54 protein-coding genes and 3 riboswitches are annotated in these 55,751 nt (G+C 64.3%); of the genes, 25 read left to right on the top strand and 29 right to left on the bottom strand.

From position 1 onward, the window contains the following. On the top strand, positions 1 to 870 hold an 870-nt coding region (locus ACYU8T_RS13155), incomplete at its 5' end, for an LLM class flavin-dependent oxidoreductase (RefSeq protein ID WP_201516705.1). Here the strand turns inward: ACYU8T_RS13155 and ACYU8T_RS13160 are convergent. Further along, positions 864 to 1,955: a helix-turn-helix transcriptional regulator gene (locus ACYU8T_RS13160; RefSeq protein WP_247229416.1), complete on the bottom strand. Its 1,092-nt coding sequence runs from the start codon at positions 1,953 to 1,955 to the stop codon at positions 864 to 866. The genes ACYU8T_RS13155 and ACYU8T_RS13160 overlap by 7 nt on opposite strands. 78 nt (positions 1,956 to 2,033) lie before the next feature. Between ACYU8T_RS13160 and ACYU8T_RS13165 the strand changes: the two genes are divergently transcribed. From ACYU8T_RS13165 to ACYU8T_RS13195, 7 genes are all read left to right on the top strand, one after another. Further along, entirely contained in the window at positions 2,034 to 2,663 is a 630-nt protein-coding gene (locus ACYU8T_RS13165) for a nuclear transport factor 2 family protein (protein ID WP_097093359.1), read from the top strand. 5 nt (positions 2,664 to 2,668) lie between these two features. Next, the gene (locus ACYU8T_RS13170; RefSeq protein ID WP_247229415.1) at positions 2,669 to 3,742 is read left to right on the top strand and encodes an alkene reductase; all 1,074 of its coding nucleotides are present in this window, start codon (positions 2,669 to 2,671) and stop codon (positions 3,740 to 3,742) included. 38 nt (positions 3,743 to 3,780) lie between these two features. Beyond that, positions 3,781 to 4,572, top strand: a complete 792-nt coding sequence (locus tag ACYU8T_RS13175; RefSeq protein WP_097093361.1) for an SDR family NAD(P)-dependent oxidoreductase — start codon at positions 3,781 to 3,783, stop codon at positions 4,570 to 4,572. A 4-nt stretch (positions 4,573 to 4,576) separates the two neighbouring features. Then, positions 4,577 to 5,392, top strand: a complete 816-nt coding sequence (locus ACYU8T_RS13180; protein WP_201516707.1) for an SDR family NAD(P)-dependent oxidoreductase — start codon at positions 4,577 to 4,579, stop codon at positions 5,390 to 5,392. 21 nt (positions 5,393 to 5,413) lie between these two features. Then, positions 5,414 to 6,169, top strand: a complete 756-nt coding sequence (locus ACYU8T_RS13185) for an SDR family NAD(P)-dependent oxidoreductase (protein ID WP_097093363.1) — start codon at positions 5,414 to 5,416, stop codon at positions 6,167 to 6,169. A gap of 31 nt (positions 6,170 to 6,200) precedes the next feature. Then, positions 6,201 to 7,664 (top strand): FAD-dependent oxidoreductase, encoded by a 1,464-nt coding sequence (locus ACYU8T_RS13190; protein WP_461159820.1) that lies wholly within the window; start codon positions 6,201 to 6,203, stop codon positions 7,662 to 7,664. 99 nt (positions 7,665 to 7,763) lie between these two features. Continuing rightward, positions 7,764 to 9,260: a flavin-containing monooxygenase gene (locus tag ACYU8T_RS13195; RefSeq protein WP_461159821.1), complete on the top strand. Its 1,497-nt coding sequence runs from the start codon at positions 7,764 to 7,766 to the stop codon at positions 9,258 to 9,260. Positions 9,261 to 9,444: 184 nt separating this feature from the next. On the opposite strand, the gene ACYU8T_RS13200 is transcribed toward ACYU8T_RS13195, so the two are convergent. The 14 genes from ACYU8T_RS13200 to ACYU8T_RS13265 form a co-directional block, all read right to left on the bottom strand. Then, a complete protein-coding gene (locus ACYU8T_RS13200; RefSeq protein ID WP_461159822.1) occupies positions 9,445 to 11,592 on the bottom strand; it encodes an oxidoreductase in 2,148 nt (715 codons plus the stop codon). Positions 11,593 to 11,801: 209 nt separating this feature from the next. Then, positions 11,802 to 12,764 carry an aldo/keto reductase gene (locus tag ACYU8T_RS13205; protein ID WP_461159823.1) on the bottom strand — a complete coding sequence of 321 codons (963 nt, stop codon included), beginning with the start codon at positions 12,762 to 12,764 and terminating at the stop codon, positions 11,802 to 11,804. 242 nt (positions 12,765 to 13,006) lie between these two features. Continuing rightward, positions 13,007 to 13,456 (bottom strand): TadE/TadG family type IV pilus assembly protein, encoded by a 450-nt coding sequence (locus ACYU8T_RS13210; RefSeq protein WP_461159824.1) that lies wholly within the window; start codon positions 13,454 to 13,456, stop codon positions 13,007 to 13,009. Between the two features lie 7 nt (positions 13,457 to 13,463). Further along, complete coding sequence (locus ACYU8T_RS13215; protein ID WP_461159825.1) at positions 13,464 to 13,643, bottom strand: Flp family type IVb pilin; 180 nt, start codon at positions 13,641 to 13,643, stop codon at positions 13,464 to 13,466. Between the two features lie 69 nt (positions 13,644 to 13,712). After that, on the bottom strand, positions 13,713 to 15,473 hold the full coding sequence (locus ACYU8T_RS13220) for a TadG family pilus assembly protein (RefSeq protein WP_461159826.1): 1,761 nt from the start codon (positions 15,471 to 15,473) through the stop codon (positions 13,713 to 13,715). Further along, positions 15,470 to 15,688 (bottom strand): hypothetical protein, encoded by a 219-nt coding sequence (locus ACYU8T_RS13225; protein WP_461159827.1) that lies wholly within the window; start codon positions 15,686 to 15,688, stop codon positions 15,470 to 15,472. The genes ACYU8T_RS13220 and ACYU8T_RS13225 overlap by 4 nt, the downstream gene beginning before the upstream one ends. Then, complete coding sequence (locus tag ACYU8T_RS13230) at positions 15,688 to 16,293, bottom strand: tetratricopeptide repeat protein (RefSeq protein WP_461159828.1); 606 nt, start codon at positions 16,291 to 16,293, stop codon at positions 15,688 to 15,690. The genes ACYU8T_RS13225 and ACYU8T_RS13230 overlap by 1 nt, the downstream gene beginning before the upstream one ends. Further along, positions 16,293 to 17,186, bottom strand: coding sequence for a type II secretion system F family protein (locus ACYU8T_RS13235; RefSeq protein WP_461159829.1), 894 nt, complete (start codon positions 17,184 to 17,186; stop codon positions 16,293 to 16,295). Before ACYU8T_RS13235 ends, ACYU8T_RS13230 begins: the two co-directional genes overlap by 1 nt. Next, positions 17,186 to 18,085 (bottom strand): type II secretion system F family protein, encoded by a 900-nt coding sequence (locus ACYU8T_RS13240; RefSeq protein WP_461159830.1) that lies wholly within the window; start codon positions 18,083 to 18,085, stop codon positions 17,186 to 17,188. The genes ACYU8T_RS13235 and ACYU8T_RS13240 overlap by 1 nt, the downstream gene beginning before the upstream one ends. Next, the gene (locus ACYU8T_RS13245) at positions 18,082 to 19,416 is read right to left on the bottom strand and encodes a CpaF family protein (RefSeq protein ID WP_461159831.1); all 1,335 of its coding nucleotides are present in this window, start codon (positions 19,414 to 19,416) and stop codon (positions 18,082 to 18,084) included. Before ACYU8T_RS13245 ends, ACYU8T_RS13240 begins: the two co-directional genes overlap by 4 nt. After that, positions 19,413 to 20,573 carry an AAA family ATPase gene (locus ACYU8T_RS13250; protein WP_461159832.1) on the bottom strand — a complete coding sequence of 387 codons (1,161 nt, stop codon included), beginning with the start codon at positions 20,571 to 20,573 and terminating at the stop codon, positions 19,413 to 19,415. The genes ACYU8T_RS13245 and ACYU8T_RS13250 overlap by 4 nt, the downstream gene beginning before the upstream one ends. A gap of 2 nt (positions 20,574 to 20,575) precedes the next feature. Then, entirely contained in the window at positions 20,576 to 21,700 is a 1,125-nt protein-coding gene (locus ACYU8T_RS13255; RefSeq protein WP_461159833.1) for a type II and III secretion system protein family protein, read from the bottom strand. Between the two features lie 32 nt (positions 21,701 to 21,732). After that, a complete protein-coding gene (gene cpaB, locus ACYU8T_RS13260; protein WP_461159834.1) occupies positions 21,733 to 22,668 on the bottom strand; it encodes a Flp pilus assembly protein CpaB in 936 nt (311 codons plus the stop codon). 241 nt (positions 22,669 to 22,909) lie between these two features. Further along, entirely contained in the window at positions 22,910 to 23,725 is an 816-nt protein-coding gene (locus ACYU8T_RS13265) for a universal stress protein (RefSeq protein WP_461159835.1), read from the bottom strand. Positions 23,726 to 24,008: 283 nt separating this feature from the next. On the opposite strand from ACYU8T_RS13265, the gene ACYU8T_RS13270 reads away from it, so the two are divergent. The 4 genes from ACYU8T_RS13270 to ACYU8T_RS13285 all read left to right on the top strand — a co-directional run bounded on the left by ACYU8T_RS13270 (position 24,009) and on the right by ACYU8T_RS13285 (position 29,213). Beyond that, positions 24,009 to 25,952 (top strand): PrkA family serine protein kinase, encoded by a 1,944-nt coding sequence (locus ACYU8T_RS13270; protein WP_461159836.1) that lies wholly within the window; start codon positions 24,009 to 24,011, stop codon positions 25,950 to 25,952. A 41-nt stretch (positions 25,953 to 25,993) separates the two neighbouring features. After that, positions 25,994 to 27,304, top strand: a complete 1,311-nt coding sequence (locus ACYU8T_RS13275) for a YeaH/YhbH family protein (protein ID WP_461159837.1) — start codon at positions 25,994 to 25,996, stop codon at positions 27,302 to 27,304. Continuing rightward, entirely contained in the window at positions 27,304 to 28,842 is a 1,539-nt protein-coding gene (locus tag ACYU8T_RS13280) for a SpoVR family protein (RefSeq protein ID WP_247229401.1), read from the top strand. Before ACYU8T_RS13275 ends, ACYU8T_RS13280 begins: the two co-directional genes overlap by 1 nt. Before the next feature lie 164 nt (positions 28,843 to 29,006). Then, the gene (locus tag ACYU8T_RS13285) at positions 29,007 to 29,213 is read left to right on the top strand and encodes a hypothetical protein (RefSeq protein WP_097093378.1); all 207 of its coding nucleotides are present in this window, start codon (positions 29,007 to 29,009) and stop codon (positions 29,211 to 29,213) included. Positions 29,214 to 29,223: 10 nt separating this feature from the next. Here the strand turns inward: ACYU8T_RS13285 and cobF are convergent, their stop codons facing one another. The 5 genes from cobF to cbiE are packed head-to-tail and all read right to left on the bottom strand — an operon-like array spanning position 29,224 to position 33,605. Beyond that, on the bottom strand, positions 29,224 to 29,967 hold the full coding sequence (gene cobF, locus ACYU8T_RS13290; protein ID WP_461159838.1) for a precorrin-6A synthase (deacetylating): 744 nt from the start codon (positions 29,965 to 29,967) through the stop codon (positions 29,224 to 29,226). Next, positions 29,964 to 31,271 carry a cobyrinate a,c-diamide synthase gene (locus ACYU8T_RS13295; protein WP_461159839.1) on the bottom strand — a complete coding sequence of 436 codons (1,308 nt, stop codon included), beginning with the start codon at positions 31,269 to 31,271 and terminating at the stop codon, positions 29,964 to 29,966. Before ACYU8T_RS13295 ends, cobF begins: the two co-directional genes overlap by 4 nt. Beyond that, on the bottom strand, positions 31,268 to 32,053 hold the full coding sequence (gene cobM, locus ACYU8T_RS13300; protein ID WP_461159840.1) for a precorrin-4 C(11)-methyltransferase: 786 nt from the start codon (positions 32,051 to 32,053) through the stop codon (positions 31,268 to 31,270). The genes ACYU8T_RS13295 and cobM overlap by 4 nt, the downstream gene beginning before the upstream one ends. Then, on the bottom strand, positions 32,050 to 32,421 hold the full coding sequence (locus tag ACYU8T_RS13305) for a cobalamin biosynthesis protein (protein WP_461159841.1): 372 nt from the start codon (positions 32,419 to 32,421) through the stop codon (positions 32,050 to 32,052). The genes cobM and ACYU8T_RS13305 overlap by 4 nt, the downstream gene beginning before the upstream one ends. Next, positions 32,403 to 33,605 (bottom strand): precorrin-6y C5,15-methyltransferase (decarboxylating) subunit CbiE, encoded by a 1,203-nt coding sequence (gene cbiE, locus ACYU8T_RS13310; RefSeq protein ID WP_247229396.1) that lies wholly within the window; start codon positions 33,603 to 33,605, stop codon positions 32,403 to 32,405. The genes ACYU8T_RS13305 and cbiE overlap by 19 nt, the downstream gene beginning before the upstream one ends. Between cbiE and ACYU8T_RS13315 the strand changes: the two genes are divergently transcribed. Then, on the top strand, positions 33,604 to 34,353 hold the full coding sequence (locus ACYU8T_RS13315) for a cobalt-precorrin-6A reductase (protein ID WP_461159842.1): 750 nt from the start codon (positions 33,604 to 33,606) through the stop codon (positions 34,351 to 34,353). The genes cbiE and ACYU8T_RS13315 overlap by 2 nt on opposite strands. Here ACYU8T_RS13315 and cobJ read toward each other — a convergent pair. From cobJ to ACYU8T_RS13335, 4 genes are read right to left on the bottom strand one after another with little or no spacing between them, the layout of a single operon-like run. Then, positions 34,329 to 35,078, bottom strand: a complete 750-nt coding sequence (gene cobJ / locus ACYU8T_RS13320; protein ID WP_461159843.1) for a precorrin-3B C(17)-methyltransferase — start codon at positions 35,076 to 35,078, stop codon at positions 34,329 to 34,331. The genes ACYU8T_RS13315 and cobJ overlap by 25 nt on opposite strands. Continuing rightward, on the bottom strand, positions 35,075 to 35,797 hold the full coding sequence (gene cobI / locus ACYU8T_RS13325) for a precorrin-2 C(20)-methyltransferase (protein ID WP_201516731.1): 723 nt from the start codon (positions 35,795 to 35,797) through the stop codon (positions 35,075 to 35,077). The genes cobJ and cobI overlap by 4 nt, the downstream gene beginning before the upstream one ends. After that, complete coding sequence (locus ACYU8T_RS13330; protein ID WP_461159844.1) at positions 35,794 to 36,423, bottom strand: precorrin-8X methylmutase; 630 nt, start codon at positions 36,421 to 36,423, stop codon at positions 35,794 to 35,796. The genes cobI and ACYU8T_RS13330 overlap by 4 nt, the downstream gene beginning before the upstream one ends. Further along, positions 36,423 to 37,478: a cobalamin biosynthesis protein CobG gene (locus ACYU8T_RS13335; RefSeq protein ID WP_461160390.1), complete on the bottom strand. Its 1,056-nt coding sequence runs from the start codon at positions 37,476 to 37,478 to the stop codon at positions 36,423 to 36,425. The genes ACYU8T_RS13330 and ACYU8T_RS13335 overlap by 1 nt, the downstream gene beginning before the upstream one ends. A gap of 230 nt (positions 37,479 to 37,708) precedes the next feature. After that, a riboswitch (cobalamin riboswitch) is annotated at positions 37,709 to 37,934 on the bottom strand. A 131-nt stretch (positions 37,935 to 38,065) separates the two neighbouring features. Between ACYU8T_RS13335 and ACYU8T_RS13340 the strand changes: the two genes are divergently transcribed. After that, positions 38,066 to 38,923 carry an alpha/beta fold hydrolase gene (locus tag ACYU8T_RS13340; protein ID WP_461159845.1) on the top strand — a complete coding sequence of 286 codons (858 nt, stop codon included), beginning with the start codon at positions 38,066 to 38,068 and terminating at the stop codon, positions 38,921 to 38,923. 41 nt (positions 38,924 to 38,964) lie between these two features. Here ACYU8T_RS13340 and bluB read toward each other — a convergent pair whose 3' ends face one another. The 5 genes from bluB to ACYU8T_RS13365 are packed head-to-tail and all read right to left on the bottom strand — an operon-like array spanning position 38,965 to position 45,988. Next, positions 38,965 to 39,603 carry a 5,6-dimethylbenzimidazole synthase gene (gene bluB / locus ACYU8T_RS13345; RefSeq protein WP_461159846.1) on the bottom strand — a complete coding sequence of 213 codons (639 nt, stop codon included), beginning with the start codon at positions 39,601 to 39,603 and terminating at the stop codon, positions 38,965 to 38,967. Between the two features lies 1 nt (position 39,604). After that, complete coding sequence (gene cobO, locus ACYU8T_RS13350; protein WP_097093389.1) at positions 39,605 to 40,210, bottom strand: cob(I)yrinic acid a,c-diamide adenosyltransferase; 606 nt, start codon at positions 40,208 to 40,210, stop codon at positions 39,605 to 39,607. After that, entirely contained in the window at positions 40,207 to 43,902 is a 3,696-nt protein-coding gene (cobN, locus tag ACYU8T_RS13355) for a cobaltochelatase subunit CobN (RefSeq protein WP_461159847.1), read from the bottom strand. The genes cobO and cobN overlap by 4 nt, the downstream gene beginning before the upstream one ends. Further along, positions 43,902 to 44,942 carry a cobalamin biosynthesis protein CobW gene (cobW, locus tag ACYU8T_RS13360; RefSeq protein ID WP_461159848.1) on the bottom strand — a complete coding sequence of 347 codons (1,041 nt, stop codon included), beginning with the start codon at positions 44,940 to 44,942 and terminating at the stop codon, positions 43,902 to 43,904. Before cobW ends, cobN begins: the two co-directional genes overlap by 1 nt. After that, a complete protein-coding gene (locus ACYU8T_RS13365) occupies positions 44,939 to 45,988 on the bottom strand; it encodes a HoxN/HupN/NixA family nickel/cobalt transporter (protein ID WP_461159849.1) in 1,050 nt (349 codons plus the stop codon). Before ACYU8T_RS13365 ends, cobW begins: the two co-directional genes overlap by 4 nt. A gap of 173 nt (positions 45,989 to 46,161) precedes the next feature. Then, a riboswitch (cobalamin riboswitch) is annotated at positions 46,162 to 46,406 on the bottom strand. A gap of 87 nt (positions 46,407 to 46,493) precedes the next feature. Here ACYU8T_RS13365 and ACYU8T_RS13370 point away from each other — a divergent pair. The 11 genes from ACYU8T_RS13370 to ACYU8T_RS13420 all read left to right on the top strand — a co-directional run bounded on the left by ACYU8T_RS13370 (position 46,494) and on the right by ACYU8T_RS13420 (position 55,606). Then, positions 46,494 to 47,276 carry a formate dehydrogenase accessory sulfurtransferase FdhD gene (locus tag ACYU8T_RS13370; protein WP_461159850.1) on the top strand — a complete coding sequence of 261 codons (783 nt, stop codon included), beginning with the start codon at positions 46,494 to 46,496 and terminating at the stop codon, positions 47,274 to 47,276. 47 nt (positions 47,277 to 47,323) lie between these two features. Beyond that, a riboswitch (cobalamin riboswitch) is annotated at positions 47,324 to 47,513 on the top strand. Positions 47,514 to 47,671: 158 nt separating this feature from the next. Beyond that, positions 47,672 to 48,079, top strand: a complete 408-nt coding sequence (locus tag ACYU8T_RS13375; protein WP_461159851.1) for a DUF1636 domain-containing protein — start codon at positions 47,672 to 47,674, stop codon at positions 48,077 to 48,079. Beyond that, positions 48,076 to 49,092, top strand: coding sequence for a nicotinate-nucleotide--dimethylbenzimidazole phosphoribosyltransferase (cobT, locus tag ACYU8T_RS13380; RefSeq protein WP_461159852.1), 1,017 nt, complete (start codon positions 48,076 to 48,078; stop codon positions 49,090 to 49,092). Before ACYU8T_RS13375 ends, cobT begins: the two co-directional genes overlap by 4 nt. A 20-nt stretch (positions 49,093 to 49,112) precedes the next feature. Beyond that, positions 49,113 to 49,655 carry a histidine phosphatase family protein gene (locus ACYU8T_RS13385; RefSeq protein ID WP_461160391.1) on the top strand — a complete coding sequence of 181 codons (543 nt, stop codon included), beginning with the start codon at positions 49,113 to 49,115 and terminating at the stop codon, positions 49,653 to 49,655. Continuing rightward, the gene (locus ACYU8T_RS13390) at positions 49,652 to 50,362 is read left to right on the top strand and encodes an adenosylcobinamide-GDP ribazoletransferase (RefSeq protein WP_461159853.1); all 711 of its coding nucleotides are present in this window, start codon (positions 49,652 to 49,654) and stop codon (positions 50,360 to 50,362) included. Before ACYU8T_RS13385 ends, ACYU8T_RS13390 begins: the two co-directional genes overlap by 4 nt. Further along, positions 50,359 to 51,336: a threonine-phosphate decarboxylase gene (locus ACYU8T_RS13395; protein ID WP_461159854.1), complete on the top strand. Its 978-nt coding sequence runs from the start codon at positions 50,359 to 50,361 to the stop codon at positions 51,334 to 51,336. Before ACYU8T_RS13390 ends, ACYU8T_RS13395 begins: the two co-directional genes overlap by 4 nt. After that, positions 51,299 to 52,258: an adenosylcobinamide-phosphate synthase CbiB gene (gene cbiB / locus ACYU8T_RS13400; RefSeq protein WP_461159855.1), complete on the top strand. Its 960-nt coding sequence runs from the start codon at positions 51,299 to 51,301 to the stop codon at positions 52,256 to 52,258. Before ACYU8T_RS13395 ends, cbiB begins: the two co-directional genes overlap by 38 nt. Next, the gene (gene cobU / locus ACYU8T_RS13405; RefSeq protein WP_461159856.1) at positions 52,258 to 52,779 is read left to right on the top strand and encodes a bifunctional adenosylcobinamide kinase/adenosylcobinamide-phosphate guanylyltransferase; all 522 of its coding nucleotides are present in this window, start codon (positions 52,258 to 52,260) and stop codon (positions 52,777 to 52,779) included. Before cbiB ends, cobU begins: the two co-directional genes overlap by 1 nt. Positions 52,780 to 53,061: 282 nt before the next feature. Continuing rightward, on the top strand, positions 53,062 to 53,352 hold the full coding sequence (locus ACYU8T_RS13410; RefSeq protein WP_097093400.1) for an NAD(P) transhydrogenase subunit alpha part 2: 291 nt from the start codon (positions 53,062 to 53,064) through the stop codon (positions 53,350 to 53,352). 3 nt (positions 53,353 to 53,355) lie between these two features. Further along, positions 53,356 to 54,750, top strand: a complete 1,395-nt coding sequence (locus ACYU8T_RS13415; protein ID WP_461159857.1) for an NAD(P)(+) transhydrogenase (Re/Si-specific) subunit beta — start codon at positions 53,356 to 53,358, stop codon at positions 54,748 to 54,750. Positions 54,751 to 55,006: 256 nt separating this feature from the next. Then, positions 55,007 to 55,606, top strand: coding sequence for a hypothetical protein (locus ACYU8T_RS13420; protein WP_461159858.1), 600 nt, complete (start codon positions 55,007 to 55,009; stop codon positions 55,604 to 55,606). Positions 55,607 to 55,751 lie beyond the last annotated feature (145 nt).

Consider the following 55,751-nt stretch of genomic DNA (forward strand, 5'->3'; position numbering starts at 1 on the left):
ATGCGCTTTCATTTGGGCGAATCGATGACCGCAATCAACTATTACGCGCCGCTTGCCAAGGCGGCGGAAGCGGCGGGCTATGCGGGCTTCACGGTGCCCGACAGCCTGATCTACCCGAAAAGCTCTGGCACCAAATATAGCTATACCGACGATGGCGGGCGCGAATTCCTGGAGAACAAGCCGTTCCTGGAGTCGTTCATCCATGTGACCGCGATGCTGGCGGCGACCGAGAAGCTGGAGGTCACGACCAATGTCGTTAAACTTCCGGTGCGGCCGCCGCTCTATGTCGCGAAGATCGTGGCATCGATCGAGGCGCTCTACGACAACCGCTTCAACTTTGGCGTGGGCCTGAGCGTTTGGCCTGAGGACTATGAGGTCATGGGCGTGGCATGGGAAGGGCGCGGCAAGCGGTTCGATGAGTGCATCGACATCGTGCGCGGCCTCACCAATGGCGGCTATTTCGAATATCATGGCGAGTTTTTCGATCTGCCGCCGGTAAAGCTCAATCCTGTCCCGACCAAGCCGGTGCCGATCCTGATCGGCGGCCATTCCGACGCGGCGCTGAAGCGGGCGGCGCGCAACGATGGCTGGATGTTCGCAGGCGGCGGGATGGACATGATGCTGCCGATGCTGGAGAAGCTGTCCACCTACCGCGAGGAACTTGGGCGCAAGGACGCACCGTTCCGCATCTTCGGTTCGGCGATGGGGGGTGCCGATTTGGATATGATCCGCCGGCAGGAAGATGCGGGCGTGACCGATGTCGTCGCTTCTTTCCGCAACCTTTATGCTGTGGAAGAGGACAGCCAGCCGTTGCAGGAGAAGATCGACGATCTCAACCGCTTCGCCGACGATATCATCGCCCGCTATTGATCGGCTTGCCCGCCGCCCTGGCGCAATTCGCGCCAGCGGCTCGGCGATGATCCGGTCCATTGCTGGAAGGCGCGGCGGAAGGCGCCTGTGTCGCTGAACTGCGTCCGGCGGCCGACTTCGGTGATGGTGAGGCGGGGATCGTCGAGTAGCCGGGTGGCTAGGGCGCGCCGTGCCTCGGTCTTGAGCTGGACGAGCGACGTGCCTTCATCGGCCAGGCGTCGCTTCAGCGTGGCGACGCTGATGCTGAACTGGCGCGCGAGCCTGGACGCGGTGGCGGGCGCCTCTCCGCTGGCGAGCATCGCGCTGAAGAGATGCTGGATGCGTTCCGACAGCGGGGCGTCCAGCGATTGCGGCTGTTCGACGTCGAAAGGGAAGCGTTCGAGCAGATGCTCAAGCTCATGATGGCTGCGCAGCACCGGGCGGTCGAGATAGCTGGCGGGGAAGCGCAGGCTGTTTTCCGGCGCGCCATGCTGCATGGGCACGGGCATGAGGTAGGAAATGGTCTGCTCGTCCAGCAGGGGCGGATAGCGCATCGCCGCGCCCAGGAGCGGAATATCCTCACCGATGAGCCAGCCGAACAGGCGGTAGTAGGTAGAGAGGCCCGCAAGGTCCGACACATAGGCGCTCGCATTGCGGATTTTACGTGGCGTTGCCATGTCGAGCCGCGCAACGCCGTCATCGACCTTCAGCCGGAGTCGCCCGGCGCGCGGGCCGATAAGGGCGGAAAAGCGATCCGTGCGCTCGATCACGTCCGCCAATGTGCGGCAGGTGATGATGCAGTGGCACAGCATGTCCACCCCTTCCTTCGTCAGCGGCTCGCGTCCTTCCTGCCGCGCCGCCTGCGCGTCCAGAGCCCAGGTGCAATGGGCATAGAGGCGGGTGAAGTCATCCTGGACAACCCCGCGCTGCGCGGCGGCTCCCCCGATCGGCGGCCCAATGAGATGGGCGAGGCTCGCCTGCCGCAGTAGCTCTGCCGGATCGACGCCGATCTCCTCGACCAGCCGCAGCAGATCGCGGGCGATGGCGACCGGAACGCGGGTCGCGACCGGGCGGGACAGATGTTTGGTGTTGAGCCTTTTTGTCATGACCTTTGAGCTATTTTGGCATTTTCAGAACCAAGGGGATAGCGGAAACAAGCGGTCCAACGAGAAAGGATCGAGAGGGTGGCGGACGAGAGCCTGATTGCGCGGATAGACCGACTGGAATCGCTGGATGCGATCCGGCAACTGGCCGCGAAATATTCCCTGGCGCTGGACATGCGCGACTCCGATGCCTGGGTGAACCTGTTCCCCGAAGATGTGAAGGTCGGCGGCGGCAAGCAGGGCCGCAAGGCGCTGCGCGACTGGTTCGACGAAACCCATTCGATGCAGTTCGACGGCACGTCCCACCATATTGGCGGGCATGTCATCGATTTCGACGATCCGGACCATGCGCAGGGCGTCGTCTATTCCAAGAATGAGCATGAGACGGGCGCCGAATGGGTCATCATGCAGATGATGTATTTCGACAAATATGAGCGGATCGAAGGCCGCTGGTACTTCCGCCGCCGCCTGCCGCTTTATTGGTACGCGACCGACCTCAACAAGCCGCCGATTGGCGATCGCAAGATGCGCTGGCCCGGCGTGCAGCCCTATCATGGCAGCTTCCACGACCTGTTCCCGAGCTGGAAAAGCTATTGGGACCGTCTGGGCCAGCCGCATGACGGCCCGGTCGAAGCGCCCGCTCCGCTGGAAAAATTCATCGAAACGATGCGTCGGGGCGCGCCGCTGCCCAAGCCGCGCGTGCGGAGTTGATTGCCATGACGGATATTTTCTCACCCGTGACGCTGGGTGACATTGCGCTGTCCAACCGGATCGTCATGGCGCCGATGACCCGCGACCGGGCGGGGCCGGGCGACGTGCCGACCGACATCATGGTCGAATATTATCGCCAGCGCGCCAGTGCCGGGTTGATCGTGACGGAGGGGACGCAGCCTTCGCCCACGGGCAAGGGATATTGGCGCACGCCCGGCATCCATAGCGAAGCGCAGGTCGAAGGCTGGCGCAAGGTTGCGGACGCTGTCCATGGCGCGGGCGGAAAGATCGTCATGCAGTTGATGCATGTCGGCCGTGCTGCCGTGCAGGCGAACAAGGATGCGGACGCGGAAACCGTTTCGCCGTCAGCCATTCAGTGCCCGGACAAGATTCCCGGACCCGATGGCGTTCCGGTGGAAACGGTCGTGCCGCGCGCGCTGGAAACCGACGAAATTCCCGGCGTCATCGCCGAATATGTGAAGGCTGCCCGCAACGCGATCGCGGCTGGTCTGGACGGGATAGAACTGCATTGCGCCAGCGGATACCTGCCGATGCAGTTCCTTTCTTCGAACAGCAACCAGCGCACGGACCGCTATGGCGGATCGGTCGAGAACCGCATCCGTTTCGTGGTCGAGTTGTTGCAGGCACTTGCCGCAGCCGTGGGTGCGGGCCGGGTCGGTTTCCGCATCTGTCCCGGCGTCAAGTTCAACGGCATGGACGATGCGAACCCGCATGAAACCTATGCGGCATTGCTCAGGGCCATCGATGGCCTGGGCCTTGCCTACTGCCATTTGATCCACATTCCGCTGGAGGGGCAGGACGCGCTCGACCTGGTTCGCGACAATTGGAGCGGCCCGCTGATCGAGAATGGTGGCCTCAACCTGGAAAAGGCGTCTGCCGTGATTGCGGAGGGCAAGGCGGAGGCAGTGTCCTTCGGCTATCTCTACATCGCCAATCCCGATCTGGTCGAACGTTTCCAAACGGGTGCGGCGCTCAACAAGGCGAATCGCGCCAATTTCTACACCGGGGATGGCGACGATCGGATCGGCTATCTGGATTATGCGCTGCTGGACGCCTGAAGCGTCGAGAAACATCACAAGAATATAGGAGAGCTAAAATGGCAAAGCTGCTGGAAGGGCGCACGGCGCTCGTCACCGGGGGCGGGCAGGGCGTGGGGCAGGGCATCGCCCGCGCGCTGGCCGCCGCCGGTGCGAATGTCGCGATCGCTCAGCGCAAGGCTGATCAGGGCGAGGAAGAAGCGCAATATCTGCGCGACACGCATGGGGTGGACGCCTTTTTCATCCGCACCGATGTGACGCAGCGCGCCGAGGTGGAAGCCATGGTTGAGGCGGTCCACCAGCGGTTCGGACGGCTCGACATATTGGTCAACAATGCTGGAGCCAGCTTCCCCAAGCGGATCGAAAAGCATAGCGACGAGGACATGGAGGGTTCCTTCGCGCTCAACTATTATGCCGTGTTCTGGGCGATGAAGGCGGCTTTCCCGATCATGAAGGCGCAAGGCTATGGCCGCGTGATCAACCTGGGGTCGCTGAACGGCGTCAATGCGCATATGTTCACCGTCGCCTATAATGCCAGCAAGGAAGCGATGCGGGCGCTGACCCGGACTGCGGCGGTGGAATGGGGGCCGCACGGCATCACCTGCAACACCATCTGTCCTTCGGCGACGAGCCCGCAGGCGCGCGACTATTTCGCCGCCAACCCGGAAATGACGCAGGCGATCCTGCAGCAGGTTCCGGCAGGCCGATTTGGCGATGCGGAAAAGGATATCGGCCCGGTCGCCGTCTTCCTGGCCAGCGAAGGGGGCGGCTATATGAGCGGCAACACCCTCTTTGCCGATGGTGGCGCGCAGGTGAACGGCGTCGCCTGGCGGCCTGAAGTAGAGGATTGATCCCATGGAAAGGCTGAAGGGAAAGCGCGCGGTCGTGACGGGCGGCGCGCAAGGGATTGGCGCTGCCATCGCGCGCCGTCTTGCCGCGGAAGGCGCAACGGTCGCGGTGCTGGACCTGGATGCGGCGGCGGCTGGCGCAGTGCTGCCCGCGCCGCATGTCGGCATCGCTTGCAACGTGGCGGACACGGCGTCGGTGGACAGGGCCTTTGCCGAGGTGAAGCAGGCGCTGGGCGGCGTTGATGTGCTGGTCAACAATGCCGGGCGGGGCAGCGCGGCGGGCGACGGCATGGACCGCTATTATGCGGCACAGGCGGAGAGGGCCGAGCAGATCGCGCGTGGCGAGGAGCCGACCACCTTTGTCGACCAGACCATCCATTGCGGGGATGATGGCTGGTCGGGCGTGCTGGCGGTGACGCTGGACGGTACGTTCAAATGCAGTCGGGCTGCGGTTCGGCTGATGGCGGAGCAAGGCACCGGCGGCAATATCGTCAACATCGGATCGACGTCCGGTGTAAAGGGCGATGGACCTATCCCCTATTGCGCGGCGAAGGCAGCGGTGCTGGGCATGACGAGGGCCATGGCCCGGGAGCTTGCCGATCGCGGTATCCGAGTGAATGCGGTCAATCCCGGCGCTACCGAAACGCCGATCTATGCAACTTTGCCTGCCGAGATGAAGGACATGATCGCCGCCGACAGCCTGATGAAGCGTCTTGCCCATCCGGACGAGATCGCCGGGGCGGTGGCGTTTCTGGCCGGGGATGACGGCAGCTTCGCCACCGGGAGCATCGTGACGGTGAACGGCGGAGCCTATTTCACATAACAAGGCTGATGGGAGCAGGACATGAAGGCACTGGAAGGCAAGGCAGCGATCGTAACCGGCGGCGCGCGCGGGGTGGCCAAAGGTGTAGCGACCGCCTTCGTCAAGGCGGGTGCGCGTGTTCTGATCGTCGACCGGGAGGAGGAGCTTGGCCGCGCGACCGAAGCTGAGCTGCGCGCTCTGGGCGGAGAAGCGCATTTCCTGGCTATCGACTTGGCGCAGCGAGCCGAGTTACCGAAGATCGTCGAGGCGGCGATCGGCCGTTTCGGCGGGCTTGATGTGCTGGTGAACGCGGCGCAGGCTTCGCGCCAGTTGCCGCTTGCCGAGACGACCGACGAGGCCATGGAGGTCGCATTCGATACGGGCTTCTGGCCGACCTTCGTGTTGATGCGCGAGGCCTATCCGCATCTGGTTAGAGCCAAGGGATCCGTCATCAACTTCGCGACTGGCGCGGCGTTCGACGCGATCCCGACGCAGGGTTCCTACTGCGCGGCGAAGGAAGCGATCCGCGCCATTTCCAAGATCGCTGCCAGCGAATGGGGTGCGGAAGCGGTGCGGGTGAACATCATCTGCCCGTTTGCCAATTCTCCGGGCGTGATGGCGTGGAAGGAATGGGCGCCCGCCGATTATGATACGCAGATCAACAAGGTTTCCTTGAAGCGCATTGGCGATTGCGAAAAAGACATTGGAGCGGCCGCCGTATTCTTGGCAAGCGATGCGGCAGGCTATATCACCGGGCAAACGCTGATGGTGGATGGGGGGCAGACAAAGGCTTTCTGATACCGATCGCACAAGGAGAGGACAGTCTTTCGTGGCCGACATTTCGCTTCATCGTCCCTATCCCGCCAGCAAGGTTGAACGGTGGGATTTCGAAACCGACGTCGCGGTTATCGGCTTTGGCGCGACGGGTGCATGCGCGGCGATCGAAGCGGCAGCCGGTGGTGCGCGGGTCATGCTGTTTGAACGGGGGTCGGGCAGCGGCGGCGCGTCGGCGCTGTCGGGCGGCGAAATCTACATCGGCGGTGGCGGCGGCACGGATGCTCAGCGCGCGGCGGGGTTCGAGGACAGCACGGAGGATTTGGCCGCCTATCTGAAGGCGGCAGGCGGGCCGTGCGCGGATGAAGCGAAGTGCGATCTCTATGCGCGGGAATCGCTTGGCCATTATGGCTGGCTGAAGGAGCAGGGCATCCCCTATCGCGGCAACTTCCTGCCCGGCAAGCATATCGAGCCGACCGACGATTCCACGCTGATCTGGTCGGGGAGCGAGGCGGCATGGCCGTTCTGCGAGATCGCGAAGCCTGCGCCGCGCGGCCATGTGATTGCGCATATGGGCTGGGGCGGGGGTCGGCCGCTGGTCGATCTGCTGGAGGCTCGGGCAAAGGCGCTGGGCGTTGAAGTGACAACCGATGCGCGCGCGGTGGCGCTGGTGCAGGATGAAGATCGGCGAGTAGTCGGCGTCATCGTGCGCATCGACAATGTCAATCGCTTCGTCCGTGCGGCGAAGGGCGTCATCCTCTGCACGGGCGGCTTTGCCTTCAACGAGGATATGCGGCGGCGCTATTGCCCCGACACGTTCAAGATCAGCAGCCCGATCGGCGATCAGGATGACGGCATCGGCATCGAACTGGGCGTTGGCGCGGGCGGCGACGCCATCCATATGGAACAGTTCTTCACGACTTGCCCCTGGACCATGCCCGAACCTCAGGCTCATGGCGTTTTCGTCAACCAGATGGGCCAGCGCTTCATCAATGAGGATTGCTATCACGGCCGGGTCAGCCGCGTTGCCATCGACCAGATGGGCGACAGGGTCTATCTGCTGCTCGACATCGCTCATTTCGACGAGCCGCTGCCGATGGCTGGGATGACGATAGCGGGCACGGGCGACAGCTGGGAAGAAGTCGAGGCCGAGCTGGAAATGGCGCCGGGTACGCTGTCTGCCACCATGGCATTCTACAATGCTCATGCGCGGGAAGGGCGCGATCCGCTGTTCCACAAGCGGGCGCCGATCCTGACGCCGCTGGATCAGGGGCCGTTCGTGGCGCTGGAGCTGAATTTCGCGACCAGCTATTTCAGCTTCTTCACGCTGGGGGGCTTGAGGACCTCGACCGATGGCGAGGTGCTGGACCGGGCCGGTGCGCCGGTGGCTGGCCTGTTCGCGGCCGGGCGCTGCACTTCGGGGCTGCCCGCATGGGGGCATGGTTATAGCTCTGGCCTTAGCCTTGCCGACTGCACCTTCTTCGGACGGCAGGCGGGGCGGAAGGCGTCGCGAGGGTGATCTTCGCCTGTTGGTGAGGGCCTGATCCATTTGAATGATGTGCGGCATTCCCGGTTGCGGCATCATGATGGTTAGGAACACAGCCAACAGGAGAGTGACTTGTCCATCGATCAGGGCCGCAAAGGCCTGCGCTTCGCCGTTATCGGAGCAGGCATGGCCGGCATCCTTGCCGCCGTTCGCCTGCGCCAGGCGGGCGAAGATTTCACGGTTTTCGAAAAGGCCGGGCGGCTAGGCGGCACCTGGCGGGAAAACCGTTATCCGGGCCTGACCTGCGACGTGCCCGCGCACGCCTATACCTATAGTTTCGAGCCCTATGCGGAATGGGACGCCTATTATGCCAAGGGCGGCGAGATCCAGACCTATTTCGAGAAAACGGCGGAGAAATACGGCATCATGCCGCACGTCCGCTTCGACAGCGAAGTCGTGTCCACGGTATGGGATGAAGGCGCTGGCGTCTGGCGTCTGGGACTGATCACCGGTGAAGAGGTCGAGGCGGAGGTCGTCATCGCGGCTTCGGGCGTTCTGCACCATCCCAAGCTCCCCGATATCGAAGGGCTGGACAGCTTCGAGGGGCAAGCGTTCCACAGCGCCCGCTGGCAGGATGATGCGCTGGTCGACGGCGCGAGGGTGGGTGTGGTCGGCAATGGGTCCACCGGCGTGCAGATCGTCACCGCGCTGAGCAAGCGTGCATCGAAGCTGGTACATTTCCAGCGCTCGCCGCAGTGGATCATGCCTGTCCCCTATTTCCAATATAGCGAGGAAGAAAAAGAAGCCTTCCGCCGCGACCCTGCGCTGATCGAGGATATTCGCAACAACAAGGAATATTGGGACAGCATCTTCCGCTTCACCCATGCCATCACGGATACGCATGGTCCGGAGATCGCGGCGATCGAGCAAATCTGCCTCGATAATCTGGAGAACAGCATCCGCGATCCTGAGCTCCGGGAAAAACTGCGCCCCAATTATCGCGCGGCGTGCAAGCGGCTGATCTACAGCTGGTCCTATTATGACGCCGTGCAATCGTCGAACGTAGAGGTAGAGCGGAATCGCATCGCCCGCGTCGAGGCCAAGGGCGTGCGGATGGAAGACGGGCGGCTGCACGAACTTGATACGCTGGTCCTGGCGACCGGCTTCCATGCAGACCGCTTCATCCGCCCGACAACGGTGCTGGGCCGGGGTGGCGTTTCGCTGGATGATGTGTGGTCTGTTCGTCCGACGGCCTATTATGCCGTGACGATCCCGGGATTTCCGAACTTCTTCATGTTGAATGGTCCGACCGGTCCTGTCGGCAACTTCTCCCTGATCGACATTGCGGAGAAGCAATGGGCCTATGTGGATCAATTGATCGATCTTCTGCGCTCTGGTGAGGCCCGGACGATCGAACCGAGCGCTGACGCTCACGCCGATTATGAGGAGCGGCGGATCGCGGCGGCGCGCACGACGATCTTCGGATCGGGTTGCAACAGCTGGTATCTGGATGCCACCGGCGTTCCGGCAAGCTGGCCCTGGAGCTATGAGGCATTTGCCGATGCCATGGCGGCTCCGGTGCTGACGGATTATCGGGTTGAGGCTGCGGCTGAACTGGTTGAGCGGTGAGGGGTTTTTAATTTCTCAAATCCGTTCGGGCTGAGTTTGTCGAAGCCCCTCACTGCTATAAAGAAGTAAGGCCCTTCGACAGGCTCAGGGCGAACGGTTGTTGGGTGGTCTCGATAAGGGGCAGCTCAGATACAAAAAGGGGAGCGTTGCGGCGCTCCCCTTTTCTTTGGCCTTGAAGATCGGATCAGCGGCCCATGGCGGCCACGGCTTCGGCCGCACCACGGATCGCGCCTTCGATGTAGGTGACGCCGGTGCCGTCGCCGACCTCCACCACATCATGGCCCTGTGCGCGCAGGGCATTGGCAAGGGTGGAGTCGCCATGCGCGCCCATGGCAACCACCACATGATCGGCAGCAACGCTCTTCTGCTCACCGTCTGCACTGGTGAAGGTGACGCTGTTCTTGCCGATCGCGATGCCGCTCGCGCCGGGGAACATGGCCACGCCATGTTCGCGCAGTTCCGCGAGCAGGCGCATGCGGCGCACCAGCAGCAGGCCGCCGCCGAACCTGGGTGCTTCGCCGACGACCGTGACTTCACGGCCGCGTTCCATCAGGAATTCGGCCAGCTCAACGCCGACCAACTCGCCGCCGATGATCACGACGCGTTTACCGAGCGGCATCCAGGCATGGGTCGCCTTGCGCACCAGATCGAGATTGGCGGTGGCGCCGGTCGCTGCGCCGAGCTTCGTCGCGACGCGGGTGGTCCAGCTGGTCTTGCGGCGGATTTCAGCAGAGTCCTCACCCAGCATCATGCCGCGCAGATCGTCGCCCGATAGAACGAAGTCCTGATCATTGCCGGGGATCGGCGGCATGTCGCGCACGGCGCCGGTCGCGACGATGACCTTGTTGGGCTTCAGACTGGCGATTAGGTCCGGGGTCGCGACAGTCTTCAGGCGCACATCGACCTTCGACTGACCGATCTGGTCGCGCAGCCAGTTGAGCAGCCGTTCATTGGGTTCATAAGCGAGGCCGGCGAAGCGCAGCGTGCCGCCCAGGCGATCGGATTTTTCGAGAAGCGTGACCCTGGCGCCCGCAAGGTCCAGCCTGCGCGCGGCTTCCATGCCGCCGGGACCGCCGCCGATAATCACGACATGGCCGGGAACCTTGGCCGGGGACCAGTCGAGATCCTCATAACCGGTTTCCGACCGCACGGCGCAGCGCACCTGTTCGCGAAGATAGGCGGTGCTGACGCAGGTGTAGCAATAGATGCACGGGCGGATATCGGCCACCCGGCCTTCGGTCAGCTTGCGGGGCAGATCAGGGTCGGCGAGGAGCTTGCGACCCATGGCAAGGAAGTCGAACTCGCCCTGCGCCAGCCCCTTGTCACCACGATCGAGCTCGACCCGACCCGACGCGATCACGGGGATCGAAACCACCTTCCGGATGGCGGCGGCGGCTTCCAGGTTGAAGGCGGGCTCATGCGGGATGTTGGAACCCGAATGGAGCTTGCCCTGGCCGACGTCATGATAGGCGGTGACGGTAAGCGCGTCAGCACCGGCCGCTTCGATCATAGGCGCAAGTTCGAGCGCATGGTCGATGGTGATGCCGTTTTTGCCCAGCTCTCGTGAATCCATCTTCACCCAGACGGGGAAATCCGGGCCGACCGCGGTGCGCACCGCGCGCACCACCTCAAGGAGCAGGCGCGCGCGACCTGCCACGTCGCCGCCATATTCATCCTCGCGCGTGTTGGTGTAGGGCGAAACGAAAGAGGAGAGCAGATAGCCGTGGCCCCCGTGGATCTCCAGGCCATCCATTCCAGCGCGCTTGGCGCGTAGCGCGGCGTCGGCGAACTGGCGGATGGCATGATCGATGTCGGCCTTCTCCAGCACCTTGATCTGCGGCACGACGCCTCCAGCGAACGCAGCCATCTCTTCAGGTAGGAAAAAGTCTGGGAAGTCGCCCGCGAAGGGGGGCGGATATGCCGGAGCCCAGAGAGGATGCCCATCCTGCGCGCTGTGCCCGGCGACAAGGCCGCCATGGTGAAGCTGAGCAGCGATGCGCCCGCCCGCCGCATGGACGGCCTCTGTCAGCTTCGTCAGGCCGGGAAGGAAACGATCGTCCGAGATGGCGGTCTGGTTCGGCTGGACCGCGCCTACCGGCCAGGCGACGCCGGTCACGCCCATGATGATGAGGCCAGCGCCGCCCTTGGCTTGGGCAACATGATAGTCGATCAGGCGCTGGCCGACCGTACCGTCGGCTTCTGCCAGGCTGACGCCCATGGCGGTGACGATGATGCGGTTGGGAAGGGTGAGCGTGCCGATCTGGCCGGGCGTGGTGAGAGATGCAGGCGCTGCGCCCGAACGGGATTGTGAAAGGGCAGGGGCAGCAGTCATGGGAGTCTCCTAATTCGCCACATGCGTATGGTCTGCTCGTCTTTTACCGCCTTGTTCACTGTTAGTCAGGCGAAAATAACGGCGATCGCGTAAGAATTTGTACGATTCTTTCCCGATTGATCGATTCGCAAAAGAATGAGCGGATCTGACAATAAAAAAGGGGACGATCGACCGATCGCCCCCCCTTCCATTCTTTCAGGCTTAGAAGATCAGCCGATCTTAAGCGCCGCCAGTTCGTCGGCCGACAGGGTGAGCGAGGCGGCCTTGACCGCTTCCTCGATACGGGCCGGGCTCGACGCGCCGAAGATGGGGATCACTTGCTGCGGCTGGTTCAGCAGATAGGCGAGCACGACGTCCGAAACGCTGACGCCGTGCTTGGCGGCGACGTCCTTGGCAGCGGCCAGACGGTCCTTGTTGACCGGATTGTCATAGAAGCCCTGGAGATGCTCGGGCACTTCGCCCTTTTCAGCGAAAGCGAAGTAGCCGCGGCTCTGCGAGCAATAGGGGATGATGGCCAGGCCAGCATCCTTGAGCTTGCCGCCATGATCTTCGAAATACATCTGGTAGCCCTGTGCCGTGGCAGCCTCTTCATTGGGCTTGGCGAGGCCCCAGAAGGGTTCGACGGCGACGAAGCCAGCCTTGCCGTTCGCCTTGGCATAGTCATTGGCTTCCAGCACGCGGGCGTCGGACCAGTTGGACGCGCCGAAATAACGGATCTTGCCCGCATTCTTGGCTTCGTTGAGGAAGTCGACCAGTTCGGCAACCGGGGTTTCCGGATTGTCCATGTGCACCCAGTAAAGGTCGATCGTGTCGACGCCGAGATGCTCAAGGCTCTCGTTCAGGTCGTTGCCGATGTCGGTCGGGTTGACACGGTTGCGATAGTCGCCAGCGCGCATGTCGAAATGACCGCCCTTGGTCGCGACGATCACGTCTTCGCGCTTCTTGCCCTTCAGCCAGGCGCCGATGGCGCGCTCGCTGGCACCCTTGGGCGCGTCGGGCATCCAGTCACCATAGGAACGGGCGGTGTCGACGAAATTGCCGCCCAGCTCCAGGAACTTGTCGAGGATGGCGTTGCTGCGGTCCTGGTCGATCGACCAGCCGAGCATGTTGGTGCCGTAGCACAGACGGCTGACCGAGAGGTCGGTATTGGCGAGCGTGACCTTTGAAAGCATGGCTAACTCCTGCATGGCGGCGTCTCTTGCGGGTGCAAAAGCGTGCCCTAAACTACCCCGCGGACCGGGACCGGATCGCATCCGAACTAGCGCTCAGCGCCGTTCCGGACATCCCGCGACGCACAGACAACCCTTGTTGCGCGCGTCATGGCGAGAGCGGACAGTTACGCAGCAGTTGGGGAAAAGGAAAGGGGGATTGTTCATATTCGTAGACGTTACGGAAGGGTGGAGCGCCAGGCCGGTCAATAGCTGCCGTTGGTGACGATGACGGTCGCGCCGAGCGTGGTCGAGGGCAACGGGATGAAGCTCGCATAGCGTATCAGCGGCGACCTGCTCATGTCGTAGCGGACCTGCACCTTGAACTGTCCTACGCTGTCGGGTTGCGCCTGAATGTCCGGCGCTCCGCCGGAACCGAGCAGCGCGCCATAGCCGTTGATCACTGCTTGGGCTCGGCTGCGCGCGAGGTCGGCGCGCTCGCTGCTGGAAAGGCCCGCCATCGCCGCCCTTGCTCCTTCGGCCGCGGCATGGCGCACGCCGAGCAGCGCGGAGAACCAGAAGGAATAGATGATGACCGCGAAGATGAGCATCAGCAGCGCTGGAGTGACGAGCGCGAACTCCAGCGCGGCTATGCCTTTCTGACAGTGGAGGAGCCGGAGCGCGGGCGTGCGGCTCCTCCTGCGGCGGGTGGTCATTGGCGGGTCAGCTGACGCTGTTGAACAGGGCGGTGAATGCGCCCTTCAAACCATTGGTAAAGTCGGTCTGAAGCGCGGTGATCGCGGCCACGATCACGCCGCCCAGCACGGCATATTCCACCGCCGTCAGGCCCTTCTGGTCGCGTGCAAGCCGCTTCATGAACTTGCGTACGGTATCGATCTTCATCGTCATTCTCCTCATATCCCTCCGGTTGAAGACGGTCGGCGCGTGGAGGGGCGTGCGCCGCCGATTTCCCTAAATCAGCACCGGCACGCCGCAGCGCGCTCCCGTGACCCACACCGTCGCATGGCCAAGCTGAATGCCGAGCGCAGCCAGCAGATTGTCGAGCAGGGGATCGGCGGTGCTGCCGAGCAGCGCCCCCAGCGGGGCCGTGATCGCGCCGAGCAGTTGGGATCGCGTGGCGGTGGCGTCGCAGACCGGCCATAGGCAGAGGTCGAGCGCTTTCACCTGAATGCCGCTTGGGGCCCCGAGGCTGTTGGTGAGCGACGTCAGCAGCGTTCCGGTCTGCGCGCCATTGCCGATGCTGGCGGCCGCGCCCGGCGTTCCGGGGCGGCCGATCGTCCCCGGGCCGCCTGGGCCGAAGACCAGCGTCCCGCTGTTGCCGGTGACTGGCTGGGCGATCGCGCGGACGTCTGCGGTGATGAGGTTGAGGACGTTCAATATTCGTGCAGGCGCTATGTCGCTGGCTGAGAGCGGCGGCATCGGGCGGGTCATGGCGCTGGCGGGGGCCTGACCGATATAGGCGTTGACGAGGCCCGAGCTGGCAAGCACGCTGACCCGGCTGTCGCGCGCTTGCTCGGCTGTGCTGGCGCAATCGATCGCGCTGACGTCCGCCCTTGCTGCGGCGACATCGATCAGGACGGGCACCGCGCCGACGCTGATCCCCAGAATGTTGAGGTTGAGGCCCAGGTTGAGCTGTAACCGCAGCGCCGAAGTGCTGGCGCTGGTCTCGCCTGCCGGGCCGAAGGAGAAGCGCGGCCTGTCGATCGGGCCAGTGGCGACGGCGGCGAGGCGGATCGTGCTGCCCGCCGCGACGCGGCTGATCGCGTCAGTGAGGTCAATGCTGCCCTCGCCCGCCTGCACGGCGAAAGTGAACAGCTGATAGGCGTTGATCCCGGCGCGAAGGCCCGGCTGCTCGTTCGCCTCTCCCACGGGCATGTTCTTCCACACGCCGAGCCCGAACAGGCCCTGAAGTGGAACGGGGTAGCCATTGGTGATCCGGCCTGCGACGAGGTTCAGGGTAGCTGCGGTCGCGGGCTGATCGGCAGCCTCCGCCGCTGCCAGCATCAGCGCGCGCAGGTCCACGGTGCGGCTGGTGAGCGCGCCATAGGTGCCGGTCTCGCCCACGCGCGCCGCGAGAGCGTCGAAGAAACGCCCGGCGTCGACATAGCCGTTCGCAAGGGTCTGAACGTCATTCGCGCCCAGTTGCAACTTGATGCCAAGAAGAGCGCCGAGCAGGTCGTTGACGCTGTTTACCAGCGCGTTGGTGACGGTCAGGATGCCGGAACTGACGCCCACGCCCGCTTCGTCGATGCGCGCCGCGGTAGCGGTGGCGGACAGGTCCGGGATGGGATCTGCTCCGCCCAGGACGCGGGTGAAGAATTGGCGGCTGGGCTTTCCGGTGCGGATGCGGACGGCGGTGGATTGTCCGTTGCCGGGGCAGCGGGTGAAGCTGGCGTCGAACCGCTGCGGCGAGGAAAGGGCTGCGTCAGCGCAATAGCGGCCAAGCTCCACCGAACGCAGGATTGCGGGATCATAGCCGTTGCGGCTGAGGCTGTCGCGCGCGCGCGCCTCTGCCTGCGCGGGATACATGGCGGCGGCGAGCGCCGCGCTTTCGGTCGCGGCGCGCAGGTCGCGGCTCCCCGCATAATAGAGGCCTGCGTCGAGTGCAAAGCCCATCGCGCCGACCAGTGCGGCCCCGAATGCCGCGACCATCGGCACCACGGAAGCGCGCCGGTCGTGCCACAAGGCAGGGAGGCGGCGGAGCAGCGTCATGGGATGGTGGTGGCATCCTGATCGGCGGATCGGGGAAGGGGTTGGCCGATGGATTGGAGGTAGCGGTTGCGGATGACCTCCGCCTCTTCGGCGCTGAGGCTGGTGCTTTCCTCGGCGCGGGGCGGTGAGCGCAGCTGCCATTCGATGACGCGGCGCGCCTGATCGGGCTGGGGGAGCGTGGGGGCGGAAGCCAGCAGGAGACAGAGGCAGAACATCAGCGGTCCTTCGGGGTAGGGAGGTGAGCGGCTTCGAAGGCGATCTGACGGCGCAAGGCGTCGCGTTCGCTCCCATCGCGGAGGGTGGAGAGGAGGGCTTCGGCCTCGGCATTCTGACCGGCAGCGCTAAGTGCCAGCAGCAGATTGTTGCGGATCACCGCGGTCCCGGGCGACAGGTCCAGCGCGCCGCGCAGGCTCTCTATCGCCTCTGCCGCCAAGCCAGCGCGCAGCTGGGCGAAGCCGAGTGCGTTGCGGAGCATGGAGTCGGCGGGGCTCGCCTGAACGGCTTGCTGGTAAGGCGTTATTGCCTCTGCCCAGCGGCCACGCGCGGCGAGCAGATGGCCGCGTATCGCGCTGCCGCCGCCATCCGGGAGCGCCGCCGCCGCTGCTTCCGCTCCGTTCAGGTCATCGAGGTCCAGCAGGCTGTTGACGCGCAGGATGCGCGCGTCGCGGTCGCCCGGGTAGCGGCGATCGAAATCGTCGAGATAGGCGATGGCGGCGCGCGGCCTGCCATCGGCGCGGGCCTGATGGATGAGTTGCAGATAGAGGCTGCGCGTCGAACCGGACGTGTCGGCGGCTGCGAGCAGCAGGGGAAGCAGCCACATCATCGCGCGCTTGCCCGCAAAGTGTCGAGGATGGTGACGACCGGCGGCCCGCCCAGGACGATGAAGAGGGCAGGCATGAAGAAGAGGATCATCAGCACGACCATGCGCACGGTGATCCCGCCCATTGCCTCCCGCGCGCGGGCAACGCGGCGCTGGGTGAATTCGCGGGCGAATTCGCGCAGGGCCGGGGCAAGTTCGATCCCCTGGAACATGGCCTGGCGGAACAGGGAGGCAAGTTCCTTAGCGCCGCTGACGGCTACCCGCGCGGCCCAGCGGTCGAGCGCCAGTTCATAGCGCATGCCCCGATCAAGGTCGCTCACGAGCAGGCCGATCAATTCGCCATGATGCGGCACCGCCACTTGCTCGTCCCGCGCGATCGAGCGGAAACATTGGTCGAGCGACACGCCGCTTTCCAGCATCATCAGCATGAGGTCGAGCAGAAAAGGAAATTCGGCGGTGATCTTCCGTGCCCGTCCCGAAGCGAGCAGGTTCAGCATCTGTCGCGCGCCGACAAAGGCAAGCCCTGCGGCGATGACGATCAGCATCGGGCGTGACAGAAATTCGCCCCATGCGATGCGGCACAGGAGCGCGGCCAGTAGCGCCGCCAGGATCGTCCCGGCCAGCCGTAGCCAAAGGAACCGGTTGACCGCGCGTGCGTCCTGATAGCCTGCCAACTGCAACTGGCGCTCCAGGCTCGACCGGTTGCGGCCTTCCGCGCCCAAAATCGTTGGCAGGCGGATGGCTGTCTTCGCCTGCGCCGACGTTGAGGGCGCCAATCGCGACAGCCGCGCCTCCAGCCGCCGATCGGCCATCAGCATCCGGCCGCCGAGCACGGCTATGCCAAGCCCCACAAGCGCCATGAGGAAGCAGGCGAGGAGAAAGGGCGAAGGCATCAGAAGGCGAGCCTCATCACGCGGCGCATGACGAGCATGCCCGCGATCTGGAGTCCGATCGCGATCACCGCCATTCGATGCCCCCGCGCATCGTCGAGGAAGAAGTCGATATAGGCGGGGTTGGATGCCATCAGCAGCGCCATTGCGACGATCGGCATGGCGATGAGCACGCGTGAACTGACCTTGGCTTCGGACGTCGCAGCTTTCAGTTCGCGGGCGATGCGGATGCGTTCGCGCAGGATCGCGGAAAGGTTCGACAGGACGGCGCTGACCGGGCCGCCATAGCGCATGTTGGTGCGGATCGCCGCTGCCAGCATCGACATTTCAGGAACGTGGAGACGGTCGGCGAGCTGCTGCATCGCCTCGCTCACCGGCGCGCCGAGTTCAAGCCGCCGTGCGGCTGGGGCAAGATAGCTGCGCACGATCGCGGGGGCATCGGGGAGCGACCGTTCCAGCGCCTGGGGCAAGGAGCTGCCGACCGCCTGCATCTGCCGCACGGCATCGATGTAGAAGGGCAACGCTTCGATGAGGGCGTTCACCCGGCGCTGCGCCCGTGCCCTGATCCACAGGAACACAATGGCGGGAGGCAGCGGCAAAAGGAGAATAGTCGCAACCGGCCCGGTGGCGAGCAAAATGGCGAGGGCGAACAACGCCATGCACCCGCCGAAGATACCGATCGCGCGCGTCGTCACTTCCAGCTGCGCGCGCGCCAGCAGCGGTGCGGCGAGGCTGGGCACTGTCAGGCGGGCGCTTTGGCGAAGGGCTGGGGCGTCGCCGGGCGCGATCGCCGCCAGCCGCCGCGAAAGCCGCGCCCTTTCCCGCGCTCGCAGAGCGAGCAGCGGCGAGACCGCCGCCGCCAGCGTCAACAGCGCGAGCAGGAGGAACGCCGCTGCCTTCACAATATGCCCTGCCGGACAGCAGCCGCCGTGTAGTCGCGCAGACGCGCTTCGAAATAGGGGCGGGGCGAGTGGCTGCGAAATTCGCCCATGCCGGACATGGCGGGCTGTTCGTGAAAGCTGAACAATTCGTTGAAGGAATAGGCGTCGCCCTCGATGCCGGTGACTTCCGTCACGCCGGTCACGCGGCGGCTGCCGTTCGCCAGGCGTTGGATATGCACCACGACATGCACGCTGCTGGCGATGAAGCGCCGGATCGCGCGGATATCATTCTGAACCCCGGCAAAACCCATCAGCATTTCCAGGCGAGCAAAGGCGTCGCGCGGGGAATTGCCGTGCAGCGTCGCCATCGACCCGTCATGGCCGGTGGACATGGCTTGCAGCATTTCCACCACTTCCACCCCGCGCACTTCGCCCAGGATGATGCGGTCGGGCCGCATGCGCAGCGCGTTGCGGACGAGTTCCCGCGCGCTGATTTCCCGATTGCCATCGACATTGGGTGGGCGGGTTTCCAGCCGGACGACATGATCCTGCCGCAACTGCAATTCGGCGGCATCCTCTATGGTGATCAGCCGCTCGCGGTCGCTGATGAAATGGGACAGCATGTTGAGCAGGGTGGATTTCCCCGCGCCCGTGCCGCCGCAGATCAGGATGTTGAGCCGCGACCGCACGGCGGCGGCGAGGTAGGCGGCCATTTCGGCGCTCATCACCTGACGATTGATGAAATCCTCCAACCCCAGCGCCTGCATGCGGAACTTGCGGATGGACAGCAGCGGCCCGTCGAGCGCGACCGGCGGGATGACGATGTTGACGCGCGATCCGTCGGCCAATCGGGCGTCGACATAGGGGCTGGCTTCATCCACGCGGCGGCCGATCGGGCCGACGATCCGCTGGATGATGTTCATCAGGTGGGCGTCGTCGCGGAAGCGCCGGTCGACCTTCTCCAGCATGCCGCTGCGTTCGACATAGATGGTGCCGGGGCCGTTGACGATGATGTCGTCGATGCTGCCATCGCGCAGCAGCGGCGCGAGCGGGCCGAGCCCGGCGACCTCGTCCTCCACATCCTCGATCAGCAGCAGCCTTTCCGCTGCATTGAGCGCGAGTTGCCCGCGCCTGCTGCGGCTGGTGATGACCTGCTCGATTTCGGTGCGCAACGCCCGCGGCCCGAGCGTTTCAGCGGTGCTGCCGCGTGCTTCCAGCTGTTCGATGACCTGTGCGCAGGTTTGGGCCATCACCGCCTGATAGCTGTCGCTCATCCGCTGGGCGGCTGGCTGCGCCACTGGAACGGGCCGTGCCGCGCCGCGCGGCAGGCTTGTGTCGAAGAGCAGGCTCATGCCGCTGGCTCCCCTGTTCGCTGGAGCAGGCGGCGAAGTCGTTCGAGGCTTTTGGACGATCGTTGTGGTTCGATGCCGCAGGCGGTGCGGATCGCGCGCATGTAGCGGTCGGGCGCGGCCTCCAGGCCAAGCGGGCGACCGGCGTTCAGGGCATTGCGTAGGCGTATCTGGTCGATGGGGAGCGGCAGGGTGCTGCTGGTGCGCAAGATCTCGCCCATGCGGCGGCTGTCCAGCAATATGCCGGGTTGATGATCCCACACCAGCAGCCGCGTTCGTGCCAAGCTCGCCTCGTCATCGCCGATGCGCTCCAGCAGGCGGCGGCAGGCGTCCATCTCGCGGATCGACTGCGCGCAGACCAGTTCGACGCGATCGGCGAGCGACGCCAGGGTGCGCAGCAGCCCCGGGTGGCGCAGGCTGCCCGCGCAGATAACAAGATCGCCGCAGCATGCCCGGAGCAGCCGGACCAGCGCGGCGATGTCGGCAGGCGCGATGCCCGCAGGCTCGGCACCCGAACCGCCGTCGAGGGTGAGGAGCATCAGGCCGCTTGGATCATGCCGGGCCAAGGTGCTGGACAGCAGGCTGGCGTCCAGCCGCTCTATGTCGGCGATGGCAGACGCGATGCCGTAGCTTACCGGCAGGTCTAGATAGGCTTCAGCCGCGCTGGTCGGCATGGTGAAGTCGATCAGCAGCGTCGAAGAGCCGGTGCGGGCGCGGCTGACCGCCATGTCGGTCGCGACCATCGCGGCGGCCTCCGGATCGGCTCCAAGGATCAGCGTCAGTCGGCCGCCCTTGCCATGATCGGCGGTCGAGCGATTGAGCAGGCGTCCGATTATGGTGGCGATTGCGTCGCCTTCTGCGTCGCGGGGGATGACGTCGTCAGCGCCGGATCGGATGGCGTGCAATATTTCATCCGCGGATGTCTCGCCGGTCACGAGCACCACCGGCCGCCCGGCTGCGCCTTCCGTCGCTGCCGACAAGGCCGTGGCTATCGAGCGCTCTGGCGGCACGGCGTCCCTATCCACCAGAATGACGCAGGGCCCTTCGACCAGATCCGGCGTGACCGCCTGCGCCAGTTCGACCGCCGCGCGGCCCTGCATCGCGTCGCCGATCCGCCCGGCGAGGCTGTGATCGACCGATAGAAGGATGATCCGTGCCATGGTCATGGCCTCACCACGCCGAAGGGCACGACCGGGTCTTTCGTGTCGAGCAGGGATCCGGGCAATGCGGGGATGTCCTTCGCCTGTACCGGTCCTACCAGGCGGGGGGTGGCGACGATCACCAGCTCTTGCCGTTCCTTTTGCATCTGTTGCCGCCGGAAGAAGGCGCCGATCACCGGGATGTCGCCCAGCAGCGGCGTCTTCTCCCGCGTTGTCGACTGGCTCGAATAGCTTAAGCCCGCGATCACGAAGCTCTGGCCGCTGCCGAGTTCTACCGTGGTTTCCGCCGATCGGCGGCGCAGGCCGGGCACGACATAGCCCTGCAACTGGACGCCACTGTTATAATCGAGTTCGCTGACTTCCGGCGCGATCTTCAGCACGATCTGATTGGGCGACAGGACGAAAGGGGTGACGGACAGGCGGACGCCAAATTCCTTATATTGAATGGAGATGGCACTGCCGGTTCCCGACGCCTGCGGCACGGGCACGGGAATCTCGCCGCCAGCAAGGAAGCTTGCCTGCTCGCCGGAGCGCACCAACAGGGTGGGCTGGGCCAGCAATTCGGACAGCCCGTTGGAGGAGAGGGCGCTCAGCACCGCATTGATGCCGCGATTGGGTGCGGACAAGAACAGGTTGAACGCGTTCTGGATCGGCACGCTGGCGTCGAGTGATGAGCCACCGGGCGCGAAGCTGGCGCTCTTGAAGCTGCTGGGCGATACGACTGCGCCCTGTATGTCGCCGCTGAGCTTTGAGAAGTTGAACCCCAGTGCCTTCAGGGTAGAGGAGGACACGGCGGCGAACTGCACATCGACGGCGACGACCTGCTCGCCTGCAATGATGCGGGGGCTGACAAGAGCGCCCGGCTCCCGGACGCTTGCGGTTGGCGGCGATATGGCGAAGCGCGTTTCCGCCATCAGAGTTCCATCTCTCCCGAAGACGCTGATCGTCGCGCTTCCCGCGCCGATGCCAGTCACGCTCAAGGATCTCGCGGTTGGCGCGGTGACCGAAATCACGTCATCGCGATCTACCTCGATCCTCCCGATGGGGCGCGGATAGCTGAGCGTGCGCTTCTGCTGGATGGCAAGCGGCCTTTGTTCCTGTGCGCGCAGAATTGCGGGAGCAGTCATGGCAAGCACTGCTGCGAGGGCGTGGATGCACTTCAACGCTGGGCGCTCCCCGAATAGATGGTTTCGCGCCGGTCGCCGATGACCAGCTCTATGGATTGACGCGGGGCGGGGGCGGGACGTGCCTGCATGGGCGCGATCAGGGCTTGCGCCGGGAGCGTTGCGGCGACCGGGCTTGGATCAGGGCCTCTGGAGCTTGCGGGCGCGACTGCCACTTGCTCGCTGTCTACGGGGTTGCGCAGCGACAGAGTGAGCGCGCCGGTGCTTTTCGCGAGTGACAGGGTGGATACCTGTTCCGGGTTGAGCGCCAGCGTCACCGTTCGTGCGGGGACTGGCGCTGCGGACAAGGCGTCCTTCGCGCCGGAAGGAGGAGCGGTGCCAAGAACCGCGTCACCCACTGCAAGCACCTGGACCATCTGCAACAATGTCTGGGCACGGCTGCGCCCTGCTCCGCGCGCGCCGCTGATGGCGTCTGCGCCGGGATAGACGACCTGCACGTCCACCCGGTCACCGGGGCGGACCAGGCCTGCGACGGCGATCTCCGCCGAGGTGTCTATGCTGATTGCCCGCATGCCAACCGGCACGCGGATGGCGAGCTTTTCCTCGCCGCCGACCGCATCACGCGGGATGAGCGCGCCTGCCGCAATCGTGCGGGTGGCGACCTTGCCAATCAGCTCGGCAGGCGTGGCGGCAGCGGGATGGCGCGCAGGGTCGGCCATGGCATTGCGGATCATGGCGGCGGTGATCGTCTCGCCGGTCCGGATCGGCCGTGCAGCAGCCGCAAGGACCACCGGCTGCGGCGATATGCGTTGTGCCGACTGGGCAGGCGCGATTTCGGCGGCTGAGGACCGCTGCATTTCCCGCATGCCGAGCATCAGGAACAGCAGGGCGGACAGCGTGCCTGCCACCATCATGATCCTGGCTTTCCATCCCAAATGCATCAATTCCCCCTTGATCTTGCGTCCACGCAAGGCGGGTCGCCGGGACAGACAAGATCCTGTTTCGAAGGGGATATTATGCTTTACGCTACGGACATGGGATCGGAGATGCCGCCGATTTGAGGGGATCGGACGGGCAAAGATTGCCGCGCGTTAACCTCCGACCCGCTGCTTTATGTGGAGCATCGGTAGCAACGGCATTTGGTCCGCCCGGCCATTGAAGGGAAAGGTCCGATCTGGCGCAATTTCCAAAGGGCCGGATGGCTGCGGACGGTCAGTGCGCCAGCAACAAGGGAACCTGTGCGTCGCGGAGCATCGTCCGCGTCACGCCGCCGAACACAAGCTCCCGCCAGCGGCTATGCCCAAAGGCGCCCATCACCATCCAGTCCGGCTTCAGCACGCCAATCGCGGCCTTCAATGTCGCTTCCACCGTGCGGCCATCCTGCGGCCAGCTATGGAATTGCGACTTGATGCCGTGGCGGCAAAGATATTCTGGCGCATCCGTTGCCGGGAAGGGGTATTTGCCCGCTTCCTCGACCGTCACCACATGCACTTCACCGGCATGTTTCAGCAGCGGCACACCCAGCCGGAGTGCGGCGGAAGCTTCTCGCGAGCCGTCCCAGGCGACGACCGCGCGCCCCGTGATCATGACGCCGCGCGCCGCATCCGGCACGGCCAGGACTGGCGTGCGCCCGCCTATCGCCAGATCCGCCGCAAGATCCAACGGATCGCTCATGTCGCGGCGGGGACGGCCCGGCAGGGTCACGACCATGAAGTCGCACAGGGGGGAGGCGGACAACAGACCACTGACGATATCGCCATCGGCGTGTCGCCAGTTCCAACTCACGCCCTCACGATGAAGCCGCTGCTCGAGCCGCATCCGCATCCGCATATCGATCTCGTGCAATTCTGCCATGATCGATGGCGCCATGGCCGCCCCGCCATAGACATCCCCCGCCACCAGATTGGGCATGGCGGTGATTTGAACGCAGTGAATATGCGCGTCCGTTGCGCGGGCAATGTCGCAGGCGGCCTGCAAGCGGCTTTCCATGCCGCTATCGTCATGGATGTGAAGCAGAATGGATGTCATCACATCTCTCCATATGCTGCTGCCTGGCGAAACGTCTTTCCCAAGCCGTTTCCTTATACCCTCTTTTTGCCGGTCCTTGTTAGAGGCTTTTAGCCGCTTCCGGCGCGCTGCCCTCAGCTTTGGAGCGGGACAGCGCGGAAACATGTCTGCCTGCCGGTTCCTTATTGCGAACTATTCGGATGTGCAGGAATAAAAATTTTGCAATTGTCCAACTGCAAGGGCCTGTTTTTGCAGTCTCGTGCGTATTATATTCGTAACATGACTACTGCGGCGGGAGTCGTCAGTGACGAAAAACGAACTGTTTTCGAGCTTCACGCGGAATTTTGACGAGCGGCGTCAAGCCGAAATGTCGATCGAGGATTATTTGCTGGGATGCCGCAATGATCCTCTCATGCACGCATCAGCACCGGAACGCCTGCTGGCGGCGATCGGCGAACCGGAGATCATAGATACTTCCCGCGACCAGCGGCTCGGCCGGATCTTCATGAACCGCACCATTCGCCGCTATAAAAGCTTCGCGAACTTCTACGGCATGGAAGCGACGATCGAGCATATCGTCAGTTTCCTGCGCCACGCGTCCCAGGGCCTCGAGGAACGTAAGCAGATCCTCTACCTGCTCGGGCCTGTGGGCGGCGGTAAGTCCTCGCTCGCCGAACGGCTGAAGTCGCTGATGGAGGCGCACCCTATCTATGCGTTGAAGGCTGCGGACGAGATCAGCCCCATCTTCGAAAGCCCGCTCGCCCTGTTCGATGCGGAACAGCATGGCGCCTTCATCGAAGATAATTACGGCATCCCCCGCCGCCGCCTTACCGGCATGATCAGCCCATGGGCGCGCAAGCGGCTGGACGAGTTTTCCGGCGACATCTCTCAATTTAAGGTCATCCGCCTGATGCCATCGCGCATGCGGCAGATCGCGATCGCGAAGACCGAGCCGGGTGATGAGAATAATCAGGACATCAGTTCGCTGGTCGGCAAGGTCGATATCCGCAAGCTGGAGATGCTGTCGCAGAACGATCCCGATGCCTACAGCTATTCGGGTGGTCTTAACCGCGCCAATCAGGGCATGCTCGAGTTTGTCGAAATGTTCAAAGCGCCGATCAAGATGCTGCACCCGCTGCTGACGGCGACGCAGGAAGGGAATTATATCGGCACCGAGAATATCGGCGCTATCCCCTTCAACGGCATCATCATGGCCCATTCCAATGAATCGGAATGGGCGAATTTCAAGAATAACAAGAATAATGAAGCGTTTATCGACCGCATCTATGTCATCAAGGTGCCTTACAGCTTGCAGGCCACCGAGGAGCGGCATGTTTATGAGAAGCTGCTGCGGGAGTCCGACCTGAACAAGGCACCCTGCGCGCCGGGCACATTGGACATGCTGGCGCGCTTTTCGGTGCTTACCCGGCTGCGGGAGCATGAGAACAGCAACCTTTATTCCAAGATGCGCGTCTATGATGGCGAAATGCTGCGGGAAATCGATCCGCGCGCGAAGAGTATCCAGGAATATCGCGATGCCGCTGGTGTGGATGAGGGCATGTCCGGCACATCGACGCGCTTTGCCTTCAAGGCGCTGTCGGCGACGTTCAATCATGACAGTAGTGAGATCGCCGCCGATCCGGTCCATCTCATGTATGTGCTGGAACAGATGGTCCGGCAGGAACAATTCCCCGCCGATGTCGAGGCCAAATATCTGGAGTTCATCAAGGGTGAACTGGCGCCGCGCTATGCCGAATTCATCGGCAACGAAATCCAGAAAGCCTATCTGGAATCTTACAATGATTATGGCCAGAACCTGTTTGATCGCTACGTCGCCTATGCCGATGCGTGGATAGAGGATCTGGATTTCAAGGACCCGGACACGGGGCAGCTTCTCGACCGCGAAGTCATCAATCAGGAGCTGACCAAGACCGAAAAACCCGCCGGGATCGCCAATCCCAAGGATTTCCGCAACGAGGTGGTGAAATTCGCCCTGCGGATGCGGGCCAGCAATGACGGGCGCAATCCCAGTTGGACCTCCTATGAAAAGATCCGCGAAGTCATCGAAAAGCGGATGTTCAGCCAGGTCGAGGACCTTCTGCCCGTCATCAGCTTCGGGTCTAAGAAGGATGGCGATACCGCCAGCAAGCATGACGAGTTCGTCGCCCGCATGGTCGAGCGCGGCTATACCGAGCGGCAGGTCCGGCGGCTCGTCGAATGGTATATCAGGGTCAAGCAGGCGGGATAGACAGATGGAGGCGCCCTCTTCGTGACAGCGCAGTGGCCACCATGCACATAGTCGACAGACGGCTGAACCCGGGGGGCAAGAGCCTGGTAAACCGGCAACGGTTCCTGAGGAGAGCGAAAGCCTATGTCAGTCAGGCGGTGCGTGACAGCCTGAAGGATCGCAGCATCAAGGACCTGGCCGGAGAAGGCGAGGTGACAATCCGCCGCGACGCGATCCATGAGCCCACGCTGCACCGGGCGGAAAAGGGCGGTAATCGGGAAAGGGTGCTGCCCGGCAATCGCGAATTTCTGGAAGGGGACCGGATCAAGCGGCCGGATGGTAGTGGTGGCGGTGGGTCGCAGCCGGGTGAGGGCGAGGATCAGGACGACTTCCGTTTCGCGCTCAGCCGGGAGGAGTTTCTCGACCTTTTCCTGGAGGACCTGGAACTGCCCGACATGGCCAAGAAGAAGCTGGTCGCTGGCAAGATCGAAGGCGTACGCCGGGCAGGCTATTCCACCATGGGCAACCCGTCCAATCTTTCGGTTCCGCGCACGATGCAAAAGGCGATGTCCCGTCGTATCGCGCTGCGTCGCCCGAGCGGGCGTGACTTGAGCCGCATTGAAGATGCCATTGCCGAGATCGAGGGGCGCACTGTGCCTCTGCCGGATGATGACGTTGCGCTGGAACGGCTGCGGGAGGAGCGGGCACACATCATTCGTCGCCGCAACCTCATTGCTTATATCGACCCGGTGGACCTGCGCTTCCGCCGTTTCGAACCCGTGCCCCGGCCGGTCGCCCAAGCGGTCATGTTCTGCCTGATGGACGTGTCTGGCTCCATGACCGCGCATATGAAGGACCTTGCCAAGCGCTTCTTCGCGTTGCTGCACCTCTTCCTGTCGCGCTGTTATGAGCATGTGGAGGTGGTGTTCATCCATCATACTGACCGCGCGGCGGAGGTGGATGAGGAGACTTTCTTCTACAGTAGCGTAACCGGCGGCACACTGGTGTCGAGCGCGCTCGACAAGTTGATCGAGGTGGTGAAGGACCGCTATAGTCCCACCGACTGGAACATCTATGTGGCGCAGGCTTCGGACGGCGACACGCTGGCATCCGACAATGCGCGGGTGGTCGGCCTGATGCAGGACGAAATCCTGCCCTTCTGCCAATATTTCGCTTATCTGGAGGTGGGGCGCGAGGAGTTTGCTTCGATCGAGTCCGCGACCTCCACCACCGGTTTGTGGGACGCCTATCTGCCGGTTTCGCAGGCCAATCGGCAATTCACGATGCGCAAAGTGTCGCATCGCCGGGAAATCTATCCCGTCTTCCGCGAGCTTTTCCAGCGGCGCGGCGTGGGTGAAAGGGCGTCTGCCTGATGGCGTCGGTTGCTCCCGCTCCGCTGTTCACCGGCAGCGACTGGGACTTTTCGCTGATCAACCGCATCTATGATACGGTGGAGCCGATCGCGCTTCAGGAGATGAAGCTCAACATCTATCCCAACCAGATAGAGATCATCAGTGCCGAGCAGATGCTGGACGCCTATTCGTCCATCGGCATGCCGTTGTTCTACAAACATTGGTCATTCGGCAAGCAGTTCGTGACCAATGAAATGCTGTACCGCAAGGGACTTCGCGGCCTTGCCTATGAGCTGGTGATCAACTCCAATCCGTGCATCAACTATCTGATGCAGGAAAACAGCGCCACCATGCAGACGCTGGTGATTGCCCATGCGGCATTTGGACATAATCATTTTTTCAAGAATAATTATGTGTTCCGTCAATGGACGGATGCGGAAGGCATTCTCGATTATCTGGAGTTCGCCAAGCGCTACATATCGCAATGCGAAGAGCGCTACGGGCAACTCGCGGTCGAGCGGGTGCTGGACGCCGCCCATGCCCTGATGAACCAGGGGGTTCACCGCTATCCGCGCATCCGCCCGCGTGACATGCGGGCGGAGGCCGAGCGCGAGGCAGAACGGCAAGCCTATCGCGACCGCATCTATGATGACCTTTGGCGCACGGTCCCGGTGGGCGCGAAGGCGGCCGCCGTGCCGTCGGACGAACGCCGCGCAGCGCTTGGGCTGCCGCAGGAAAATATCCTCTACTTCCTGGAAAAGACCGGACCGCGGCTCGAAAGCTGGCAGCGGGAAATCCTGCGGATCGTCAGGCTGATTGCGCAATATTTCTATCCGCAGCGCCAGACCAAGGCGATGAACGAGGGCTGCGCGACCTATACCCATTATCGCATCATGACGATCCTGCATGATCGCGGCTGGATTACCGATGGCGCGTTCATGGAGTTCATCCAGTCGCATACCAATGTCGTCTATCAGCCGACATTCGATTCCGGCCATTTCGGCGGCTTCAATCCCTATTCTTTGGGCTTTGGCATCATGTCCGACATCGAGCGGATCTGCATGGACCCGACTGCGGAGGATCGCGAGTGGTTCAGCGACATTGCCGGGTCACGCGATCCGGTAGAGGTGCTGAAGGACATCTGGATCAACTATCGCGACGAAAGCTTCGTCTCGCAGTTCCTCAGCCCCCATCTGATACGTCAGTGGCGGCTCTTCAAGCTGCTGGATCATGAAGGCGAGTCGGAACTGCGCGTCGATGCCATTCATGACGAGCGCGGCTACAGGCGCATTCGCCGCGCGCTCGCCCGCGAATATGACATTGCCCGACAGGAACCCGATATCCAGGTGGTCGATGTCGATCTGGCTGGCGACCGTACGCTGATGCTGGAGCATGTGGTGAATGACGGCGTGGTGCTGGACGCTTCGGACGCGACGATGGTGCTGCAAAGCCTGGCCAATCTGTGGGGCTATGAAGTCGCCCTGAGCGAGGTTCATGGCGAGAGCCGCAAGGAGTTGAAAAGCCATCGTTGCCAGCCGCAGCAGGGATGGATCGGCTGAAGCGGTGCGCGGAGGCGGCAGGCCCAACGGCGACAAGAAGATTCCATTTCCAAAGCTCTGCGGAAAGGCGTAAATTGCGCCGGGTTTCGTAAGTGGCTTCCTTGGCTGGCCGCACCCTGCGCCGCTTGGGATTGGCTCGAAACCTTTAGCAGGAGAGCATTTTCATGACACATGCCCTCAATGCACAGGAATGCCTGGAAAGAGCGCGGATGCATGAGCAATTGGCGGCGACGACCGCCGACGCGTCGGCGCGAACCATGCATCAGGCCATGGCCGCCGAATTTCGCCGCCGCGCTGCGATGGGTTCGATCGACGGTAGTGGACCGATGATCAGCAAGCCAATGATCGAGTTGAGAGTTCCGGCCGCCTGATCCTGAATCGTCAGGCGTCCTGCCGCAGCAGATAGACGTCCATGATCCAACCATGCTTCTGCCGCAATGCTGCGCGGCGCTCGATGATCTCTGGTCCTGCCAGCGCGAGTGGCCCCTTTGCCAATGCCTGATGTTCCATGCCGAGATAGGCGCCCCACCAGATCATGAGATGCTCCGGTTCCAGCGTTTGAAAGGCGCAATGTCCGTCGAGCATTACGACGATGTCGCGCACGCCGTTCGGCCAGCCGTGATCGCGCAACTGCCTGCCTGTGGTGATCAGCACCGGGCCGGCCAGGCGGTTGAGGCAAATGCCATGCGCGGCCGTCAGCGCCTGAATACTGGTGATGCCTGGGACAACGCTTATCTCGACCGAGGGGCCTAGCCGCTCGGCGATGCGCAGGCTGCTGTCGTAGAGCGAGGGGTCGCCCCAGACGAGCAGCGCGACGGTGCCGCCATCGGGCAGGTGCCGGGCGATCTTTTCCATCCAGATTGCGGCGATCGCGTCATGCCATTCCATAACCACATCGACATACATGCCCTGCTCCTCTCTGCTGGGCATGTCGAACTCTGCGATGCGCACGGGCCGGGTCAGTACCTCCGCACATATGGCGCGGCGCAGGTCGAGAAGGTCGGATTTTGCTTCACCCTTGTGCGGCAGCAGGATGAGGTCGGCCGCGTTCATCGCGCGGATGGCGGCGCGTGTCAGATGATCGGGATTACCTGTCCCGATACCAATGAGCGACAGGTGGATCATGTGGCACTCGCGATCAAGTGGAAGAAGCTACCCGTCACCCGGCCCCGGCGCGAACCGCTGCTGGCCACCGGCACGCCCATCGCGTCGGTCACATGAGCGAGCGGCTCGTCCGGTTGTTCGACGACGGTCGAATAATGAAATTCATGCCCGCGCAGTGGCGCGCCTGAATTATGGCCGCCCATCGGCGCCAGCAGCCGCGCCTGACGATAGCCCAGGTGCAAGCGCCGCTCTGCAAAGCTGGAAACCAGGCCGAGCAGTCCCGCCATGGCGTGGGATTGCCCCTGCGCATCGATGATCGCCTGCCCCAGCACCATATAGCCGCCGCATTCGCCATGGATGGGCCGACCCTCTGCATGGCTGCGCAGGCCGTTCAGAAAGCAGCTCGCCTGCGCAAGCCTTGGCGCATGCAGTTCGGGGTAGCCGCCGGGCAGCCAGACGGCGTCGGCCACAGGATCGGGCGCTTCGTCGGCGAGCGGGGAAAAGGGGATGATCTCCGCCCCGGCTGTGCGCCAGCCACTCAGCATATGGGCATAGGTGAAGGAAAAGGCCGCGTCCTGTGCCAACGCGACACGCTGCCCCGGCGGCGGACAGTGATAAGCGGCAGGAGGCAGGGCCGGGAGGGCGTCCGCTGCCGCCTGGAGAGCTGGAACATCGATATGCGCTTCGATCAGGTCTGCGATGGCGTCGATCATCCGGTCCGCCTGTTCCAGGTCGCTCGGTTGAACAAGCCCCAGATGCCGTTCGGGAATGGCGAGGGCAGGCGACCTTGGGATAGCGCCCAGCACTGGCATGGCGATGTCCTCCATCGCCTGCCGGATCATCGCTTCGTGGCGCGGGCTGGCGACACGGTTGATGATGACGCCTGCCACGCCGACATCGGGGCGGAGCGTGCGGAATCCCTGGGCGATGGCGGCTGCCGACTGGCTCTGGCCCGACGCGTCGATGATCAGGATGACAGGCCAGCCCAGCAAGGCGGCTATGTCGGCGCTGCTGCCATTGCCGCTCGCCCCCCGTGCTGGCGCGCCGTCGAACAGCCCCATCACGCCTTCCGCGACGATCAGCTCTGCGTCCGCCGCTTCACCGGCGAGACCCTGGAGCATGGCCGCATCCATTGCCCAGCTGTCGAGATTGAGGGAAGACCGCCCACTCGCCAGCCGGTGAAATCCCGTGTCGATATAATCCGGACCACATTTGTAGGGCTGGACGGCCACGCCTTGGCGTCTCAGTGATCGGAGCAGCCCCAATGTGATGACCGTCTTGCCGGATCCCGATCGCGGTGCGGCAATGAGGATGCCGGGCGTCATTCGTCCGATCCGGCGAAGGGCGAGTCCGCCGTCGCTGGCCGAAATCGCCGGTCGTAACCGGGCGCGTAAAGCTGGCTTTCTGCGAAATCGGTGTCGCCCAGCACCGGCCCGACAAGAATGATGGCCGTCCGCTCTGGCCCGCCGGCCGCCAGACTCTCGATGGTGGCGAGTGTTCCTTGAACCACGCGTTGATCGGGCCAGCTCGCTCGCCATATGATCGCCGCCGGGCAGTCTGGGCTATGGAGCGGTACGAGGTCCGCCACCACCTGCGCCAGATTATGGATCGAAAGATGGATCGCCAGCGTCGCTCCCGTCGCGCCGAAGGCCGCCAGCGTTTCGCGCGGCGGCATGGCGCTTGCCCGACCCGGCGTGCGCGTGAGGACCAGCGACTGGCCTAGCCCCGGCAGGGTCAGCTCCGCCTCCAGAGCGGCCGCCGCCGCCGCGAAGGAGGGGACGCCCGGCGTCACCGTATAGCTGATGCCTAGCGCCTTGAGACGGCGGATCTGCTCGCCCATCGCCGACCACACCGACAGGTCGCCTGAATGCAGCCGGGCGACATCCTGGCCCGCCGCATCCGCCTCTGCGATCAGGGCGATGATTTCGTCCAGTGTCAGCGGCGCGCTGTTGACGATCCGCGCGCCCGCCGGGCAGTGGTCGAGCAGCGCCCGGGGTATGAGCGACCCGGCATAGAGGCAGACGGGGGAGGCCGCGATCAGGTCGCGGCCACGTAGCGTCAAGAGGTCGGGCGCGCCGGGGCCAGCGCCGATAAAATGGACGGTCATGGCGATACTCCTCGGGCAAGCGCGCAGGTGGCTTGGCCATCGGGCGAAATGATGCGGGATGCGGCCAATTGTGCGCCGGGGCCTGCGGCGATCAGGGCGACCGCTTCGGCCACGCTGCCGGTGCCATAGGCGGCGAGGCTGGCGGCAGATTGGGTTGGCGTGTTCACCGCCGCGACCGCCGCCGGATCGACAAGGATTAGTGGTAGACCCAAGGCGCTGGCGAGGGGAGCGAGCAGCGCTTGCCTATGCGTCAGCGTCGCCAGCGCCGCGACGGCTTCGCCATGCGCGCCGAGCGCCGCTTGCAAGGACCGTTCGCTAGCCCCGCTGCGGCAGCCGAAACCCGCCACGATCATAGCGTGACGCTCCACTGCACAAGCGGATAGGCGGCTTTCCACCCGCGCCGGGTGCCGATCGGCGCGGCGCTGGCCATCTCGATCCGTAGCAACTCGCCGCCCAGCCGCTCATGCCAGCGCGCCAGCAGCGCTTCCGATTCCAACGTCACCGCATTGGCGACCAGCCTTGTGCGCTCGCCTGGCAAGGCGATGATCGTTTCGATCAATGCATCGCTCAGACCGCCGCCGATGAAGATCGCGTTGGGCCGTACCCGTCCTGCCAGCGCCGCCGGAGCGCGTCCCTCGACCAGCAGGAGCCGATCCACGCCCAACCGCCGCGCATTGGCCACCGCGCGTTTGGCGCGTACTGGGTCAGCTTCGAAAGCCAGCGCCTGCGTGGACGGATGGCTTAGCAGCCATTCGATCGCGATTGATCCCGATCCCGCTCCGATATCCCACAATGTCTCGCCAGGACGCGGGGCGAGCGCCGACAGCGTCAACGCACGGGCGGGCCGCTTGCTGATCTGCCCGTCATGTTCGAACCAGCTGTCGGCAAGGCCACTTGCACATGGCATCGCCTCGCCGTCGCCCGAAATTTCAACGCCGACCGCCACGGGATGCGCGATATCTTCGAAGGCGAGCTTGTCAGCCTCCTCCGACCGGATACGCTCGCGCGGTCCACCGAGGGCTTCCATGATGTGCAGCTTTGACGCGCCAAAGCCTGTTTCTGCCAGATAGGCGGCAAGTGCCTGCACCGCCGCTCCATCCCGCAGCAGCACCAGCGCGCGGCGTCCCGGCGCAAGCATGGGCCTCAACCGATCGAGCGGCGCGGCGTGGAGGCCATGGCAGGTCACATCCTGCAACGCCCAGCCCAAACGGGAACCCGCCAGCGAGAAGGTCGATGGTGCAGGATGCGCAATCCACTCGCCGGGCGTCAGATGCCGCGAAACCCTGATGCCAGCGCCGAACCAGAAGGGATCGCCCGACGCCAGCATCACCGTCGGCTTTCCACGCCGGGCAAGCAGGGCCTCTACCCCATCATCGAATGGCACTGGCCAGTTAAGCCGTTCCGCTTTAAGGGGTGGCAGCAGCGCCAGCTGGCGCGGAGCGCCCATGATGAGGCGCGCCTCTTCCAGCGCCGCGCGTGCGGTGTCGGACAAGCCTTCCGCCCCGTCCTCGCCTATGCCGATGATCGTCAGCCAGGGAACTTCAGTCGCCATGCGCAACATCCTGATCCTTGGCGGCACCATGGAAGCGAGCGCGCTCGCCAGAGCCTTGGCCGAGCGGGGCGAACAGGCGACGCTGAGCTATGCCGGGCGCACCGGCAATCCCCGTGCACAGCCGGTGCCGATCCGCGTCGGCGGCTTTGGCGGTGCCGACGGCTTGGCGGCGTTCCTGAACGCGGGGGCTTTCACCCACCTTGTCGATGCCACCCATCCCTTCGCCGCTGCGATCAGCGCCAATGCCGCCGCCGCCGCGCGTGCTTCTGATGTCGCCCATCTGATGCTCACCCGCCCGGAATGGCAGGCAGTGGACGGCGACCGCTGGACCCACGTCCCTGATATCGCCAGCGCCGTCCGCGCGCTCGATGGCCCGGCGCGGCGCGTGATGCTCGCTCTGGGTCGGATGCATGTCGAAGCCTTCGCCGCGCAGCCACAGCATCAATATCTGTTGAGGTTCGTCGATGCGCCAGATGCGCCGCCCGCATTGCCGCGCCACCATTTGCTGGTGGATCGCGGCCCCTTCACGCTGGCGGGCGACCTTGCCCTGATGCGGGATCAGGGCATCGATCTGGTCGTCGCAAAGAATGCGGGAGGGGAGGGTGCCCGCGCCAAGATCGACGCCGCGCGAGCGCTCGGCCTGCCGGTCATCATGATCGACCGCCCCCCCATGCCGCAGGCGCGAGCCGTCCATGACATCAGCGACGTGCTGGCGTGGATTGATCATTCGGCCCATCGTGGCGTGTAGAGGATCGGGCGAGGCGCTCCTTCGATAAACCGCGTCCGGCTTGACCCGACGATCACCATCGTGCGCATATCCGCCATTTCAGGGGCCGCCTCGGCCAGCGTCACGACGCGCAACTGCTCCTCGGCCGTCGATACCGCGCGAGCGAAGAGGATCAGCCGATCCCCACCGCATTCCTCCCTCAACAGATTGAGCACGCGCGCAAAGCCATCAGGCCGCGCCTTCGACCGGGGGTTGTAAAATGCCATCGCGAAATCGGCCTGCGCGGCAAGGCGCAGCCGCCGTTCAATCAGCGCCCATGGTTTCAGATTATCCGACAGGTTGATTGCGCAGAAATCATGGCCCAGCGGCGCGCCCGCCCGCGCGGCGGCGGCGAGCATGGCGGTGATGCCCGGCAGCACGCGAATGTCGATCGCGCGCCATGCTTGCGGCCCGGCCTCCAGCGCTTCGAATAATGCGGACGCCATGGCGAACACGCCCGGATCGCCCGAGGACGCCACCACCACGCGCCGCCCCGCCGCCGCGAGTTCCAGCGCATGCGCTGCCCGGTCCAGCTCAACCCGATTGTCCGATGCATGGCGCACCAGATCCGCGCGATCCGCCACCCGCGCGACATAAGGCGCATAGCCGACCAGGTCGGTCGCCTCGGCCAATGCTTCCGTCACCTCCGGCGTCACCAGTGCTTCAGCGCCCGGACCCAGGCCCGCCACCGCTACCCATCCGCTCATGGCCGCCGCCCCTGTCCATGGATCAACAGGATGGAAAAATAGCTGGTGACCGCCTGCGCTTGCCCCAATGGCGTGATCTTCTGATCCGCCATGGTCGCATATTCGACCAGCCAGGCGCAGTCGTCCTTGCCCGCCGCCTCCACCGCGCGGCGCAGCTTGGCGAGGTTGCGGCCGATCTTCATGACAACCAGCGCATTGCTGTCACGGATGCGCCGCGCCAGCTCCTCTTCCGGCAAGGTCGCCATCAGCACCGTCAATACATCGTCGCCCCAGCTGATCGGCGTGCCGCTCGCGGTCCAGGCGCCCGACATGCCGGTGATGCCGGGCACGATCCGGACAGGCGCGAGCGGAGAGAGGCGGCTGTGCAGATGCATGAAGCTGCCGTAGAAAAAAGGGTCGCCTTCGCAGAGCACGACCACATCCTCGCCCGCTTCCACCAGGCCGTGCAGATGGGCGGTGCACTCCGCGTAAAAGGCCGACAGGCATTGATTATAGCGCGGATCGCTCACCGGAATTTCGGTCGTCACCGGATATTCCATCGCATATTCGACTGCATCCGGACGAAGCAGTCCATCGACAATCTTGCGGGCATGGCCGTGACGGCCGGGCTTGCGGAAATAGGCGATGTGGCGCGCCTCGCGGATCAGACGGTCTGCGCGTACGCTCATCAGGTCCTGTGCGCCGGGACCGAGCCCCACGCCATGGATCGTCCCGCTCATTCCGCCGCACTCGCCAGCGCGTTGACCGCCGCGACCGTGATCGCACTGCCGCCCAGCCGCCCTTCCACGACGCAGCAGGGCACGGGCTGGTTCTCCCAAAGCGCCTGTTTCGATTCCGCCGCGCCGACGAAACCGACAGGACAGCCGACTATCGCCGCCGGGCGTGGGCAGGCGGGGTCTTCCAGCATGTTGAGCAGGTGGAATAGCGCGGTAGGAGCGTTGCCGATCGCGACAACCGCTCCGGCCAGACGGGGGCGCCACAGTTCGAGCGCGGCCGCCGACCGGGTGTTCGCCATCGACCGGGCGAGGTCTGGAACTTGTGGATCGTTAAGGGTGCAGATGATCGCGTTGCCATTAGGCAGGCGGGCGCGCGTGATCCCTTCCGACACCATTCGCGCATCACACAGGATCGGCGCGCCAGCCTCCAGCGCGGCGATCGCGGCTTTGGCAAATCCCGGCGAGAAGCGAATATGCGGCGCCAGACCCACCATGCCCGCGGCATGGATCATCCGCACGGCAACCCGCTCCTCCTCGGCGGAGAAGCGGTCCAGCGCGGATTCCGTGCGGATCATGCGGAAGGACTGGCGATAGATTTCCGCGCCGTCTGTTTCATAAAGATGCGGCATCAATGGGCTCCGAAATGGGCGAAGATCTGATCAGGCGACAGGCCCGCGTGCAGCGGCGGCGCACCCGCGCGCGCATTGAGGGCAAGGTCGAAGACGCCCTCCCGCCCGGTCAGGACGACGGCCGCCTGCGACGGCCGGGCGCAGCCCTTGGCGCAACCGGACACGTGCAGCCCCGGCACATAGGGCGCGAGCCGGGCGGCAAGTTCACGGGTGGCGACGCTCGACTGCGGGCAGGCTGGAGCGCCCGGACAGGCATCGGCGGCAAGGCGCGGGTCGGACGGATCGTCGGCAGGTGCGCCGCTGCCCTCCAGCACCAACCCTCGCCATGGCGTGACCCGCACCGCACGCGCGTCATCGACGATGATGGCGAGGAGTTCCGCCGCCTCGATCCGGCCGAAGGGCGCGGCATGAAAGGGGCCGGGTGCATCCGCCAAGGCCGCGGCGCGGGAACGTGCCGGGGCAGGCGCCTCGATCGCCTCTTCAAACAGCGGGACATTGTGCCGCGCCATGCGGCCAGCCTGAACGCCGCCGCTTGCCATGAACCGATGGGCCATGCGGATCAACCCTTCCGCCGCGTCTGCCGTGTTGACCGGAGTACCTTTTATGCGCCCGTCCGCCCGCAGGATCAGCGCGCCGCTCGCGGCCCGTTCCACCCTGAAATCGGCCGACGCGTCGCTCAGCACCGGGGCAGGGCCAGCGTCGATCGCGAAGCCGACCTTCGCGGGAAGGTCCGGTAGTTCGCGCAGGCGCGCCGTCAGTTCCGTCGCGATCAGCGCGCTATCATCGCCCTCATGCCAATCCGGGTTGATCAGTATAGGAACGTGAGCGTCTCGCTCCTCATCGGCATGCGCGAGTCCAATAGCGATCAATCGCTCCATCAGCGCACGATGGTCAGCCTCCGCCACGCCCCTGATCTGAAAGGCGGCGCGGTTCGTGACGTCGATATGGCCATTGCCAAGGGTAAGCGCCGCCTCGCAAAATCCTACCGCCTGTTCCCGGCTCATCCGGCCAAGCGGTGGACGCACCCGCACCAGCAGCCCGTCGCCCGCCATCATCGGCCGCCATGCCGTCGGGCACCAGCCGCGCACACCGTGGCGCGTGCCGGTGCTGGCGGTATCACGCCGCATCTGCTCCTGCATTGCTTCAGCCCTCCAGCACTTGCGCCACGACCAGCGGACGGCGCGCGCAGGAAGGCGGCCAAGCCGCTCGCCTGCACGGCCGCAGCCGCACGAAATTCGTCGCTCAAACGGAGAACCGAGCCGTGACCATCCCCTGGATCATGGCAAGAGCGACCTTTGCTCCGGCAGGTCTCCTGGCTTGCGGGTCACAGCTTGGCATGGGGCCTTCCCGGATCGCTCCAGTGGCTGGCCGTCCCATTGTCAGAACTGGCCGGTCCATGCTTCGCTCGCCGCTCACAGTTGCAGGGACAGCCACGGATTTGGGAGAGAGCCTCCCGCACCGCATTCCCATTTAAGCCCCTATACCGGGGCACCGGCGCGATCGATGAACCGGACGAACCCGGCTCGACGCGCTTCATAATGACGATGCAGGCGAAAGGGAAGTAGTCAACGCCCGCTTCCTTGCGTCCATCGCGCATCGCCGCTACGCCCTCGCCAAATAGTGCAAAAATGGAGAGGAAAAGATGGGCGATTTCAGCTTCGAAGGCACCAGCCGCTTCCTGGAAACGGATAAGGGGCGGCTTCATTATCATGAAGCGGGATTAGGCCCTGCGCTGCTGCTGCTCCATGGGTCGGGCCCCGGCGTCACCGGCTGGGCGAATTTTCGGGGCAATCTGCCCTTCTTCTCCCAACATTTCCGCACCATCATCCTGGACGCACCGGGATATGGGAAGAGCGATCCCGTGGATGGCGACCCGGTGGGAGTAGCCCGCGACGCAGTCGTCGCGCTGATGGACGGCCTTGGCATCGACCGCGCCCATATTGTTGGCAACAGCTATGGGGGGATTGTCGGCGGACATCTGGCGGCATCTCATCCCGACCGCGTGCTGCGCTACATCACGATCGGCGGCATCGGTTTCAACATCACCTCGACCTTCCCCAATGAAGGGCTGACCCGCCTAGTCGATTTCATCGAAGATCCGACGCGGGAGAACATCATCGCCTGGCTCGAATCCATGGTGTACGACAAATCGATCATCACCGATGAATTGATCGACATGCGCTACAAGGCGGCGCTGGAACCGGTGACGATGGAAAGCAGCCGCAAGATGTACACGCGCGCCGCCCTCGGCTTCATCGCCCAGTCGATGAGCGGGCCGGGCGTGTCGCAGCGTATCGGCTATCTTGGCAAAATCCAGGCGCCGACGCTCATCATGTGGGGCCGCGATGACAAGGTCAGTCCGCTCGACGGCGCGCTGCTGCCCATGCGCATCATCCCCAATGCCGAACTGCACGTCTTCCCGCGCTGCGGCCATTGGACGATGATCGAGCACAAGGACCGTTTCGAAACGCTGGCGCTGGATTTCCTCCGGGGTGAATAGCTGATCTCGGTCCGAACGGGGGAGCGGATGCGGATGCGGAACTAACGCCGCACCACCACGGAATGCCAGTCGGTCCGCTGCTCCCAGCCCCGCCGTTCCAGTTCCGGTACATCCTCTTCACTGACAGCCCGGCCAAGGCAGAGCAGCCCCAGGCATTCCCAGCTTGCGGGAATATCGAGCATCGCGTTCACGCCTTCGGGCTCCATGATCGACACCCAACCCATGCCGATGCGCCGCGTCTGCGCCGCCAGCCATAGCGTATGCACCGCCATGACGCAGCTGTAACGCCGCGCCTCTGGCATCGTGACCGCACCCAGATGATGGCCCGTCTCCGTCCCATCGTCGCAATAGACGGCGAACAGGACCGGCGCCTCGCGCAAGCCGTGCAGCTTCAGGCTGCGATAGAGCTTGTCCTGATCGCCATCATATTCCTTGCCCGCTTCCTTGACCTGCCGGTCGACATGACAGGCCAGTCGCTCGCGTAGCTCCACGGTTTCCACACGCACGAAACGCCACGGCTGCGACAAGCCCACTGATGGCGCGCGATGCGCCATGCTGAGCAGCCATTCGACGTCCGTCTCATCGATCGGGTCCGTCCTGAAATGGCGAATGTCCCTTCGCGCCCTTACCAGCGCCTCGAACTGCGCGCTGTCGATCGGGGTGATGGCGGGACCGCTCATGTCAGAATTCGATCCCCGCCTGCGCCTTCACGCCGCTGCGGAAGGGGTGCTTGATCAGCGTCATTTCGGTGACGAGGTCCGCCGCCTCGATCAGGGGCTCGGGCGCGTTGCGGCCTGTGATGAGGACATGCTTCATCTCGTCCCTGTTCGTCACGGCTTCCAGCACCTCTTCGACCGGCAGATAATCGTAGCGCAGGACGATATTCAGTTCGTCCGCTAGCACCATATCATAGGCCGGATCGGCAATCATCCGCTTGACCTCATCCCATGCTTCGCGGGCAAGGGCGATGTCGCGGGTCTTGTCCTGCGTGTTCCAGGTGAAGCCTTCGCCCATCGGCTTGAATGTGACATTATCGGGAAACGCATCGAACACCGCTTTTTCTCCGGTGGTCATCGCGCCCTTTACGAACTGGACGACGCCGACCCGCTTGCCATGGCCGATGGCGCGGATGACCATGCCGAGCGCGGCGGTCGTCTTGCCCTTGCCCTTGCCGGTATGGACGATCAGCAAGCCCTTTTCCTGCGTCTTGGTCGCCATGATCTTGTCATGGGCGGCCTGCTTCTTCTTCATCTTTTCGGCATGCTGTTCCGGCGTGCGTTCGATCATGGGCGATCTTCCTTCAGTTGGGCAAGGATCATGGCGGCGCTGTTCGAACGGGGGCGCCACAGCCCCCGGTCCAGCGCTTCGTGGAGGCGTGCCGCGGCTTCGCGCAGCGCGGCGGGGTTGGCTTCGGCCATGAAGGCGCGCACGGCTTCGTCCTCGATGAAGGCGGCGTGGACGGCGTCGAAATGATGGTCTTTGACGCCATGCGTCGTCGCGGCGAAGGCGAAGAGATAATCGACGGAGGCAGCAATTTCGAACGCGCCCTTGTAGCCATGGCGCATCATGCCCGCGATCCATTTGGGATTGGTGACGCGCGCCCGCACCACCCGGCCGATCTCGTCCTCCAGCGTCCGGATGACCGGCCGTTCGGGCCTGCTATGGTCATTATGATAGCTGAGCGGCTGGCGGCCCGACAGATGCTCGACCGCCGCTGCGATCCCGCCTTCGAACTGATAATAATCATCGCTGTCGAGCAGGTCATGCTCGCGATTATCCTGATTCTGGATGAGAGCATCAGCCTCGCCCAGCCGCCGGGCGAACAGGTCGCGTTCCGCATCGCCCTCGACGCCGCCGCCATAGGCGTGGCTTCCCCAATCGAGATAGATGTTCGCCAGGTCCGAACGATCATGCCACAGCCGCTCGTCGATCATGGCCTGCAATCCCGCGCCATAGGCGCCCGGTTTCGATCCGAAGACACGCGTCCCAGCGCGGCGCAGCGCTGCCTTTTCAGCCGCACCCTCGGCCATGAGCGCCGCTGCTTCCGCCCGGTGACGCGCGGCGGCGGGATTATCCTCTTCCGGCTCGTCCAGCGCCATGACGGCGCGGGCGGCGCTGTCGACCAGGTCGATCTGTTCGGGAAAGGCGTCGCGGAAAAAGCCGGACACGCGCAACGTCACGTCCACGCGGGGCCGGTTGAGTTCGGCGATCGTCATCACCTCAAACCCGACCACGCGCCCCGATCCCCAATCCCACCGCGGCCGCACGCCCATCAATGCGAGCGCCTGCGCGATGTCGTCACCGCCGGTACGCATGTTCGCCGTGCCCCAGGCGGACAGGGCGATGGAGCGCGGATATCCGCCTTCTCGCTGGAGATAGTCCTGCACGACCAGCTCTGCCGATTTCTGGCCCAGGTTCCACGCCGCGACGGTCGGCACCGCGCGCGTATCGACCGAATAGAAATTCCGTCCGGTCGGCAGTACATCGGGCCGTCCCCGTGTCGGTGCCCCGGAGGGACCGGGCGCCACGAACCTTCCGTCGAGCGCCTGAAGCAGTGCCGTCTTCTCCGCCCCTCCGCAAGCGTCCACGCGGGGCGCGAGGTCATTGCGGATCGTGTCCAGAACCTGCGCACTTGCAGGCCCGGGACTGGCTTCTCCCGTATCGAGAAGCTGCATGGCATAGAGCTCGAGTCGCTCGACCGTATCGCCGGTGCTGCGCCAGACGTCAGGTGTCGTATCCGCCAGAATCTGCGGTCTCGGCCCCGTCCACGGCCTGCCCATGCCGCAGTCGATCGGATCGAACCCAAGCGCCAGATCATCAGCCAACGCCCGCAGCAGCGATTGCTGCCCTCCGTCCAATCCCCTGGGGCAGCGAGCCAAGGCGATCAGCAAGTCGCGGCGCAATGCCCGCTCCGGCGATCGGGTGAAGACATGCAGACCATCGCGGATCTGCATTTCTTTTAACTCACACAGATAATTGTCGATCGCCGCCAGTGCATCATCACCGCTGCCCTGAGCCCCTGCATCCTTGTCCAGCCCCTGCGCCGCAGCCAGCGCCAATATGTCCCGCCGCAGCGTCTCCAGCCGGCGCGGGTCCATACCAGCCGCCAGATAATATTCGTCGACCAGCGCCTCCAATTCCTTGAGCGGCCCATAGGTCTCTGCCCGTGTCAGTGGCGGCGTCAGATGGTCGATGATGCATGCGCCGATCCGGCGCTTCGCCTGCGTGCCTTCGCCCGGATCATTGACGATGAAGGGATAGATTTGCGGGATCGGTCCGGCGCAGATTTCGGGGAAGCAGTTTTCCGAAAGCGCGATCGCCTTGCCAGGCAGCCATTCCAGATTGCCATGCTTGCCCACATGCACCACCGCGTGGACGCCAAATTCGTGAGCCAACCAGATGTGGAAGGCGAGATAGGCATGCGGCGGCGGCAGCGCTGGATCATGATAGCTGCTCTTGGGATCGACATCATAGCCGCGTGAGGGTTGCACGGCGACCGCGACATGGCCGAAGCGATGCACCCGCAGGCGAAACGCGCCATCCTTGCAGAATGGATCATCCTCCGGCTCTCCCCACCGGTCCGTCACCAGCTGGCGAATGCCTCCAGGCAGGCCTGCGAACGCCGCACGATAATCCGCGAGGGCCAGCGCGCATTTTGTCTCGCTACCCGTCATCAGCTGCATCAGCGCCGCGCCCTCGGCGGGCGCACCGCCGATTGCATAGCCAGCCTCTCCCAGCGCCCGCAGGATCGCCGCCGCGCTTTCGGGCGTGTCGAGTCCGACGCCATTGCCGATCCGGCCGTCCCGGTTCGGGTAATTGGCGAGCACCAGCGCCACGCGCCGCTCACCCGAAGGAGTACGCCGCAACCTCGCCCAATTTCCAGCAAGTTGCGCGACGAAGCTCACTCTGTCCGCCAGGACCTGCGGCACGATGATGCTGCATTCGGTGCGCGCGTCGAATCGCGCCGCCGCCTTGAAAGCGACCGCCCGCGTAAAGATCCGCCCGTCTACCTCGGGCAAGGCGATATGCATTGCCAGATCGCGCGGTCCCAACCCCCGCGCGCTGTCCTGCCACGCAGCCTGTTCGGCGCTGGCGAACATCGTCTGCAGGACCGGGCACTCCGCCTGCTCCAATATCGAGGGCGTGCGCGGTTCGCCCGGCGCGGATGCGGCAAATGCGGTTGCGTTCAGGATGACGTCAGGACCCGCCGACGCTATCACCCGCTCAAGGAAATCCCGCGCAAAGGGTTCGCGCAGCGCACGCACATGCACCGCCAGCACATTCAGCCCCGCCGCTCGCAGCCCGGCGATCATCGCGTCCACCGCCTCCAGCGTCCCGGCGATCAGCAGCGCACGGTAGAATAGAAACAGCACTACAGGCTGCCCATCCGTCCAGCCCGCCTTCACCTGATCCAGTACCGGACGCTCGACACCCGGCAAATACAGCCCCGCATCTGCGACCGGAACCGGCGGGTCGGCATAGCCCGCATCCAGTCCCGCGATCCCCGCAGCCGTCTTCAGAAAGGCGATCGCATTGGCGATGCCTCCCTGTCGCAAATAATCCCGCAGCAGATCGCATGTTTCGGGCGGCAGGGTGGAGGCGAGGCGCAGTTCCGGATCATCCTCCCGGCCATCGGCGATCGCGGCAAACGCTATGCCCTTTTCTCGCGCGACATTGGCAATTTCCTCAATGCCATAGGGCCAGTAGCTTTTGCCCCCCAGCAACACGACGCAGACAAACTTTGCGTGGGAAATCACCTTTTCGACATAAAGATCGACCGAATAGGGATGCTTCAATTGCAGAAGGTTGGCGAGCCGGATGGAAGGCGCGCCATCGCCCAGCATCGCCGCCGCGCTCGCAAAGCAGGCAAGGTCGCTGTCCGCCACGGTCAGCAGTACGATGTCGCCCGGCGACTGGCCAAGATCGATGGCTTCATCCCCGTTCGAAACGGTGCCGGGCGTGGCGGTCAGCAAATGCATCAGGCGTCTGCCAGCTGTCCTGAAAGCGCGCCTTCGATGGCGGCGCGATCCAATCCGGCCTGACCGATCACCACCAGCCGCGACGCGCGCACCTCGTCCGCCTGCCACTGCCGGTCGAAATGATGTTGGATGCGCGGTCCCACCGCCTGGATGACCAGCCGTGCGGGGCGCCCGGCGATGGCGATAAAGCCCTTCACGCGCAGGATGTCATGGTCGGTGATGACCTTCTCCAAAGCCGCCAGCAGCGGCGCGGGATTGCTGATTTCCTCCAGTTGTAGGACGAAGCTGTCGAAATCCTCATGATCATGATCCTCCTCATCATCATGATGGGACGGGCGCGCATCGATCTGGTCCTCGACGCCCGCACCAAGGCCGAGCAGGACGGCGGGGTCGATCTCGCCGCGCGCGGTGCGCAGGAGGCGGACGCCCGGCCGCACTTCCCCGCCCAGCTGATGCTCCAGCTCCGCCAGCTTTTCAGGCGCGACCAGGTCGGTCTTGTTCAGCAGCACCAGGTCGGCACAGGCCAGCTGGTCTTCGAAGAGCTCCTCGATGGGGCTGTCATGGTCCAGCGTCGGGTCGGCCGCCCGCGCCGCAGCCAGCGCGGCTTCATCATGGGCAAAGCGCCCGGCTGCCAGCGCATCCGCATCGATGAGTGCAATGACGCCGTCCACCGTTGCCCGCGTCCGGATATCGGGCCACTGAAACGCTTTCACCAGTGGCTTGGGCAGTGCGAGCCCTGAGGTTTCGATAATGATGTGATCGGGCGGCACGTCCCGGTCCAGCAGCCGCTGCATGGTGGGCAGGAAATCGTCCGCCACGGTGCAACAGATGCAGCCATTGGCAAGCTCGATGATATCCTCGTCCGGGCAGGCTTCATCGCCGCAGCCCTTCACCAGCGATCCGTCTACGCCGACATCGCCAAATTCGTTGATGATGAGGGCGAGCCGACGCCCGCCCGCATTTTCGATCAGGTGGCGGATCAGCGTCGTCTTTCCGGCACCCAGAAAGCCCGTGATGACCGTGGCGGAAACCTTGCTCATAATGTCTGTCCTTTGTTGGGGATGAGCACGTCGATCTCGTCGAAGCGCTTCCAGCGGTAGATGATCCAGCTCACCAGCCAGCAGGCGGCGAACAGGCCTATGATGAAAAAGCCGAGGCTGTTGAAATGCTCGCCCAGACGGGCGGCGATCGACCAGATGCCGCCGGTCAGGCCCAGCTTGTCGCCCAGCAGCGCCGCCGCCTCGATCCCGCCGATGACGATGGCGACCAGCGCCGACACCAGCGTGATGGTGATGTTATAGTAAAGTTTGCGGATCGGCTTCACGAACGCCCATTGATAGGCGCCCATCATCAGCGCGCCGTCCGCCGTGTCGATGAGCGCCATGCCCGCCGCAAACAGCAGGGGAAATATAAGCACCGTTGCGATTGAAAGGCCGCTCGCCGCCTGACCCGCCGACAGGCCGAGGATGGCCACCTCCGTCGCCGTGTCGAATCCCAGACCAAAGAGAAATCCGAGCGGCGCCATGTGCCAGCTACGCGTGACGAGGCGGAACAGCGGCCGGAACAGGCGCGACAACATGCCCCGATTGCCCAGCAGAATGTCCATGTCCTCATCGACATAGCTTCCACCGTTGCGAACATGATTGAACGTCTTCAGAACAGACCGCAGGATGATGAGGTTCATCGCCGCAATAGCGAAGAGGAAGCTTGCGGAGATGATCGTGGCGATCGTGCCGCCGATCTCCCCCGCCGCCTCGACGCGGCTGAGGGCACTGGCGGCAAAGGCGATGAGGACCGCCGCGATCAGCACGATCGCGCTATGCCCGATGGCGAACCACAGGCCCACGGTCAGCGGCTGCTGCCCGTCCTGCATCAGTTTGCGCGTCACATTGTCGATGGCGGCGATATGGTCGGCGTCCACCGCATGTCGCAGGCCCAGGCTCCAGGCGAGCAGGGCGGTGCCCAGCATCATCGTATCGCCCGAGAAGATCATCAGGGCGCATATCCAAAGGCCGATATTGGCGGCGATCAGCAGCGCGAACATCCATGTCGCGCGGCGGCGCAGCGCCGGAACTTGCATAACCATCGGACGGCTTGGCTCCCGTCTGCGTCAGCGAGACTGGACGGGACCTCCGCTATGCGGCCAGCACGACGCGCCGGACGGACGCATCTTAGCGCCCGGCACGCATGCCGGTGCGGTCCCGCCGCACGCGTCGCTCAGACGGAATACCGTGCCCCGGCCATCCCCTGGGCCAAAGCAAGAGCGACCAGACGCCGGCAGGTCTCCTGGCTTGCGGGTCATCGCTCGACACATGGCCTTCCCAGGCCTCGCATGATTTAGCGTCCGGCCCAGTGGCTGACCCTCCGGCGGTAACGGAAAGTCGCTATGCGTCTCGCTCACCGCTTACAGTTGCAGGGACAGCCGCGGATTTGGGCGCCTGACCGGCAGCCCGCACCGCATTCCCTTTGAAGCCCGTTCGGGCACCGGCGCGATCGGGGCTGTGCATAGATGGCTTGACCGGCAAAGGAAAGCGGCAGTTGCATGGTTGCGTGATATTGCAGGGCGCATCCCGCCCGCCTAGACCGGCGCTATGCCGTCTCCTTTCTCCTTCACCCGCATTAGCCCAGAGGGCGACGCATCGCCCGTGGAGCGCGATCTGGCGGAAGAGATGCCCGTCGCGATCGAGTTTAACGGCGTTGGATATGCGGTTCTGATGGCGACGCCAGGGGACGTGGCCGAACTGGTTCAGGGCTTCGCGCTTGCCGAGCGGCTGGTCCTGCCATCGGACGCGCCGCTCGACGTTGACGTCCATGTAACGGAGCAGGGCCTCGTCGCCCGCGCTACGCTTCCGCCGGAGCGGGTGGAGGGACTGCTCGGCCGCGTCCGTCACCGCGTCTCCGATTCCTCCTGCGGCTTATGCGGCGTCGAAAATCTGGAGCAGGCGCTGCGGCCCCTGCCCGCCGTGACAGCCCGCTCGACCGCAGGCCGGGCAGCTATCTTCCGGGCGTCGGGCGATCTTGCCGAGCATCAACCGCTCAATCGGCAAACCGGTGCTGTCCATGCCGCTGCCCTGGCGGGGGCAGATGGCGCAATCCGCCTCGTTTATGAGGATGTGGGCCGCCACAACGCGTTCGACAAGCTGATCGGGGCGATGCGGCGGCGGCAATTGTCATGGGATGGCGGCTTTGCGCTACTGTCCTCGCGCTGTTCCTATGAGCTGGTGGAGAAGGCGGCGCTCGCTAATTGCCCGTTGCTCGTCACCATATCCGCCCCCACCCGCCTCGCTGCCGAACGCGCCGCCAGCGCTGGGTTGCCGATCATCGTGCTGGCGCGGGCAGACGCCATGCTGGCGGCGGGCGGGCCGCCCGGCTGACGAGGCGCCGCTTCATCTACCGCTTGCGGGCTTGGTCCTGCCTCATTATCAGCAGCGCCGCGACAGGTTCCCCGCTTGGGGATCAAAAGGGAAGTCGGGTGCAATGCCCGCGCTGCCCCTGCAACTGTAAGCGGTGAGTGGACCGGCCACGCAGCCATTGGGGGAGTATCTCCCGAGAAGGCGGCCGATGCGCATCGACCCGTGAGCCAGGAGACCTGCCTGCCGCAGTCGTTCTTCGACCGGACAGGGTGTACCGGACGAACGGGGTTCCCCGCGCGGACGACAGCCATCGCCTTGCCCGCCACTGGCCGGGCAGGGCCGTTGCGGTTCGATTTTGCAGGGAGGGCCATGATGCCGGTCTTTCATGTTCAGATGATTATAAAAGCGTGCCGCTGATGCTGCGTGCCGTCGAAAACAGCGCGTCGGTGGTCGTCTGTTCGACCTGCCGCCTGTCCGCAGACCAACGGGAAGACAGCGAAGGGCGCCGCGGCGGTGCGCTGCTGGTCGATGCCATGCGCGGGCTTCAGGCGCAGGAGCCTGCCTATGAAGCGATCGCCGTGCAGGACATGCCCTGCCTCTTCGCCTGCCAGCGGCATTGCACCGTCCATGTGCGCGGCCCTGGCAAGGTCGGTTATGTGCTGGGCGACTTCACCCCGGACGCGGATGCCGCGCGCGCCATCCTCGACTATGCCCTGCGCCATGCCGCCAGCGAAGAGGGCGTCGTGCGCTACGCCGAATGGCCGCAGGGGGTTAAGGGGCACTTCATCGTCCGGACGCCGCCCGAGGGCTTTGTCTGCACATGATCCGCTTTGAAGACCGCGACGGTTTTCAGGCCGCGCTCGCAACACTTCCTGGGAACGACGCGACGGCGATCGACGCTGCGGCGGCGCGGCAGGCTTCTTTGACGAAGCCCGCCGGATCACTAGGCCGCCTGGAGGAAATTGCCCTCTTCATGGCGGGCTGGCAGAGCCGCGAGTATCCGCGCGCCGACCGTATCCGCGCCGCCATCTTCGCTGGCAATCACGGCGTTGCCGCACGGGGCGTCAGCGCCTTTCCAGCGTCCGTCACTGCGCAGATGGTCGCTAACTTCCAATCTGGCGGCGCGGCGATCAATGCGCTTGCGGGCGCTTGCGGAGCCGATCTGGTGATCGTCCCGCTTTCCCTTGAACAGCCCACCGCCGACATATGCGAGGCCCCGGCCATGACGGAGGCCGAGTGCCTCGAATCCCTGAACGCAGGCGCTGCCGTGGTCCCTGAAGATTGCGACCTGCTCTTCGCCGGAGAGATGGGCATCGCCAACACCACCCCCGCCGCCGCGCTGTGCCTTCACGCCTTCGGCGGCGAGGCGCAGGACTGGACGGGGAGGGGAACGGGCATCGACGAAGTAGCCCTCGCCCGCAAGACGGAGGCCGTCCGCGTCGCGCTTGCCCTGCATGCATCCCATTGCACCGACGCCTTCGAAACGCTTCGCCGCCTCGGCGGTCGGGAGATCGCCGCCATGGCAGGTGCGATCCTAGCCGCGCGGATGATGCGCGTGCCGGTGCTGCTCGACGGCTTTATCTGCGGCGCCGCGATCGCTCCCCTCGCGCGCGACAATCCCGCCATCACTCAACATTGCCTGGCTGCCCACTGCTCAGCCGAAGCAGGCCATGCCCGGCTGCTCGAAAAGCTCGGCCTCAACCCGCTGCTGCACCTCGGCATGCGCTTGGGCGAGGGAAGCGGCGCGGCCGTCGCGGCACAGCTCATCCGCTCGGCCCTCGCGGCGCATGCGCATATGGCGACCTTCGCGCAAGCCGCCGTCGCGGGCGCGCTATGAGCCCGTTGACGCTCCACCTGATGCGGCATGGAGCACCACAAACGCCCGGACTTATGCTCGGTCACACGGACATGCCGCCTGATCCAGCCGCCATGCAGCTGTGCATCGATCGATCACGCGCGCTCACATTCGACTGTCTGACCAGCTCCGGCCTGGCACGCGCCAGCACGCCCGCCACGCTGATCGCCATCGATCGTCAAGCCGCCCATCGGATCGACCCGCGCTGGCGCGAACTGAACTTCGGCGAATGGGAGGGCATGGACCCCGCCACGCTTCCAGCCGGCGACACTGCCCGCTTCTGGTCGTCTCCCGACGACTATCCTCCGCCAGGCGGCGAAAGCTGGTCCGACCTCTGCCACCGTGTTAGCGCGGCACTGCGCGACGTAGGGGAGCCCACCCTCATCCTCACGCACGCAGGAGCGATCCGTGCTGCGCTGACGGTGCTTTGCGGCCTGAATTATCAGCAGGCCTGGGCGATCGATATCCCCTATTCGGCGGTGCTCACGCTGCGCTTCTGGCCCGGAGACAATCCCGGCGCGCAGATCACAGGCCTCGTAACATGACCCGCCTCATCCTTGCCCTGCAACTCATGACCCGCCTGCCGCTCCCGAACGTAGGCGCGGACGAAAACGACTTCGTCGCCGCTATCCGCTGGTTCCCCGCAACAGGCATCATCGTCGGCCTGACGGTCGCCGCCGCCATGACAATGGGCTTGCAGAGCGATCCCTGGATCGCCGCCTTGCTCAGCCTCATTGCCTGGGTCGCCATGACGGGAGCGCTCCATCTCGATGGCCTGGGCGACATAGCCGACGGGGCCGGAGCAGCGCATCATGACCGGGAAAAGCTGTCCGCCGTCCTTGCTGATCCGCACATCGGCAGCTTCGGCGTCGTCTCGATCGCCCTGCAATTGCTCACAAAGCTCGTCCTGCTCCGCCTGTGCGCGGAGCATGTCCCGCCGCTAGCCCTTGTCGCCGTGCCCTTCGCAGCCCGGATTGGCCCGCTCGCCTGGACCCTGTGGCTCCCGCCGCTTCACCAGGGTCTCGCCAGCCGCTTCCGCGACGGTATCGGCGCGTCGCATCTGTTGGGCTGGACAGTATTGGCCGCAGCCCTCTGCCTGATGATCCCCCCGCTCTTGTCCGCCGCCCTCTTCATCCCATTATGGGCATGGTGGTTGCGCAGTCGCATCGGCGGCATTTCGGGAGACGGCCATGGCGCGGGCATAGAGCTTGTTGAAAGCGGCTTGCTCTTCGCGCTGGTGCTGGCGCGATGAGCGGCATCTTCCACTGGCATGGCGGGCGCCTCGCCGCTGCGCGTCAGCATTACAAGGAGGCGCGCCTTCCCTGGATCGATCTCTCTACCGGCATAAACCCGCTCGCCTGGCCCGGCGCGACTGCGATAAAGACCGATTGGCGATCGCTCCCAGATCCCGCAGCACTCGCCGATCTCGAACAGGCCGCCGCCGCCCATTTCGGCGTTACCACCGGCCATATCTGCGCTTTGCCCGGCAGCGAGACCGGCCTGCGCCTGCTCGGCCATCTGCTCGACGCCCCCGCCTGCCACATCCAACCGTCCTACCGCACCCATGCGCAGGCTTTCCCGAATATGCATGCCTTGCAGCAGCCGGAAGCTGCACCGCCGGGTACCGCGCTCCTCCTCGCCAATCCCAACAATCCTGATGGCCGCCTCTACACGCGGGCGCAGATGTGGCAGCTTCTGTGCCGTCAGGAAAAGCGGGGCGGCTGGCTGATCGTCGATGAAGCCTTCGCCGACTGCATGCCTGCCGCCAGCATCGCCAGCGAGGTTGCCGATAACCGAAGCCTGATCATCCTCCGATCCTTCGGCAAGTTCTTCGGCTTGGCGGGGGTGAGATTAGGTTTCCTCCTCGGGCCATCCGCCATTGTCGCTGCCTGCCGCCGTCTGCTGGGAGATTGGCCGCTATCCGCGGCGGCGATCGATTTCGGCCGGGCTGCCTATCGCGACCGGCGCTGGATCGACGAGACGGTCGCGAGCTTGACCACTCGCGCGGCCCGCCTTGACGCGCTGCTCATCCGCCACGGCTTCAGTCCGCGCGGCGATTGCCCGTTATTCCGCCTGATCGATACGCCAGACGCTGCTTCGTTGTTCGATCGCCTTGCGCGGCAAGCGATCCTCACGCGTCCGTTCGAAGATTATCCCCACTGGCTGCGCTTCGGCCTTCCTGCCGGCGATGCCGATCTGGCCCGGCTGGACGAAGCCCTTGGTTGAGTTGGCCGCGCTCTTCCTCGACGCAGTTCTCGGCTGGCCAGCCAGGCTGCAAGCGCGCGTCGGACATCCGGTCGGCGCCTTCGCCCGGATCATCACCGCCTGCGAACGCGGCCTCAACCACCCCGGCTTCAGCACCCCGCGCCGCCGGACAGGTGGCATCCTCACGCTGCTGATCCTCCTGGCAATCACCATCGCGGTCGCCTGGGGTGCCGATCGCCTTCTTCGTCAACTGCTCGGGTCCTGGGCCTGGGTGGGGCTCGCGCTTGCGGCCTGGCCTGCTCTCGCGCAGCGCAGTCTGTTCGATCATGTCTTGCCCGTGGTGCAGGCGCTGGAGGCTGGCAATCTCTTCGCCGCCCGCCGCGCCGTCGGCCACATCGTCGGCCGCGACACCGCCGCGCTGGATGAAGCAGGCGTTGCGCGCGCCGCTATAGAAAGCCTCGCGGAAAGCTTCTGCGACGGCGTCGTCGCGCCGCTTTTCTGGCTGCTTGTCGGCGGCCTTCCCGGCATATGGGCCTATAAGGCCGTCAACACCGCCGACAGCTTGATCGGGCACCGGGAAGAACCGTTCGCAGCATTTGGCTGGGCCGCCGCCCGCTTTGATGACCTTTTGAACCTCATCCCTGCGCGCTTGTCGGGCTTCCTCATCTGCTTGGGCGGCCTGGGCGGCTGGCGTATTTTGTGGCGCGATCATGGCCGCCATGCCTCTCCCAATGCGGGTTGGCCGGAGGCGGCGATGGCGGGCGCGCTCCATATCCGGCTCGCCGGGCCGATCGCCTATGAGGGGGAGTTTCATGCCAAGCCATGGATTGGCGGGGAGGGTGCGGAAGCCACCCCCGCCGCCGCGCGCGCGGCGCTTTCGCTTTATATCCGGGCTTGCGCCTTGCTCTGGCTCATGACTGCGGCAACCGAAGGATTTCGCTGATGGACGCTTGGCAGAAAATGCTCGTGCTCGGTGGCGCCCGCTCAGGCAAGAGCCGCCATGCCGAAGCGCAGTGCGAGGGCTTGCCCGGCACCATCAACTATATCGCCACGGCGCAGGCCTTCGATGCCGAGATGCGCGACAGAATCGCCGAGCATCGCGCCCGGCGGAGCAAGCGATGGCAGACGATAGAGGCGCCGATCGACCTGCCCGCCGCCATCGCGCAGGCGCAACAATCTGGCCCCATCCTTGTCGACTGCCTTACTCTCTGGCTGTCAAACCTCTTGCTCGCGGGTGAAGATATTGACCGTTGGAGCAAGGATCTGGTCACCGCTGTTGGTGGTTGCACCGTGCCCATGGTGCTTGTGAGCAATGAAGTCGGGCTGTCGATCGTTCCTGAAAACGCCCTTGCTCGCCGCTTCAGAGATGAGGCAGGCCTTCTCAATCAACATGTCGCGGCTGTCTGCGACAGGGTTCATTTCGTCGCTGCCGGTCTGCCCGTGACACTCAAGCAAACCGGATGAAGACGCGTGGGCGCATCTGCTCATATTGAAAATCGCGCGAGCCATCCGGGCAGCTTGCCGTAGAGGCTGAATAAATTCATTGCGCGAATCGATGGCGTGATAAATGGGTGCGGCGGCTTGCCTGCGATCGACTGGATCAATATGGGACGCCCAATAATGGTTGGAGGGGTTTTATGGGAGCCAGCGATCATGGCAGGGGCGCTATGTCCCGGACCGGGGGGAAATCGGAAGACCGCCAAGGTGTCTTGATCGGATCGCGGCTTCTGGACAGGGGATAAGTCAGTGAACGCATTGAATGCAGATTATCTGTTCGTCTTCATTTTGGCGGCTTTTCTTGGTTTTCAGCTGATCAAGAAGGTGTCGCCATTGCTGCACTCGCCGCTGATGTCGCTGACCAATGCGATTGCGGCGGTGGTGATTGTGGGGGCGATCACGATCACGGGTGAGGAAGGGGCGACGCCTCTTGCCAAGACCTTGGGCTTCATCGCGGTTTTTTGTGCGACGGTGAACCTGGTGAGCGGGTTCATGATCACCGATCGCATGCTCAAGATGTTCAAGCCGCGGGGGAAGTAACAGATGGACGCCTTCGTACCTTTCGCGGCGATTGCCGCATCGGCCCTGTTCATCCTGTCGCTGATGTGGATGAGCCATCCCTCGACGGCCCGGCGCGGTGTGCGCGCGGGCGAGATCGGCATGGTCATCGCCATCATCGGCGCGCTGGTCCAGCATGAGGTGGTCGATTACAACCTGATCATCATCGCGATGATCGCGGGCGCGGCCGCGGGTATTCCGATGGCGCTGCTGATGCCGATGACGGCGATCCCGCAGCGGACCGCCATCTCCCACGCCTTCGGCGCGCTTGCGGTCGGCCTCATCGGTGCTGCCGAATATTACAAGCATGCCCATGCCGAATATGCCGGCGGCTTCATCATGTGGGCGCTGATGTTCGAAATCCTGCTGGGTTTCCTGACCTGCACGGCCTCGATCATCGCCTTTGCCAAGCTTCAGGAACTGATGGGCAGCCGCCCGGTGTCCTTCCCGGGCCAGCGTATCGTCAATGGCGCGGTGGCGCTGGCGGCGGTGGTGATCGGCGTGACGCTGGCGCTTGATCCGACGCAGACCTGGTTGTTCCCCGTTTTCGCGGCGCTCGCCCTGCTGTTCGGCATCCTGCTGGTGATCCCGATCGGCGGCGCGGACATGCCGACGGTCATCGCGCTTCTGAACAGCTATGCCGGTCTTGCCGCTTCCGCCATGGGCTTTGCGCTGGGCAACAAGCTGCTGATCGTGGCAGGCGCGCTTGACGGCGCGTCGGGCTTCATCCTTGCGGTCATCATGTGCAAGGCGATGAACCGCAGCTTTGCCAACGTCATGTTCGGCGGGTTCGGCAATGTCGTGGCAGGCGCCGCTGGCGGCAAGGACGACCGCGTCGTCCGCTCCGCCTCGGCCGAGGAAGCCGCGATGCAGCTGGAAAATGCCGGCACTGTGGTGATCGTGCCGGGCTATGGCATGGCCGTCGCGCAGGCGCAGCACAAGGTCAGCGAGCTTTACCAGGCGCTCACCAAGAAGGGCGTGGACGTCAAGTTCGCGATCCACCCGGTGGCGGGCCGCATGCCCGGCCATATGAACGTGCTGCTGGCCGAAGCCAATGTGCCTTATGAGCAGTTGGTGGACCTGGACGACATCAACCCGGAACTGCCGCAAGCGGATGTTGCGGTGATCATCGGCGCGAACGACACGGTGAACCCCTCGGCACGCGACGATCCCCAGAGCGCGATCGCGGGCATGCCGATCATCGAGGCGGATAAGGCCAAGTCGGTGTTCGTCATCAAGCGTTCGATGAACGCAGGATTCGCCGGGATCGACAATCCGATCTACTATAACAGCAACACCCAGATGCTGTTCGGCGATGCCAAGGACATGGTCGGCTCCATCGCCAAGGAACTGGCAGGCGGCGGCAGCGGCCTCCACTGAGCCCTCGCCCACCGGTAAAAGAGAAAAGCCCGCTGCTCTAAAAAGCAGCGGGCTTTTTCGTGTCCGAGATCATGCCACCGGGAGTGAGCAAAGATCGGCGCGTCGCTCCCAACATCATGCACGAACAAATCTTGCGACCTAAAGTGCCAGCGATGACACTTTACCTTCGGGCAAAGTGTCATGCGCGACAAAAGCGACCGATTCCTGTCGCAAGGGATTCACATTGGCCTCCACCTGTGCTTGATTCATCCCCGTTATGTTTCACGGTTCGATCAGGCCCCCATCATTCGGAAGCAGCGATTTGTCGGCGCTGCTTGACCGGCTCGCTCATGCGAGCACGCGGCCCCGCTATGCTTTCATGCTGCTCACCTTGATCGCCGAAGTTGCCCGGCCTGACGGCAGCGCGGGACCCTTGGTGGCGAAGGATGGCGGGCTGCAGCCGCTGCGCGACTGGTTGTGTGATGCGCTGACGCCGATGGGCGGGCGCGATCCTCGCCGCCTCGCGCTCGCCGCACGAGTGCGGGCCGAACTTGCCGGGCAGGAGCGTCTGCCAAGTGACCAAGATGCTGCGGACCTGGTGGTCGAAGAGGAAGTGAAGCTGCGGGTCCGCGCGTCGGGCAAGACCAATCTCAGCCGCGCAGTCTCGGAAATGGTTGCGGCAGGACTACTCCGCCGTCATTATCAAGGCTATCGCGTCGACCATCATAATCGCGGGGCGCAACGGCAGGCGGTCTATACCTTGACCGGCCTTGCGCGCATCCTCGTCGCTCCGGCGGCGCCGTCCTCCGCCCGGCCCCCGGCCCCAGCGCCAATCCCGACGCCCCCGCAACCCCGCCAAGGTGAACTTGGTCTGTAGAACTGCTGACCTCAGTCCGGTATTATTCCGTTCCGTCGATCAATAATGTTGACGACAGACAATATTTTGGAAAATGTTCCGGCATCATCAGTTGCCGGAAGTGGCTCGACCGTACTTGAGCGCCGTTATGTCAGCGATGAACGGC

The organism is Sphingobium sp. TomMM35A (genome assembly GCF_054771735.1).

Excerpts from the sequence above, each read along its gene's own strand:
- ACYU8T_RS13160 (WP_247229416.1), bottom strand. The coding sequence starts at position 1,955 with ATGACAAAAAGGCTCAACACCAAACATCTGTCCCGCCCGGTCGCGACC.
- ACYU8T_RS13170 (WP_247229415.1), top strand. The coding sequence starts at position 2,669 with ATGACGGATATTTTCTCACCCGTGACGCTGGGTGACATTGCGCTGTCC.
- ACYU8T_RS13175 (WP_097093361.1), top strand. The coding sequence starts at position 3,781 with ATGGCAAAGCTGCTGGAAGGGCGCACGGCGCTCGTCACCGGGGGCGGG.
- ACYU8T_RS13180 (WP_201516707.1), top strand. The coding sequence starts at position 4,577 with ATGGAAAGGCTGAAGGGAAAGCGCGCGGTCGTGACGGGCGGCGCGCAA.
- ACYU8T_RS13185 (WP_097093363.1), top strand. The coding sequence starts at position 5,414 with ATGAAGGCACTGGAAGGCAAGGCAGCGATCGTAACCGGCGGCGCGCGC.
- ACYU8T_RS13200 (WP_461159822.1), bottom strand. The coding sequence starts at position 11,592 with ATGACTGCTGCCCCTGCCCTTTCACAATCCCGTTCGGGCGCAGCGCCT.
- ACYU8T_RS13205 (WP_461159823.1), bottom strand. The coding sequence starts at position 12,764 with ATGCTTTCAAAGGTCACGCTCGCCAATACCGACCTCTCGGTCAGCCGT.
- ACYU8T_RS13210 (WP_461159824.1), bottom strand. The coding sequence starts at position 13,456 with ATGACCACCCGCCGCAGGAGGAGCCGCACGCCCGCGCTCCGGCTCCTC.
- ACYU8T_RS13215 (WP_461159825.1), bottom strand. The coding sequence starts at position 13,643 with ATGAAGATCGATACCGTACGCAAGTTCATGAAGCGGCTTGCACGCGAC.
- ACYU8T_RS13220 (WP_461159826.1), bottom strand. The coding sequence starts at position 15,473 with ATGACGCTGCTCCGCCGCCTCCCTGCCTTGTGGCACGACCGGCGCGCT.
- ACYU8T_RS13225 (WP_461159827.1), bottom strand. The coding sequence starts at position 15,688 with ATGTTCTGCCTCTGTCTCCTGCTGGCTTCCGCCCCCACGCTCCCCCAG.
- ACYU8T_RS13230 (WP_461159828.1), bottom strand. The coding sequence starts at position 16,293 with ATGTGGCTGCTTCCCCTGCTGCTCGCAGCCGCCGACACGTCCGGTTCG.
- ACYU8T_RS13235 (WP_461159829.1), bottom strand. The coding sequence starts at position 17,186 with ATGCCTTCGCCCTTTCTCCTCGCCTGCTTCCTCATGGCGCTTGTGGGG.
- ACYU8T_RS13245 (WP_461159831.1), bottom strand. The coding sequence starts at position 19,416 with ATGAGCCTGCTCTTCGACACAAGCCTGCCGCGCGGCGCGGCACGGCCC.
- ACYU8T_RS13250 (WP_461159832.1), bottom strand. The coding sequence starts at position 20,573 with ATGGCACGGATCATCCTTCTATCGGTCGATCACAGCCTCGCCGGGCGG.
- ACYU8T_RS13255 (WP_461159833.1), bottom strand. The coding sequence starts at position 21,700 with ATGACTGCTCCCGCAATTCTGCGCGCACAGGAACAAAGGCCGCTTGCC.
- ACYU8T_RS13265 (WP_461159835.1), bottom strand. The coding sequence starts at position 23,725 with ATGACATCCATTCTGCTTCACATCCATGACGATAGCGGCATGGAAAGC.
- ACYU8T_RS13275 (WP_461159837.1), top strand. The coding sequence starts at position 25,994 with ATGCACATAGTCGACAGACGGCTGAACCCGGGGGGCAAGAGCCTGGTA.
- ACYU8T_RS13280 (WP_247229401.1), top strand. The coding sequence starts at position 27,304 with ATGGCGTCGGTTGCTCCCGCTCCGCTGTTCACCGGCAGCGACTGGGAC.
- ACYU8T_RS13285 (WP_097093378.1), top strand. The coding sequence starts at position 29,007 with ATGACACATGCCCTCAATGCACAGGAATGCCTGGAAAGAGCGCGGATG.
- cobF (WP_461159838.1), bottom strand. The coding sequence starts at position 29,967 with ATGATCCACCTGTCGCTCATTGGTATCGGGACAGGTAATCCCGATCAT.
- ACYU8T_RS13295 (WP_461159839.1), bottom strand. The coding sequence starts at position 31,271 with ATGACGCCCGGCATCCTCATTGCCGCACCGCGATCGGGATCCGGCAAG.
- cobM (WP_461159840.1), bottom strand. The coding sequence starts at position 32,053 with ATGACCGTCCATTTTATCGGCGCTGGCCCCGGCGCGCCCGACCTCTTG.
- ACYU8T_RS13315 (WP_461159842.1), top strand. The coding sequence starts at position 33,604 with ATGCGCAACATCCTGATCCTTGGCGGCACCATGGAAGCGAGCGCGCTC.
- cbiE (WP_247229396.1), bottom strand. The coding sequence starts at position 33,605 with ATGGCGACTGAAGTTCCCTGGCTGACGATCATCGGCATAGGCGAGGAC.
- cobJ (WP_461159843.1), bottom strand. The coding sequence starts at position 35,078 with ATGAGCGGATGGGTAGCGGTGGCGGGCCTGGGTCCGGGCGCTGAAGCA.
- cobI (WP_201516731.1), bottom strand. The coding sequence starts at position 35,797 with ATGAGCGGGACGATCCATGGCGTGGGGCTCGGTCCCGGCGCACAGGAC.
- ACYU8T_RS13330 (WP_461159844.1), bottom strand. The coding sequence starts at position 36,423 with ATGCCGCATCTTTATGAAACAGACGGCGCGGAAATCTATCGCCAGTCC.
- ACYU8T_RS13335 (WP_461160390.1), bottom strand. The coding sequence starts at position 37,478 with ATGATGGCGGGCGACGGGCTGCTGGTGCGGGTGCGTCCACCGCTTGGC.
- ACYU8T_RS13340 (WP_461159845.1), top strand. The coding sequence starts at position 38,066 with ATGGGCGATTTCAGCTTCGAAGGCACCAGCCGCTTCCTGGAAACGGAT.
- bluB (WP_461159846.1), bottom strand. The coding sequence starts at position 39,603 with ATGAGCGGTCCCGCCATCACCCCGATCGACAGCGCGCAGTTCGAGGCG.
- cobO (WP_097093389.1), bottom strand. The coding sequence starts at position 40,210 with ATGATCGAACGCACGCCGGAACAGCATGCCGAAAAGATGAAGAAGAAG.
- cobN (WP_461159847.1), bottom strand. The coding sequence starts at position 43,902 with ATGCATTTGCTGACCGCCACGCCCGGCACCGTTTCGAACGGGGATGAA.
- cobW (WP_461159848.1), bottom strand. The coding sequence starts at position 44,942 with ATGAGCAAGGTTTCCGCCACGGTCATCACGGGCTTTCTGGGTGCCGGA.
- ACYU8T_RS13365 (WP_461159849.1), bottom strand. The coding sequence starts at position 45,988 with ATGGTTATGCAAGTTCCGGCGCTGCGCCGCCGCGCGACATGGATGTTC.
- ACYU8T_RS13370 (WP_461159850.1), top strand. The coding sequence starts at position 46,494 with ATGCCGTCTCCTTTCTCCTTCACCCGCATTAGCCCAGAGGGCGACGCA.
- ACYU8T_RS13375 (WP_461159851.1), top strand. The coding sequence starts at position 47,672 with ATGCTGCGTGCCGTCGAAAACAGCGCGTCGGTGGTCGTCTGTTCGACC.
- cobT (WP_461159852.1), top strand. The coding sequence starts at position 48,076 with ATGATCCGCTTTGAAGACCGCGACGGTTTTCAGGCCGCGCTCGCAACA.
- ACYU8T_RS13385 (WP_461160391.1), top strand. The coding sequence starts at position 49,113 with ATGCGGCATGGAGCACCACAAACGCCCGGACTTATGCTCGGTCACACG.
- ACYU8T_RS13390 (WP_461159853.1), top strand. The coding sequence starts at position 49,652 with ATGACCCGCCTCATCCTTGCCCTGCAACTCATGACCCGCCTGCCGCTC.
- ACYU8T_RS13395 (WP_461159854.1), top strand. The coding sequence starts at position 50,359 with ATGAGCGGCATCTTCCACTGGCATGGCGGGCGCCTCGCCGCTGCGCGT.
- cbiB (WP_461159855.1), top strand. The coding sequence starts at position 51,299 with ATGCCGATCTGGCCCGGCTGGACGAAGCCCTTGGTTGAGTTGGCCGCG.
- cobU (WP_461159856.1), top strand. The coding sequence starts at position 52,258 with ATGGACGCTTGGCAGAAAATGCTCGTGCTCGGTGGCGCCCGCTCAGGC.
- ACYU8T_RS13415 (WP_461159857.1), top strand. The coding sequence starts at position 53,356 with ATGGACGCCTTCGTACCTTTCGCGGCGATTGCCGCATCGGCCCTGTTC.
- ACYU8T_RS13420 (WP_461159858.1), top strand. The coding sequence starts at position 55,007 with ATGTTTCACGGTTCGATCAGGCCCCCATCATTCGGAAGCAGCGATTTG.